Annotated in this window: 63 protein-coding genes and 1 other RNA gene (1 of these 64 cut by a window edge); 15 read left to right on the forward strand and 49 right to left on the reverse strand. The window is 37.9% G+C overall.

Annotated elements, in window-relative coordinates; genetic code table 11:
* Positions 1-329: 329 nt before the first annotated feature.
* Positions 330-902, reverse strand: a complete 573-nt coding sequence (locus H0184_RS05995) for an isoprenylcysteine carboxyl methyltransferase family protein (RefSeq protein ID WP_260631463.1) — start codon at positions 900-902, stop codon at positions 330-332.
* Between the two features lie 3 nt (positions 903-905).
* On the reverse strand, positions 906-1,994 hold the full coding sequence (locus H0184_RS06000; RefSeq protein WP_221822578.1) for a type III polyketide synthase: 1,089 nt from the start codon (positions 1,992-1,994) through the stop codon (positions 906-908).
* A 686-nt stretch (positions 1,995-2,680) separates the two neighbouring features.
* Between H0184_RS06000 and H0184_RS06005 the strand changes: the two genes are divergently transcribed.
* Genes H0184_RS06005 through H0184_RS06015 form a run of 3 tightly spaced genes read left to right on the forward strand, consistent with a single transcriptional unit; the run spans position 2,681 to position 4,990 of the window.
* The gene (locus H0184_RS06005; protein WP_221822579.1) at positions 2,681-2,830 is read left to right on the forward strand and encodes a cytochrome c oxidase subunit 2A; all 150 of its coding nucleotides are present in this window, start codon (positions 2,681-2,683) and stop codon (positions 2,828-2,830) included.
* Positions 2,831-2,849: 19 nt separating this feature from the next.
* A complete protein-coding gene (locus tag H0184_RS06010) occupies positions 2,850-3,329 on the forward strand; it encodes a cytochrome c oxidase subunit II (RefSeq protein WP_221822580.1) in 480 nt (159 codons plus the stop codon).
* Positions 3,326-4,990: a b(o/a)3-type cytochrome-c oxidase subunit 1 gene (locus H0184_RS06015; protein WP_221822582.1), complete on the forward strand. Its 1,665-nt coding sequence runs from the start codon at positions 3,326-3,328 to the stop codon at positions 4,988-4,990. The genes H0184_RS06010 and H0184_RS06015 overlap by 4 nt, the downstream gene beginning before the upstream one ends.
* A gap of 21 nt (positions 4,991-5,011) precedes the next feature.
* Here H0184_RS06015 and H0184_RS06020 read toward each other — a convergent pair whose 3' ends face one another.
* From H0184_RS06020 to H0184_RS06030, 3 genes are all read right to left on the reverse strand, one after another.
* On the reverse strand, positions 5,012-5,923 hold the full coding sequence (locus H0184_RS06020) for a DMT family transporter (RefSeq protein ID WP_221822584.1): 912 nt from the start codon (positions 5,921-5,923) through the stop codon (positions 5,012-5,014).
* A gap of 61 nt (positions 5,924-5,984) precedes the next feature.
* Complete coding sequence (locus H0184_RS06025) at positions 5,985-7,493, reverse strand: carboxypeptidase M32 (RefSeq protein WP_221822585.1); 1,509 nt, start codon at positions 7,491-7,493, stop codon at positions 5,985-5,987.
* A 192-nt stretch (positions 7,494-7,685) separates the two neighbouring features.
* Complete coding sequence (locus H0184_RS06030; RefSeq protein ID WP_221822586.1) at positions 7,686-7,919, reverse strand: DUF2249 domain-containing protein; 234 nt, start codon at positions 7,917-7,919, stop codon at positions 7,686-7,688.
* A 122-nt stretch (positions 7,920-8,041) separates the two neighbouring features.
* On the opposite strand from H0184_RS06030, the gene H0184_RS06035 reads away from it, so the two are divergent.
* From H0184_RS06035 to H0184_RS06060, 6 genes are all read left to right on the forward strand, one after another.
* Complete coding sequence (locus H0184_RS06035; protein ID WP_221822587.1) at positions 8,042-8,191, forward strand: hypothetical protein; 150 nt, start codon at positions 8,042-8,044, stop codon at positions 8,189-8,191.
* 130 nt (positions 8,192-8,321) lie between these two features.
* Entirely contained in the window at positions 8,322-9,014 is a 693-nt protein-coding gene (locus H0184_RS06040; RefSeq protein WP_221822588.1) for a Crp/Fnr family transcriptional regulator, read from the forward strand.
* Positions 9,015-9,038: 24 nt separating this feature from the next.
* Positions 9,039-9,272: a DUF2249 domain-containing protein gene (locus H0184_RS06045; protein ID WP_221822590.1), complete on the forward strand. Its 234-nt coding sequence runs from the start codon at positions 9,039-9,041 to the stop codon at positions 9,270-9,272.
* A 19-nt stretch (positions 9,273-9,291) separates the two neighbouring features.
* A complete protein-coding gene (locus H0184_RS06050; protein ID WP_221822592.1) occupies positions 9,292-9,498 on the forward strand; it encodes a DUF2249 domain-containing protein in 207 nt (68 codons plus the stop codon).
* 14 nt (positions 9,499-9,512) lie between these two features.
* Positions 9,513-10,757, forward strand: coding sequence for a hypothetical protein (locus H0184_RS06055; protein WP_221822593.1), 1,245 nt, complete (start codon positions 9,513-9,515; stop codon positions 10,755-10,757).
* Between the two features lie 13 nt (positions 10,758-10,770).
* Positions 10,771-11,070 carry a metal-sulfur cluster assembly factor gene (locus H0184_RS06060; protein WP_221822595.1) on the forward strand — a complete coding sequence of 100 codons (300 nt, stop codon included), beginning with the start codon at positions 10,771-10,773 and terminating at the stop codon, positions 11,068-11,070.
* Positions 11,071-11,103: 33 nt separating this feature from the next.
* On the opposite strand, the gene H0184_RS06065 is transcribed toward H0184_RS06060, so the two are convergent.
* From H0184_RS06065 to H0184_RS06100, 8 genes are all read right to left on the reverse strand, one after another.
* Positions 11,104-13,029 carry an ATP-dependent DNA helicase gene (locus tag H0184_RS06065; protein ID WP_221822597.1) on the reverse strand — a complete coding sequence of 642 codons (1,926 nt, stop codon included), beginning with the start codon at positions 13,027-13,029 and terminating at the stop codon, positions 11,104-11,106.
* Positions 13,030-13,096: 67 nt separating this feature from the next.
* Positions 13,097-14,239: a THUMP domain-containing class I SAM-dependent RNA methyltransferase gene (locus H0184_RS06070; RefSeq protein ID WP_221822599.1), complete on the reverse strand. Its 1,143-nt coding sequence runs from the start codon at positions 14,237-14,239 to the stop codon at positions 13,097-13,099.
* A 169-nt stretch (positions 14,240-14,408) separates the two neighbouring features.
* Positions 14,409-14,814, reverse strand: an RNA gene (gene rnpB, locus H0184_RS06075) — RNase P RNA component class B.
* An 80-nt stretch (positions 14,815-14,894) separates the two neighbouring features.
* On the reverse strand, positions 14,895-15,197 hold the full coding sequence (gene gpsB / locus H0184_RS06080; RefSeq protein WP_221822602.1) for a cell division regulator GpsB: 303 nt from the start codon (positions 15,195-15,197) through the stop codon (positions 14,895-14,897).
* 114 nt (positions 15,198-15,311) lie between these two features.
* A complete protein-coding gene (locus H0184_RS06085; protein ID WP_221823097.1) occupies positions 15,312-15,869 on the reverse strand; it encodes an SLOG family protein in 558 nt (185 codons plus the stop codon).
* 84 nt (positions 15,870-15,953) lie between these two features.
* Positions 15,954-16,379, reverse strand: a complete 426-nt coding sequence (locus tag H0184_RS06090) for a CotD family spore coat protein (RefSeq protein ID WP_221822603.1) — start codon at positions 16,377-16,379, stop codon at positions 15,954-15,956.
* Positions 16,380-16,832: 453 nt separating this feature from the next.
* A complete protein-coding gene (locus H0184_RS06095) occupies positions 16,833-18,086 on the reverse strand; it encodes a ribonuclease H-like domain-containing protein (RefSeq protein WP_221822605.1) in 1,254 nt (417 codons plus the stop codon).
* Complete coding sequence (locus H0184_RS06100) at positions 18,077-20,380, reverse strand: DEAD/DEAH box helicase (RefSeq protein WP_221822607.1); 2,304 nt, start codon at positions 20,378-20,380, stop codon at positions 18,077-18,079. The genes H0184_RS06095 and H0184_RS06100 overlap by 10 nt, the downstream gene beginning before the upstream one ends.
* Positions 20,381-20,500: 120 nt before the next feature.
* On the opposite strand from H0184_RS06100, the gene H0184_RS06105 reads away from it, so the two are divergent.
* Positions 20,501-21,199, forward strand: a complete 699-nt coding sequence (locus H0184_RS06105; RefSeq protein ID WP_221822608.1) for a Crp/Fnr family transcriptional regulator — start codon at positions 20,501-20,503, stop codon at positions 21,197-21,199.
* A gap of 42 nt (positions 21,200-21,241) precedes the next feature.
* Here the strand turns inward: H0184_RS06105 and hcp are convergent, their stop codons facing one another.
* Positions 21,242-22,540 (reverse strand): hydroxylamine reductase, encoded by a 1,299-nt coding sequence (hcp, locus tag H0184_RS06110; RefSeq protein ID WP_221822609.1) that lies wholly within the window; start codon positions 22,538-22,540, stop codon positions 21,242-21,244.
* 192 nt (positions 22,541-22,732) lie between these two features.
* Between hcp and H0184_RS06115 the strand changes: the two genes are divergently transcribed.
* Positions 22,733-23,212 carry an Hsp20/alpha crystallin family protein gene (locus tag H0184_RS06115; protein ID WP_221822610.1) on the forward strand — a complete coding sequence of 160 codons (480 nt, stop codon included), beginning with the start codon at positions 22,733-22,735 and terminating at the stop codon, positions 23,210-23,212.
* 84 nt (positions 23,213-23,296) lie between these two features.
* On the opposite strand, the gene H0184_RS06120 is transcribed toward H0184_RS06115, so the two are convergent.
* The gene (locus tag H0184_RS06120; protein WP_260631465.1) at positions 23,297-23,869 is read right to left on the reverse strand and encodes a YppG family protein; all 573 of its coding nucleotides are present in this window, start codon (positions 23,867-23,869) and stop codon (positions 23,297-23,299) included.
* Between the two features lie 186 nt (positions 23,870-24,055).
* Between H0184_RS06120 and yppF the strand changes: the two genes are divergently transcribed.
* A complete protein-coding gene (yppF, locus tag H0184_RS06125; RefSeq protein ID WP_221822611.1) occupies positions 24,056-24,265 on the forward strand; it encodes a YppF family protein in 210 nt (69 codons plus the stop codon).
* Between the two features lie 58 nt (positions 24,266-24,323).
* Here yppF and H0184_RS06130 read toward each other — a convergent pair whose 3' ends face one another.
* The 3 genes from H0184_RS06130 to H0184_RS06140 form a co-directional block, all read right to left on the reverse strand.
* Complete coding sequence (locus tag H0184_RS06130) at positions 24,324-24,680, reverse strand: YppE family protein (RefSeq protein WP_221822612.1); 357 nt, start codon at positions 24,678-24,680, stop codon at positions 24,324-24,326.
* 278 nt (positions 24,681-24,958) lie between these two features.
* The gene (locus H0184_RS06135) at positions 24,959-25,222 is read right to left on the reverse strand and encodes a hypothetical protein (protein ID WP_221822614.1); all 264 of its coding nucleotides are present in this window, start codon (positions 25,220-25,222) and stop codon (positions 24,959-24,961) included.
* A 333-nt stretch (positions 25,223-25,555) separates the two neighbouring features.
* Positions 25,556-26,530, reverse strand: a complete 975-nt coding sequence (locus tag H0184_RS06140; protein WP_221822616.1) for a DUF2515 family protein — start codon at positions 26,528-26,530, stop codon at positions 25,556-25,558.
* 185 nt (positions 26,531-26,715) lie between these two features.
* Between H0184_RS06140 and recU the strand changes: the two genes are divergently transcribed.
* Both recU and H0184_RS06150 read left to right on the forward strand, forming a co-directional pair.
* Positions 26,716-27,327 (forward strand): Holliday junction resolvase RecU, encoded by a 612-nt coding sequence (gene recU, locus H0184_RS06145; protein ID WP_221822618.1) that lies wholly within the window; start codon positions 26,716-26,718, stop codon positions 27,325-27,327.
* Positions 27,328-27,370: 43 nt separating this feature from the next.
* On the forward strand, positions 27,371-29,959 hold the full coding sequence (locus H0184_RS06150) for a penicillin-binding protein 1A (RefSeq protein WP_221822620.1): 2,589 nt from the start codon (positions 27,371-27,373) through the stop codon (positions 29,957-29,959).
* Between the two features lie 19 nt (positions 29,960-29,978).
* On the opposite strand, the gene H0184_RS06155 is transcribed toward H0184_RS06150, so the two are convergent.
* The 18 genes from H0184_RS06155 to H0184_RS06240 form a co-directional block, all read right to left on the reverse strand.
* Positions 29,979-30,398 (reverse strand): YpoC family protein, encoded by a 420-nt coding sequence (locus tag H0184_RS06155; protein ID WP_221822621.1) that lies wholly within the window; start codon positions 30,396-30,398, stop codon positions 29,979-29,981.
* Positions 30,391-31,053, reverse strand: coding sequence for an endonuclease III (gene nth, locus H0184_RS06160; protein WP_221822622.1), 663 nt, complete (start codon positions 31,051-31,053; stop codon positions 30,391-30,393). The genes H0184_RS06155 and nth overlap by 8 nt, the downstream gene beginning before the upstream one ends.
* A 70-nt stretch (positions 31,054-31,123) precedes the next feature.
* The gene (locus tag H0184_RS06165; protein ID WP_221822623.1) at positions 31,124-31,828 is read right to left on the reverse strand and encodes a DnaD domain-containing protein; all 705 of its coding nucleotides are present in this window, start codon (positions 31,826-31,828) and stop codon (positions 31,124-31,126) included.
* A 127-nt stretch (positions 31,829-31,955) separates the two neighbouring features.
* The gene (locus H0184_RS06170) at positions 31,956-33,149 is read right to left on the reverse strand and encodes a pyridoxal phosphate-dependent aminotransferase (RefSeq protein ID WP_260631466.1); all 1,194 of its coding nucleotides are present in this window, start codon (positions 33,147-33,149) and stop codon (positions 31,956-31,958) included.
* Positions 33,150-33,174: 25 nt separating this feature from the next.
* Complete coding sequence (locus tag H0184_RS06175) at positions 33,175-33,648, reverse strand: cell wall elongation regulator TseB-like domain-containing protein (protein ID WP_221822625.1); 474 nt, start codon at positions 33,646-33,648, stop codon at positions 33,175-33,177.
* A 14-nt stretch (positions 33,649-33,662) separates the two neighbouring features.
* A complete protein-coding gene (locus H0184_RS06180) occupies positions 33,663-33,833 on the reverse strand; it encodes a YpmA family protein (RefSeq protein ID WP_221822627.1) in 171 nt (56 codons plus the stop codon).
* Between the two features lie 34 nt (positions 33,834-33,867).
* Positions 33,868-34,710: a ComEC/Rec2 family competence protein gene (locus tag H0184_RS06185; protein WP_221822629.1), complete on the reverse strand. Its 843-nt coding sequence runs from the start codon at positions 34,708-34,710 to the stop codon at positions 33,868-33,870.
* A 47-nt stretch (positions 34,711-34,757) separates the two neighbouring features.
* Positions 34,758-37,565, reverse strand: a complete 2,808-nt coding sequence (gene dinG / locus H0184_RS06190) for an ATP-dependent DNA helicase DinG (RefSeq protein WP_221822632.1) — start codon at positions 37,563-37,565, stop codon at positions 34,758-34,760.
* 128 nt (positions 37,566-37,693) lie between these two features.
* A complete protein-coding gene (gene panD, locus H0184_RS06195) occupies positions 37,694-38,077 on the reverse strand; it encodes an aspartate 1-decarboxylase (RefSeq protein WP_221822634.1) in 384 nt (127 codons plus the stop codon).
* The gene (gene panC, locus H0184_RS06200; RefSeq protein ID WP_221822637.1) at positions 38,077-38,946 is read right to left on the reverse strand and encodes a pantoate--beta-alanine ligase; all 870 of its coding nucleotides are present in this window, start codon (positions 38,944-38,946) and stop codon (positions 38,077-38,079) included. The genes panD and panC overlap by 1 nt, the downstream gene beginning before the upstream one ends.
* A complete protein-coding gene (gene panB / locus H0184_RS06205; protein WP_221822639.1) occupies positions 38,943-39,779 on the reverse strand; it encodes a 3-methyl-2-oxobutanoate hydroxymethyltransferase in 837 nt (278 codons plus the stop codon). The genes panC and panB overlap by 4 nt, the downstream gene beginning before the upstream one ends.
* A 257-nt stretch (positions 39,780-40,036) precedes the next feature.
* Positions 40,037-41,014: a biotin--[acetyl-CoA-carboxylase] ligase gene (locus tag H0184_RS06210; RefSeq protein ID WP_221822641.1), complete on the reverse strand. Its 978-nt coding sequence runs from the start codon at positions 41,012-41,014 to the stop codon at positions 40,037-40,039.
* Positions 40,999-42,198, reverse strand: a complete 1,200-nt coding sequence (locus H0184_RS06215) for a CCA tRNA nucleotidyltransferase (protein WP_221822642.1) — start codon at positions 42,196-42,198, stop codon at positions 40,999-41,001. The genes H0184_RS06210 and H0184_RS06215 overlap by 16 nt, the downstream gene beginning before the upstream one ends.
* Positions 42,199-42,209: 11 nt before the next feature.
* Positions 42,210-43,337, reverse strand: a complete 1,128-nt coding sequence (bshA, locus tag H0184_RS06220; protein WP_221822643.1) for an N-acetyl-alpha-D-glucosaminyl L-malate synthase BshA — start codon at positions 43,335-43,337, stop codon at positions 42,210-42,212.
* A 2-nt stretch (positions 43,338-43,339) separates the two neighbouring features.
* Positions 43,340-44,050: a bacillithiol biosynthesis deacetylase BshB1 gene (gene bshB1, locus H0184_RS06225; protein WP_221822644.1), complete on the reverse strand. Its 711-nt coding sequence runs from the start codon at positions 44,048-44,050 to the stop codon at positions 43,340-43,342.
* Positions 44,040-44,459: a methylglyoxal synthase gene (gene mgsA, locus H0184_RS06230; RefSeq protein ID WP_221822645.1), complete on the reverse strand. Its 420-nt coding sequence runs from the start codon at positions 44,457-44,459 to the stop codon at positions 44,040-44,042. Before mgsA ends, bshB1 begins: the two co-directional genes overlap by 11 nt.
* Positions 44,460-44,470: 11 nt before the next feature.
* The gene (gene dapB / locus H0184_RS06235; RefSeq protein ID WP_221822646.1) at positions 44,471-45,274 is read right to left on the reverse strand and encodes a 4-hydroxy-tetrahydrodipicolinate reductase; all 804 of its coding nucleotides are present in this window, start codon (positions 45,272-45,274) and stop codon (positions 44,471-44,473) included.
* A gap of 4 nt (positions 45,275-45,278) precedes the next feature.
* Positions 45,279-45,623 carry a nucleotide pyrophosphohydrolase gene (locus H0184_RS06240; RefSeq protein ID WP_221822647.1) on the reverse strand — a complete coding sequence of 115 codons (345 nt, stop codon included), beginning with the start codon at positions 45,621-45,623 and terminating at the stop codon, positions 45,279-45,281.
* Between the two features lie 183 nt (positions 45,624-45,806).
* Between H0184_RS06240 and H0184_RS06245 the strand changes: the two genes are divergently transcribed.
* Positions 45,807-46,679 carry a YitT family protein gene (locus H0184_RS06245; protein WP_221822649.1) on the forward strand — a complete coding sequence of 291 codons (873 nt, stop codon included), beginning with the start codon at positions 45,807-45,809 and terminating at the stop codon, positions 46,677-46,679.
* Positions 46,680-46,739: 60 nt separating this feature from the next.
* On the opposite strand, the gene H0184_RS06250 is transcribed toward H0184_RS06245, so the two are convergent.
* The 13 genes from H0184_RS06250 to hisC form a co-directional block, all read right to left on the reverse strand.
* Positions 46,740-47,420 carry a zinc metallopeptidase gene (locus tag H0184_RS06250; protein WP_221822651.1) on the reverse strand — a complete coding sequence of 227 codons (681 nt, stop codon included), beginning with the start codon at positions 47,418-47,420 and terminating at the stop codon, positions 46,740-46,742.
* Positions 47,421-47,479: 59 nt separating this feature from the next.
* Positions 47,480-48,274: a sporulation protein YpjB gene (gene ypjB / locus H0184_RS06255; RefSeq protein ID WP_260631467.1), complete on the reverse strand. Its 795-nt coding sequence runs from the start codon at positions 48,272-48,274 to the stop codon at positions 47,480-47,482.
* 79 nt (positions 48,275-48,353) lie between these two features.
* Entirely contained in the window at positions 48,354-48,947 is a 594-nt protein-coding gene (gene lhaT, locus H0184_RS06260; protein ID WP_221822652.1) for a lipoprotein heptaprenylglyceryl N-acetyltransferase LhaT, read from the reverse strand.
* A gap of 65 nt (positions 48,948-49,012) precedes the next feature.
* Positions 49,013-49,789 (reverse strand): menaquinol-cytochrome c reductase cytochrome b/c subunit, encoded by a 777-nt coding sequence (locus H0184_RS06265; protein WP_221822654.1) that lies wholly within the window; start codon positions 49,787-49,789, stop codon positions 49,013-49,015.
* Positions 49,790-49,854: 65 nt separating this feature from the next.
* Positions 49,855-50,529: a menaquinol-cytochrome c reductase cytochrome b subunit gene (qcrB, locus tag H0184_RS06270; RefSeq protein WP_179156925.1), complete on the reverse strand. Its 675-nt coding sequence runs from the start codon at positions 50,527-50,529 to the stop codon at positions 49,855-49,857.
* Between the two features lie 3 nt (positions 50,530-50,532).
* Positions 50,533-51,048 carry a QcrA and Rieske domain-containing protein gene (locus H0184_RS06275; RefSeq protein WP_221823103.1) on the reverse strand — a complete coding sequence of 172 codons (516 nt, stop codon included), beginning with the start codon at positions 51,046-51,048 and terminating at the stop codon, positions 50,533-50,535.
* 136 nt (positions 51,049-51,184) lie between these two features.
* Positions 51,185-51,649 carry a YpiF family protein gene (locus H0184_RS06280; RefSeq protein WP_221822656.1) on the reverse strand — a complete coding sequence of 155 codons (465 nt, stop codon included), beginning with the start codon at positions 51,647-51,649 and terminating at the stop codon, positions 51,185-51,187.
* A gap of 109 nt (positions 51,650-51,758) precedes the next feature.
* Positions 51,759-52,325, reverse strand: coding sequence for a ReoY family proteolytic degradation factor (locus tag H0184_RS06285; protein ID WP_221822658.1), 567 nt, complete (start codon positions 52,323-52,325; stop codon positions 51,759-51,761).
* A gap of 35 nt (positions 52,326-52,360) precedes the next feature.
* The gene (locus H0184_RS06290; protein WP_221822660.1) at positions 52,361-53,626 is read right to left on the reverse strand and encodes a tetratricopeptide repeat protein; all 1,266 of its coding nucleotides are present in this window, start codon (positions 53,624-53,626) and stop codon (positions 52,361-52,363) included.
* A gap of 26 nt (positions 53,627-53,652) precedes the next feature.
* Positions 53,653-54,555, reverse strand: a complete 903-nt coding sequence (locus tag H0184_RS06295; RefSeq protein ID WP_221822661.1) for a hypothetical protein — start codon at positions 54,553-54,555, stop codon at positions 53,653-53,655.
* A 97-nt stretch (positions 54,556-54,652) separates the two neighbouring features.
* Positions 54,653-55,942, reverse strand: coding sequence for a 3-phosphoshikimate 1-carboxyvinyltransferase (gene aroA, locus H0184_RS06300; RefSeq protein ID WP_221822663.1), 1,290 nt, complete (start codon positions 55,940-55,942; stop codon positions 54,653-54,655).
* 23 nt (positions 55,943-55,965) lie between these two features.
* Entirely contained in the window at positions 55,966-57,075 is a 1,110-nt protein-coding gene (locus H0184_RS06305) for a prephenate dehydrogenase (protein ID WP_221822666.1), read from the reverse strand.
* Between the two features lie 11 nt (positions 57,076-57,086).
* Positions 57,087-57,671 carry the 3' portion of a histidinol-phosphate transaminase gene (gene hisC / locus H0184_RS06310; RefSeq protein ID WP_221822683.1) on the reverse strand. 531 nt of this gene lie beyond the right edge of the window, so only the last 585 of its 1,116 coding nucleotides appear in the window; its start codon lies off the right edge, out of view; the stop codon is at positions 57,087-57,089.

A 57,671-nucleotide genomic window follows, 5' to 3' on the forward strand; every position in this document is an offset into this window, starting at 1 on the left:
TTTTCCCATGCTCTTCGGTCACTCCAGACACCTTGCATTGACTCAAACTCCTTTACCCCATGCTCCTAGGTCACTCAGACCCCCTGCATTGACCCTAGTCCTAAATAAAAGTAATGGCCAAGGATTTCTCCTTGGCCTCTTACTAAATTATCTATGAGATACATTTTTTAAGACGTGTTTCATGACAAATGCGTATATGATTACCGTTCCTCCGACAAATGCAAACGCCATAAGTTACACCTTCCTATCCGCTCGATGCGATGAGAATGATTTTCATCTTCTATAAAATGAGGATATCACAACTGATAATCATTTTCAATACACTAAAGTTAATTGTCATATTTATTTAACAATTTTGGCAGAAACCGATTACAGGTGCCAAAGCTGCCATCATATTGAGTTAACTCCCGGAGAGCCTTTTCCTCAGCTGGTATCCGGATTGAAAGCATTAGGATATTTAATAAGGTAAACAAGACCGCTGTTATGTATGCACCAAAGAGAAGTGGAACAACTAGTAGCTCCAGGGAGACCACTAAATAGTTTGGATGCTTAATATATCGGTATGGTCCTTTTCTGACCACATCAACATTAGGTAAGACAATGATTTTCGTATTCCAGTAAGAGCCAAGTGAAGAAATCGCCCATACTCTAATCAGCTGTGCACAAACAAACACAGCAGCTAACAATGGCCAGATGGATGATAATTCTCGTGAGAAGGTAATTTTCTCAAAAAGTAAAACAGCAAAAAACAATGAATGCATTAGCACAATATATTGATAATGCTTCATACCAAATTCTATTGCTCCTTGAGATTTCATCCACCTTTCATTCCTTCGTGCAATTACCAGCTCAAGTAAACGTTGAACAATCATAACTGAAATAAATATAGAAAAAATTATCATTCCTTACCCCCATTTCAGTAATAGCAGCTCCGAACTAAATCCCGGTCCAAGGGCAGTGCATAATCCATATGCACCTGCCTCAGCACCTTTTTCCATGAACCTTTTTAGGACATATAGTATTGTTGCCGAAGACATATTTCCAAATTTTTTGAGCACTTCAAGTGAAATATCTGTCATAGAATCGGGTATACCTAAGGATTTGATATATGCGTCTATCACTTTCTTCCCGCCTGGATGGGCAATGAAATGTTCTATTGCAGCCAGCTCTAACCCATTCTGAGTTAAAAATTTACTCACATTTGGTCTTAGCCACTCCTCAATAATAGTTGGAATATCTCGAGAGAATACAACAAAAAGACCTTGATCTCTAATATCCCAGCCCATAACATCTAGAGAATCTGGCATTAAGGTAGACTGCGTATTTATAATCGCAGGTGAAGTCTTTTTTGCGCACAAATCACCAAAATTAACCTTTTTTCCACATACCAACGCGCAGGCAACCCCATCCGCAAATAATGAGGTACCAATTAAATTACTCTTTGAAAAATCGTTCCTCTGAAAGGTTAAACTGCAGAGTTCAACCGAAAGCACCAACACCAAAGCCTCTGGGTAAGCGGTGCAATATTCAAATGCCCTCGATAGGCCAGCGGCACCACCAGCACATCCAAGACCCCATATCGGAATTCTTTTTGTGTGCTCACCGAATGGGAGAAGATTCATTATCCTTGCTTCGATACTCGGTGTGGCCATACCCGTGGTCGAGATATAGAAAATAGCGTCTATTTCTTCACAGTCGATATTTCTATTCAAAAAGCTCTTATTAGTAAGGCAGTCCTCAATCGCCTGCTTCCCCAGTGTTACCGCAGATTCAATATAAGCATTATTCTTTTCCGCAAATGAACGTTCTTCTTTATACCACTTAATCTCTTTTACAATATGCCTTTTCTCTATTTGTCCGTTTTGAAAGGCTTTTAGCAGCCTTTCGATATCTTTAAACCTATCTGAAAAAAGTTCTCTGGCAAAGGAAATCGCTTGCTCTTGTTTAATTTCAAATTCTGGAACTGCTTCTGCAATTGAAAGGATTGTTGGCATTCGTTCATTCTCCTCCTATGTAGGTAATGGTATTTTTACCAAATAAAGGAGAAATATGTACAAAAAAAAGCCTCCCTGCTAGAGGGAAGCCAACGTTTTGAAGGTTTTTGTTGTTGTGCTCTTTGATTATAACTGAGAAATTGCCTCTAATCATTACGAAAACTTTTCCAATTTTGCTCTTACAAAAAAAGCCCAAGATACAGTCTTCTTTTATTGTTTTTCTGACTGGGCTTGAACCTCGATTTTTATCTTTTTATCTGCAAGAGATCCACAGATCTTACAATATTCGATTTCGTCATAGAGAAGACGGCATGGTTCACAATAATATTTTTCCATAAATAACACGCTCTCTTCTAGAAATTCAGATACATTTTATTTCATTCTATTGAAAAGTTTCAAAATTGTGACAAACGTTGTAAAGACAAGCTTTTATCTTGATAAAGGTCATTTTCAATTACTTTTATCACAGGTATTAAGTGATAGTTCACAATATCGCCACAAGTTCATCCCTGTTATTGTGATATAAATCACTGTTATATCAATTTAATACTATTAACATAGTACTTACCTAAGGAATGAACATTTTGTGAACTGTTAAATTTGTTATTTTATCTTCACAATTGTTTTGTATTATGAAAGAGAACTTATTATTTAAAATTAAACTTTTCAAAAAGGGGGTCTGGGGGATGGCGAAAGCGGAAATGAAAACAAATAAAAAAACTGAAATTGAAGACAGCTCTTCTCTTAAAGGGACATTGGCGTCCGTTTTCTTTTTGGGAATCTTTTTAGTTGTCACTTGGGTAAGTGTCTATTTCTTGTTCTTAGACCGTTTTTAAAGAGAGAGGGGAAAAAAACATGCATATGCATAAGTTTGAAAAAATTTGGCTTATCTTCGGGATTGGCGCTCTTGTTGTTTTCTTATCAGTTGTAGGTGTAAGCGCTTTTTACTTAGGTAACAAGCCGCCAAGCTGCTTAACTACTATAGATCCAGAAAAGGTGGATACTCAGGCACCTTTTGATAAACCTGGATTAAACAAGGTTGAAGGAAAAGAGTGGGACTATGAATTAGTGTATGTTGCTTCTGCCTTCTTCTATAATCCTGGTGAAGTAGAGGTTCCACTAGGTGCGAAGGTAAAAGTTATGGCCACAACAAAGGACGTAATCCATGGTTTCCAAGTAGCTGGAACAAATATCAATATGATGCTGGAACCAGGCTATATAAACGAGATTGTCACAACTTTTGATAAAGAAGGCGAATATTTAGTGGTTTGTAACGAGTACTGCGGTACCGGTCACCACTTAATGAGTTCTAAAATAAAGGTGGTTAAAAAATGAGCAGCCAAACAACAAAATTAAAAGTAGATCCGCGTGATGGTAAGCTTGCGATGGCACACTTTTATGTTGCCTTTATTGCTCTTACACTAGGCGGTTTAATGGGATTACTGCAAACCCTCGTCCGCTCTGGTAAATTTGAACTTCCATGGGGTATTGATTATTATCAAATTCTAACCGTTCATGGTGTATTAATGGGTCTTGTTTTAACAACGTTCTTTATCATGGGATTCCAATATGCTGCGGTAAGCCGTACGGCAGGTACTCATTCACCAGCAGCACGCCGAATTGGCTGGATTGGCTTCTGGGTAATGACGGTAGGAACAATTATGGCTGCTACAATGGTATTACTTAAAGAAGCTTCTGTTCTTTATACCTTCTATGCACCATTAAAAGCACATTGGATTTTTTACTTAGGTATGACATTTGTTGTAGTAGGCAGCTGGCTTGACGGCGCAGCCCAAATTATGACCTATGCTAGATGGCGCAGGGAAAACCCTGGTAAACCAAGCCCGTTATTAAGCTTTATGGCTGTCATTAATACCGTACTTTGGATTGTTGCTACACTTGGTGTCGCCTCAACTGTACTATTCCAGTTACTCCCATGGTCACTTGGCTTAGTAGACACTGTCGATGTGTTAGTCAGCCGTACTTTATTCTGGTATTTCGGACACCCGCTCGTATATTTTTGGTTACTGCCTGCTTATATGTGCTGGTATGCAATTATTCCAAAAATTATTGGCGGAAAAATTTTCTCGGATTCATTAGCACGTCTTTCTTTTATTCTTTTTTTACTTTTCTCAATTCCAGTCGGATTCCACCATCAGTTAACTGAGCCGGGAATTGATCCAGCTTGGAAGTTTTTACAGGTAGTTCTTACCTTTATGGTAATCATTCCATCCTTAATGACGGCATTTTCATTGTTCGCAACGTTTGAGAGATATGGCCGTTCTAAAGGTGCAACTGGACTTTTTGGCTGGTTCAAGGTTTTACCTTGGAAAGACGCTCGATTTACGGTACCTTTCATTGGGATGGCCAGCTTTATCCCTGCGGGTGCAGGCGGTATCATTAACGCTTCCAACCAAATGAACCAAGTGGTTCACAATACAATTTGGGTAACAGGTCACTTCCATTTAACTGCTGCAACCTCAGTTGTTTTAACGTTCTTTGGGATTACATTCTGGCTTGTTCCTCATTTAACTGGTCGTGTATTAACGAAAGCAATGAACAAATTAGCTATTATTCAAGGTTGGGTTTGGTTTGTTGGCATGGCTTTCATGTCAGGCGCTATGCACTTCCAAGGACTTCTTGGCGGTCCTAGACGCTCTGCCTACTCAACTTATGGAGATTCGGCACAAGCAATAGAATGGATTCCTTACCAAATTGCACAGGCGGTTGGCGGATCTATTTTATTCCTTGGAATCATTTTGATGATTATCATCTTTGTAAATCTTGCTTTCTTTGCTCCTAAAGGTGAAGAAGAGTTCCCTGTAGGAGAAGCAGAGAATCTTGAAGAAAAAGCACCAATGATCTTTGAAAACTGGAAATTATGGCTTGGTATCACAGCAGCCCTAATTTTATTCGCATACACCATACCTTTTATCGATATGATTCAAAATGCACCTCCAGGCTCACCAGGATTTAAAACATGGGGTTCCTGGTAACAAATATGAAAAAGGCTTCATTTAAAACTGAAGCCTTTTTTTGTTATCTATTTTAAAGAATGTCTTCGGCAAATTTATTAGAATCACTGATAATAGAATAATAGCAGTTCCAATAAATTGTAGAATCCCAAAGTCTTCTTTAAATAAGAAAACACTTAGTAAGGTTGCAGCAACAGGCTCCACAGTTGCAATGATAGAGGCTTTGCTGCTTTCCATTTTCTCAAGTCCCTTTGTATAGAATAAGTATGCTAAAACCGTTGGAAATAGGCCTAACCCTAATCCGTAAAGAATGACATCTCTGCTTAATAGAATACTCCCTTTTTCGAATAAATCTGTAAATAGTAATAATGTAATAGAAGCCACTAGGAACGTGTAAAAAGTAACAGTGAAGGGGCGATATTTTACTAAAGCAAATTTACCGAATATCGTGTATAAGGCGTAACCAAAACCTGCCCCTAGTCCTGTTATGATCCCAATTAGGTTCATCGATGGTGTTTCTTTTAAATTAATCCCAGCAATTAATATACAGCCAATTAAGGTCCCGACGACTGAAATAACCTTCATAGAGTCCATCCGTTCTTTTAAAAACAAATAAGAAAGGATAACCACAAAGGCGGGTGCAGTATAAAGTAAAATAACAGCGAAAGATAAACTCAGTTGATTTATGGAAGTGAAATAGCACCAATTAAACAATACAATACTAAATATGCCTGTTCCGATAAAGTATTTTCCATCACACAGCTGTATTTTCATCTGTCCTGGGTATTTTAGCAAGCCAATCATCCCAAGCAATAAGACGGCAGTTACTACTCTAATTGTAACAATCTCCATTGGTGTAAATCCTAGGCTTGCCAGTTTTCTAACAAAAATTGCTATGATTCCCCATATACTTGCACTAATTGCTATTAGAAGTATTGGACCGAACTTCCCCATCACACACACACCTTACTAAATAAAGAAGAAGGGCATTTAATCTCCCTTCCCCTTTTTATTATTAATTAAGTTGATATACCTTACCATATTTTTCGTACAAATAATCAGTTAGATATTGAGCATTTAGACCTTCACCAGTTACATCTTGAAGGATTTCTAATGGTTTCTTCTGTTTACCATATTGGTGAATTTTTTTGTTCAGCCATTCTTTGATTGGCAGCAAATTCCCTTCTTCTAACAGCTGGTCGAAGTTAGGAAGATCTTCGAGCATTTTATTCTTAAATTGAGCAGCATACATGTAGCCCAGCGCGTATGATGGGAAATATCCAAAACTGCCTCCTGCCCAGTGTACATCCTGCAGTACACCTTTGGCGTCATTCTCTGGTGTAATCCCTAAATATTCTTGATATAAATGATTCCAAACCTGTGGAAGGTCCTTAACTTCAATCTCACCGTTAAATAATCCTTTTTCGATTTCATATCGGATAATGATATGAAGAGGATACGTTAATTCATCTGCTTCGATTCTAATAAGCGAAGGCTTCGATTCATTTATCCCCCTGTAGAACTCTTCTATAGTTACGTCATCAAACTGACCTGTAGCATATGTTTTTAATAGTTCGTAATTACTTTTCCAAAAAGAAAGGCTTCGACCGACAATATTTTCATAGAAAAGTGATTGTGATTCGTGTATCCCCATTGACGTTCCCGTACATAATGGTGTGCCAATTAAGTCTTTAGAAATATTTTGTTCGTATAATGCGTGACCACCTTCATGTATGGTACCGAAAACAGCCGTACGAAAATCTTGTTCATCATAATTAGTTGTGACACGGACATCTCCTGGATTTAAACCAGTTGCAAACGGATGCACTGTTTCATCAAGCCTGCCTGCATCGAAGTTATAGCCCATTTTTGCAAGGATTTCAAGACTTAATGCACGCTGTTTTTCCTTTTTAAATGTTTTAAATAGGAACTCCGTTTTAGGTTTGTTTGGAGAATCTGCAATCTTTTTGACCAACGGCACGATTTTCGCCCTTAAATCGCCGAATACCTGATCAAGGACTTCAACCGTCATACCAGGTTCATATAAATCCAGCAGCACATCGTAGCGGTTTCCTGTATGTCCCCAATAATTGATGAACCTCTTCGTCGTTTCTACCAGCTTCTCAAGGTAAGGTCTGAACAAAGTAAAATCTGCCTTTTCCTTTGCCTCCTCCCAGACAGATTCTGCTTTGGCCTGAAGAATAACATACTCCTTGTATTCATCTGCTGGAATTTTTTTGTTGCGTTCGTATTCTTTTTTACATTCCTCAAGAATTTTACGTGTAGTTTCGGATAGTTTATTTTTAGATAAAGTTGCTATGTATGCTGCCATATCTTCCGATGTGGACATTTTAAAAACTTCTGATGAAAGCATGCCAATTACTTCAGATCGTTGATTCATACCTTGCTTGGGAGCTCCTGTCCTTAGGTCCCAATAAATCAATCCAAGCGCCTCATTGTACGCACTCATTTTCTTGACATATTCTAAAAACTTCTTTTCAGCTTGCTCTGGCGTCAGGCTCATACAAAATCCCCCTTTTTAATAACCACTTGTATTTTATCATATTTTTCTGAAAATCTAAGGATAAAAAAACAACAGAAATAAATTCTGTTGTAAAATAGTATTTAGGGAAAGAGGATGATTCCTAAAAGAATAAAAAAGTAAATTGCTTTAGAGAAGTTAATTTTAGTAATCATGATTGTCAGAGAAACCGTATTACTTCTTACCGATGGATACCTTCCAAACTTCTGGCCCCTGCTCGTCGTATTCCCACGTAAATTCTTCAGGTCTTTCCATCATAAACTGATACTGAAGAGGTCTAGGATCATGGTCATTTACAATTTGCATAAATTCTCCAGATTTTAATTCGTCAAAACCTTTAAATATAGTTGAATGTTTTTCACGTGGTGGATAATCTGGCACATGGATAATCGTTGCGTATGTTTGCATTCATGTTCACTCCTTTAATATGCTAACTTCTACTTTATTATAGAAAATTTCTATTCTCGCCATAGTGCTAACTATCACACCTGCAAGATGATTTTGCTAATACTAATGAAAGGAGAAATTGGATGAGAGAATTAGTTGGGAAATGTACAGCATGTAGAAAAGAGATTTATTGTTTAGATGGCTTCTTTAACGGGGTACAATCTGATGAAGGTAAGATCTATTGCTTTGAATGCTGCGATGAATTAAAAAACGAAGAAAATCCGCAAGATTAAATCTTGCGGTTTTTTTTATTGAGAATAATTTTCAAAGAAATTTGCGAACTATGATGGAGGTCACATAATTGTTTTCCATTCACTGCTAAAATGAAAGTAATTAAGAATTACTAATACGAAGGTGATGTTAATGAAGCAAGAGGACATAAAAAAAAGATTATCGGATGTCCCCCTATTCAAAGAATTATCTGATGAAGAGTTAGAGCCATTTATAAATATTGCTTTAACTCGCTTTTATAAGCAGAAGATGTATGTTTTTATGCAGGATGATCCACTGGACCGCGTATTTTTTATCCATTCTGGAAAAATCAAAATCTATAAAACAGACTTTTCTGGGAAGGAACAAATTGTTTCGGTACTCGAACCTGGTGAAATGTTTCCACACGCTGGATTCTTCCGTAATGGAAACTTTCCAGCACATGCAGAGGTTTTAGAAGAGGCAACTCTCATTGTTATTCCTATTGACAAGTTTGAAGAGACGCTTATCTCATACCCCGAGCTTTGCATAAAGCTTTTTAAAGTGTTAGGAGAGAAAATCGTTGACCTCCAAGGCAGATTAGAGGCACAAGTCCTCCATAACACCTTTGAACAAATCGTATTGCTTCTTATAAGACTTTGCCAGTCCAACGGAGAACAGGTTGGCAGCAGATTTCAGTTAACAACACAATTCACAAACAGAGAACTGGCTAATATGATTGGAACTTCTAGGGAAACAGTCAGTAGAACCATTAACCATCTGAAAAAGAAAAACTATATTCACCAACGCGAGGATGGACTTTATTTAATCAATCGCGAAGCACTGGAGCAGGAATTATTCTATTAAAAATCATTCGAGGAGCTGTTAAAAATGGAACAAAAAATTATTGAGCTGGATGTCAGAGAAGACTTAAAGAATAAGATTGAACCTTTCCAAAAAATTATGGAAGCTATTAAAGAAGTTAAGGAAAATGATATTTTTATCCTTCACGCACCTTTCAAGCCTGTACCATTGTTTGCCGTGTTAAAAGCTAAAGGCTTTTCCCATGAAGCAGAAGAGATTGAAAACAAGCACTGGAAAGTTACTTTTACTAAGAGTTTATAATAGAAAAGGTGATTATATTATGATTCTTGATAATCGAGGTTTAGAACCGCCGCAGCCAATGATGAGAACTCTAGCAGCATTAGAGAATTTAGCTGATGGTGAGGTTTTAACAATTATCAATGATAGAAGGCCGATGTTCCTCTATGAGCAGCTTGAGGAGCTTGGCTATAAGCAGCGGACAGAACCACAAAACGATGGAAGTTTCAAAATTGAGATATTCCGATAAGAAGGTGTAAGAGTATGGTGCCTAACACGATGGGAAGTGAAACAAATATCAAGCTTCCTTTCTCATTTATTATATTCAGTTTAGTCGCTCTCGTATTATCACAAATTTTAGTGTTAGTAAATGGACAAATGCTTGTGGATGGCAGCTTCCGCATACCTGCAATTTGGTCAGCTGCCCATTTACTTGTCTTAGGATGGGCACTAATGGTCGCAATGGGTGCAATGTATCAGCTTGTTCCGGTTGCTTTCTTAACAAAAATATGGAATGAGAAATTTGGCTTTGTTCAGTTTTTTGTTACTGCAATTGGTATTGCGTCCTTTTCATGGATGCTATACGTCTCGCCACAAAAGGCATTAGTACCAGGGATATTCATGCTGCTTGGTATCTTAATGTTTTTATTTCAAATGTTTATGACTTTAAGAAAGCAGGCAAAACCAAATATCCTGACAGCCTTTGTCGGCAGTGCTCTTGTATGCTTATTTTTAACGATATTCCTAGGAATTACATTAATATTTTCTCTTCAAACAGGTTTTGCTGCCCAGTTCTACCAAGCAATCTTTAAAAGTCATCTATTAATGGGTGTCACAGGCTGGTTTACGCTATTAATTTTTGGTTTTTCATATAAAATGGCACCTATGTTTTCATTATCACATGGGTTCCCTATGATTCATGCACGATATGTATATGGTTTATATATGGCGGGTCTGGCAGTCACTCTTATTTCCTTTTTTAATGATAATAGTTATCTATTAAAATCGGGATTTTTCCTACTATTTGCAGGCTTTTCCGTTTTCACCTGGCATGTATCTATAATCATTAAAAAACGGCTGAAAAAGAAACTAGACCATTCGTTTTCCTATGCTTTAGGAGCTATAGGCTTAGGAAACCTCATCCATTTAGCAGCATTTATTGCCTTATGGACTGACCATTTTTCTATTCTAATCGGGCCATTGGTATATCTTTATTTATTGCTTTGGATTGTCCTAAGTATTATGGGATACCTATTTAAGATTGTACCTTTTCTATGGTGGACTTATAAATACAGTAAAGAAATGGGAAAAAAGGCGGTTCCTTCCTTAAAAGATGTGATGAATGAAAAAGTGGTTGTTCCCTTCTTTTCCGTATTTGTAATCGCAGTCCTTGCTGTTTTTCTATCGATCATATTTAAAAGCATTCTTCTCTTCAATATTGGACAATTTGTACTATCAATTGTATTTGTTGCTATTGCACTTACTATTTTGGGTGTACTAAAAAAATAATGGGGTGATTAACATGAACGTAAAAGAAAAAGTAATAGAAGCATTAAGAAGTGTATATGATCCTGAACTAAATATTAATGTGGTTGACCTAGGGTTAATTTATCATGTTGATGTTACAGTAGAAAATGATGTCAATGTGACGATGACGTTAACAACACCTGGATGTCCACTGCATGACAGTATTACTACAGGCGTTCGATATGCTGTGCAAGGAATTGAAGAAACAAGAAATGTTGATGTTAATCTTGTATGGGAACCTGCGTGGTCACCAGAAAAAATGACACCAGAGGGTCTGCGTTTATTAGGCAGATAAGAAAAAGGTCAGCTGCCATAGCTGACCTTTTTTCTATACTTCCACTGCATCTGTTGGCAGGACATCTTTAATTTTCTGTAATAACGCTGAATCGATATTCTCATCCAGCATAATATGAACACTGCCCTGATCATGTTCACTTCTAATTAGGCGGCCAATTCCCTGTCGTAAGCGAAGCAGCATGTAAGGTAAATCCACTTCTTCAAATGGATTTGCTACACCATTTCGTTTTGCTGTGAACACAGGATCATTTGGCGGGAAAGGCAGTGAAAAAATCATGACATTTTCTAACGATCTTCCTGGGATGTCTAGACCTTCCCAAAGATGGATCGTACAAAGTATAGAATGCTCTTCATTTTGGAACTTAGAAACAAGAGTACTAATTTCCTCGTCACCCTCGAAGTACACTGGGTACGGAATATTCCCTGAAAGCTGTTGTTTCAAGCTGTTTAATTCATTTTGATTGTTTAGGAGAATCAGTGCTCTACCCTCTGATTGAACAATTTTACTTAAACAATAATCGAGTCTATCCTCCAACGAGTTTTGATTGAATTTCGGCATAAAGACCTTCATTTTTTCTTCATAATCAAATGGTGACTCCACTGAAAAGGATAAATACTCTTTAATTCCTAAGCTGCCCGCAATATAATCAAACTTTTTATCGTTCGATAAAGTTGCAGATGAAAAGATAAACGGTTTTTTCTGCACAAACACTTCATCTCTCATCACTTCTTCAACCATTTTTGGCATGATGACAAGTGTTCGCTCATAGCCTTTTTCCTCGAACCAAGTAATCCCGTTCATCTCTTTAAGGAATAACGATAACGAGTAAGTAATTTGCTCTAAATATTCCTCTACAATTTTCAAATCATATTCATTAATCACGTACAATTCACTTTCAAAGACGAGCTCTTCTTCTATTGCTTGAAGCCTATTTAATAGCACCGTACCATATTTTATTAAGGCAGGATTCATAGTAATCATTTGTTTTTCTGACCCTTCAGACGGGACAGAATACTGTGAAATCGCACTAAAGAATTTATCATTATCTAACAATGCTTCCTCAATGGTATATAACGTTTTTTCACGCACTTCATTTTCCATCAGCCTTGTTAGTAAGGTTTCTAGTGTATTATCGGTGAATCGGTAACTTAACGCTTTTTGTGCTGCATATTCAAGTAAATGTCCTTCATCAAACACAACGGAAGAGTGGTCAGGCAATAACGGGAGCTGACCTTCGCGTTTTCGTGATTCTTTTGTCCAAATATGCTCCATATAGAAGTCATGCGAACAAATAATTAAATCCTTGGCATGACGATAGAAATCACGATTAAGTGTAAGTCCGCAGCGATGTCTCTTTTCGCAGGAGAAACAGTCCTGAACCATATCCCAATTAATCTTCCCCCATGTATCATCAGACAATGAAGGATAATCCCTGCGGTCACCATATCTCTCAAACTTTTGCATAGAGCCATCACTGTGAACAAAATCAGGTAATTCCTCATAAATTCCAGCAATATCATCATTAAAGTCTTCATGTCTCACATAATCAAGCTTTTTTAAGCAAAGGTATTGGTCTCTCGATTTTGCCAATCTTACATCAATATTGAGCCCAAGGACCTTCTCGAGCTTAGCAATGTCACCTTCCTTTTTAACAAGCTGCTCGATTAATGTTTCATCGGCACAGGCAATAATTGCTGGTCTATTTGTATACCTGGCATACATAATTGCATAAAGCAGATAAACAATTGTCTTCCCTGTCCCAACTCCTGCTTCAGCAAACATAACTTTCTTGTCCTTAAATGCTTTCTCCAGCTGGAAAGCCATAAAGATCTGTTCATCACGCAATTCAAACCCAGCCTCGGGTAAAATATCATAAAATAAATCACCGATCCACTCACTAAGCTTGTCATAAAATGATTCTGTTTTTGAAACTGTAAATGGAATTTTCCCTTGCATCTATACCCCTCCTATAAACGAATGAAATGGAGCCTTCTTCAGCAGGCTCCAATTGGTCTGATTGGTACTATTCAATTGTACGGGGAGGTCTCTTACCCCAATATTGATAAAGGTCTGTGCGAATAAACCCATTAAACAGCTTTCGCTTTTTTGTAGCTGGCTTTCCATAAAATTGTTCGAACTCTTCATTAGATGTCATGATATAGATAGACCAGGTGTCAAGGTTACTAAAAGCTTGTCCCATTTCCTTGTACATTTGCTCAACAGCTTTTTTCTCACCAAGTCTTTCTCCATATGGGGGATTTCCAACAATCACGCCATATTCTTTGGTGGTTGTAATATCTCTTACTTGCATTTGTTTATATTGGATAAGGTCTCCAAGACCAGCCTCAAAGGAGTTTTCTTGAGCAATTTTGATCATCCGATGGTCAATATCAGTCCCCATTATATCCAATGGCTGGTCATAATTTGCCAGGTCCTCGGCTTCTGTACGCGCCTCATCCCATACTTTACCGGGAATCCAATTCCAGCTTTCTGATACAAATTCACGATTAAAACCAGGAGCAATATTTTGCCCAATCATCGCCGCTTCAATTGGAATCGTACCTGATCCACAGAAGGGGTCGATAAATGGTTTATCAGGATTCCAATTCGTAAGCGACACCAAGGCTGCTGCAAGGGTTTCCTTTAATGGAGCTTCACCTTGATCAACACGGTATCCTCTTTTGTGGAGTCCTTGACCACTTGTATCTATTGTTATGGTGGCAACATCTTTTAACAATGCCACTTCAATTCGATAATATGCCCCTGTCTCTTCAAACCAAGAGCTCCGCTTATAATGAATTTTCATTCGGTCCACCACCGCTTTTTTCACAATGGCTTGACAATCTGAAACACTAAATAGTTTTGACTTTACTGATTTGCCTGTTACAGGAAACTCTGCATCTTCAGGGAGATACTTTTCCCATGGTAATGCCTTTGTTTTTTCAAATAATTCATCAAAGGTATAGGCTTTAAATTCGCCGACTTTTATTTTAACTCGGTCTGCTGTTCGAAGCCACATATTGCTTCGGGCAATCGCAGTTTCATCACCCGTATAAATGACCTTGCCATTTTCAACCTCACACTCATAACCGAGAGCACGTACTTCTTTTGCCACTAATGCTTCTAATCCCATTGCAGCGGTCGCAATTAATTGATATTTTCCCATTTATTCCACCCTTAACTTTTTACCTTATTATGTATGAATGTATGCTTGCCTATCATACCATTATAGACCAGAATCAGTCATCCCATGCAAAATCGACCAATCATATAAAAGTAAAAAGACCCTCCTCATAGGAGAGTCGCATGCCTTAACTTTATTAACATTAATAACGTTCTGTAAGCCATGTTCTGTACCAGTGTACTACAAACGACGTTTATACGTCTCGTACTTAGGTGGTAATCATCTATCTACAGATTCGCAAGGAATCTGTCCTTCTCCTCGTTCAATTCCTCAGAGAAAGTGCCCCTACCATTATTTGGGTTTCTCGCTCGCGGGGTTTACCTCGTTCCACCCTTTTCATTTCTGAAAAGGCTCCGTCACTGTGGCACTTTTATAGGTATTCATACCATATCCTTTTGGGACTTAGGTATTTTCCCGGCCGTCAGCCAAACCAATGGCTCAAACTGCCCTAGCTTATGTTTTCGCTAGGCACGAACACTACGAGCATCTCAGCTCGTGCGAGCATGGACTTTCCTCTACAAGCAAGCAAATGCTTCTTGCAGCGATTACCCGAACGTAATTAATGAATACTTTTATATTATATGCATTTGTGTTTCAATAATCAATGGTACTAAACTGGAAATCAAGGTACTGTTTGTTAATCGTACAGCTTGTTACCGAAAACATGTTTTTCTAAGTTCGATAAACGTTTTAAGATATCAAAGTTCGTTGTCCCAGCAGGCTGTGTTACTGGCTGCCTTCTAGATGCTTCTTCCAGCTGCTTACGTAAACGAAGATTTTCTTGCTGCAGATCTTCTATTTCTTGATAAAACATTTCATAATCCTTAATAATTAAGTCCAAATACTTATCTACATCTTCCTGTTTATACCCTCGGACACCGGTCTTAAATTCTTTTTCTAATATATCCTTAGCGGTTAGTTTCACTTTATCGGTCACCATTCAATTCACCTCAAGTCATTCGCCAATCATTACCTATTATTTTTCCAAAAATAAGTGGTTTTGTCAATTCTTCTTTCACATTAATACATATAGCTTTCATTTTTTGCGCATCCTTTAAAAATCTGAACGTCTGAGCTCCTCTTCTTCTACGATTACCTGCAGATCATAAAATGTAATCAGCTTGACCGGATAAGAATGATTGTTTTGATAATGAATAGCCATTTCGTATATGTATCTCGGGCTTCCTTCTTTTTCTTGATCATATAACAAAAGAAGGGCGTCACTTTTCTCAATAAAAAATTGATTTTTCAAGCGGAACTGCCAAGGTTTTTCGTATCGTTTCTTTGTCACGGAATCAATGAAATCTGCTCGTGCCAATATTGATTTATACCACTCAGTATTGTTCTCACTCCAGGAAGCCTCTTGCTCTAAAAAGGGTGTTATAACAGCAAGCTTTACTTCAGGATAATCTAATTTCAGCTCAAAGATAACCTCTGCAGCCCATAATTCTGCACCCAGCTGTCCGCTAATCAGGACCCACTCAAGTCCATCCTCAATCATTTGAATGAGTTCTTTTTTTAGGGCAGATTTAATAAACGTAACAGAAGGATGATCGTTTTTGAAAATTCCTAATTCAAAGGGTTTGTAACCTGATACCGCTAATACTTTAATCAAATCTCTCCTCCTTATTCCGGCTTTTAAATTAAGATATCAAAGTTAATAAAAAAAACAAGGGCAAATGCCCTTGTTTTTTTATTATCCAAAGAAACGGCGAGGACGTGGGAATTGACCTGGAGCCATTCCAGGAGCCATGCCTGGTCCCATTCCTGGAGCCATACCCGGTCCCATCATTCCTGGTCCCATACCCGGTCCCATCATACCTGGCCCCATATTCGGCGGCATGTTGTTTCCAGGAGGTAATGCATTACTCTGAGCTCCTGCAACAGCCGTTGGCATAGGTGCCGGCATGCCACCTCCACAGCAGTTAATGTGTTGATGACAACAATCTTGTGCACAAGAAGCAGTTTGAGGACAATAGTGTTTATGCTGGAACATATGGTGATTAATAGTTGTTGTATGTGTTGGATGAATGTGCGGAACCACGGTTGTTGAGAAAGTATGGTTTACGATTTGTTTAGTCGGATGAATGACTGGCGGCGCAAAATTAGTTCCAAGATACAATTTAAGCTCTCCCTTCAAATATATATTCTGTTTACATTAACAGCCTATGATAGGAGAGTATTTCTTGTACTAATGAAAATACCTATTTTTCATATATCTATTTAAGATTAACTTCACTTAGACAAATATCTATTTCAAAACTATAGTGATAAACGTCTATAACTGAATAGCGCTTTTTACTTTTATAGCATTGAATATAAGTTATCTTTTAAGCTTGAAAAAAGTACTGCAGTCAAACAAACGACAACAAAAAATAAATACAAGATTGCTTTATACATAGTATCTACCCCATTATTGTTTTATAGTCGTTTTTTACTCACAGTTTACTATTTTACATGGTTCAACTATAAGAAACAATACGGGAAATTGAATTTAAATGTGAATTTTTTGTTACAAATACACTGGTTTTGACGAATTATATATTTTAATATAGTTTATTGCCGAATCGTGCGCTTACCTGGGAAATTTAGCGAATTTCCCCTCTAAACGTTTCAGCCTGTGTTCAAGCTGTTGCTGCGTTTTTGGGTCTGAAACCTTTGTGCTGCCTGCTATTTCCATGGCCATTAGACAATAATCCAAGGCAAGCTTGTAATCCTTTATCTTATGTTCATATATTTTTGCTGCTTCTATACACGCATCAGGACTAAGCTGATGATCTTGGGCATCTGCCACCTCTAGAAATAAAGGTAAACTAATTTCCCAGTTTTGCTCTTTTTTAGACTGATAGGCTAATGTAAGCTTTGCTTGTAAAGATGTATAATCACTGCCTTCCACAAGCTTCGTCAGCACCTTGACAGCCTCACCCTTCTCCCCAAGAGACGCATACCATCTTCCCACTTCAAAGTATTCTTTCCGTGTTTGATTGCTGTCCAGCCCGCAAAGTTGGAAAGTTAGATGAGTGTATAAGGTGACCAAGGATAATATGTCAATTTCATTGTGTTTTATGATTCCAAGCATTCCATCCGGCTGTTTACTTTCTATGAAATCAAAATAAATCATTGGTGCTAAATAACCCGGGATGTCATCTTCCCTTACGATTCCTAAGACATCCTTTTCAACCACCGCAAGCTTTAGACGATCCAATTTATGTTTCCAAAGTCTCCTGGCAGCATGAAACAAATCAAAGTGTCCAAAAGCTGGGAGCTTTGGGACATGCTCTCTTACAAGAGTATGCCTGGTTTTTACTTGTGGCCAATCGAAGGATTTGCCATTATACGTAACCAATGTCTTATAGTTTACTTGTTCAAGAAAGCTTTGATACAAGGGAACTTCAGCACCCGGGTGTGGAAGAATATGCTGTCTTAGAACAAGATTATCACCTGCGACACTTGCATAGCCAAGTAAAAAAATTGTATTCCCAACTCCACCGCCAAGTCCCGTCGTTTCTGTATCAAAAAAGAATAATTCTTCAGCAGTATGACCTTCTGCTGATAAGGGATGATTTATTGGCTGCTTATTCCAGATCTCTACAGCTCTTAGGAAATCATGAAAATAATAATGCCCGTGCTTTTGTGATAAAGGATATTTCACTTCACGAATGAGACAATAATCCTGATCCATATAATAGGGGGTTACATTTTCACCTTCCCATATAGAAAGGTAAGGTATTTCAACACGGGACGTTTCTGGAGAGTCTTTACTCGTTACTCCTTGTACTCCCCCAGAAATATGTGGTTTTAAACGATTCAATTTATTTTTCAATGACATTCTTTAACGACCTCGTTTAAGACAGAAGGATTAATAAAAGCTTCAATAATATTTAATGTATCATTTTTGGAGGTTTCACTCACTGTATCGGTTCCAATACAGGATGGACAGCCCGTCTGGCACTTGCAGCTCTTAATCATTTTCATCGTTTCTGCAAAAACCTCCGGCATTCCCATGTGAATTTTCTCGCTTAAACCGATACCACCGGGATAACGATCATAGAAGAATATCGTCGGTTTTTCATTATGATCAGCTTTTACCTGAGGAATGACATGTATATCTTGCGGGTCTGCCATTACAAATAAGGGAGCAATATGATTTAAAGCATGTGCTGTCCCAACAAGTCCCTGCTCTAATCGCTCTTGTCCCATTTCTGTGAACGATTTATTTAAGGAAATCCAAGCAGCGCTTGTATGCAGCTCTTCTTCCGGCAGGTGTATAGGGCCTGAACCTATATTTTCATGTGTTTCAAATTTAATTTTCTTAAAAATTGTGGCCATAGCTCGAACGCTGACATCACCATAACCGATTTCTGCATACTCTAAACGATTAACCTTGTCCTCTTCCAACACTTTTAGTTGGACCGCTAAATTAGCATCTGTAAAATAATCCACGTCAACCTCACGGACAAATGCCTTCTTTTCTTCCCAATCCAGCTTCTCCACTTGAAATTGGGTTCCCTGATGAAGATAAATCGCTTCATCATGCAGTAGTGTCATGGCAGAGAACCGATCCATTTCTCCGATTACCCTCGCATTAGCAACATCTGACTGATCAACGATGATAACATTCTCCTGTGAAGCAGAACGCAAACTAATGTTATGAGCAGGGAAAGAATCGTTCATCCAGTACCATTTATCACCATTCTGGTACAGAATTCGCTCCTCTGTGAGATATTCGAGCAACTCCTGTGTTCCGACGTTTCCGAACTTCTCATCCGCTTTAAAAGGCAGTTCGAAAGCAGCACACTTCATATGATCAATTAAAATAATTAAGTTATCAGGATTTATCCTAGCGGTTTCTGGGCTTTTATTAAAAAAGTACTCTGGGTTTTGAATGATATACTGATCTAGCGGGCTTGAACTTGCAACCATAATAACCAATGCTTCCCCGTGCCGCCTTCCAGCCCGCCCCGCTTGCTGCCATGCACTAGAAATGGTTCCTGGATATCCCGTCATGATACAAACCTGGAGCTGACCTATGTCCACTCCAAGCTCGAGTGCATTCGTACTGACTACTCCGTAAATATCTCCCGAGCGAAGTCCTTTTTCAATTCTTCTTCGTTCGGTTGGCAAATAGCCGCCGCGATAACCCATAATAGATTTCGGCCCTAATTGATTTTTCACCAGCTCCTGCAAATAGGTTAGTATGATTTCAACCCGAACCCTGCTCCTAGCAAAGACAATGGTTTGAATCTTATTCTTTAACAATTCACCAGCGATTTTCCGTACCTCAAGAGTTGCACTTCTTCTAATATTTAAAGGCTTATTAACAATTGGCGGATTATAGAAAAGAAAGTGTTTCGTTCCACTCGGTGCACCATTATTATCAACCAGAACCATTTTTTCGTCTGTTAACTTCTCAGCCAGCTCAAGCGGATTGGCAATGGTTGCAGAAGTACAGATAAAAACTGGATTACTTCCATAGTAACGACAAATTCGCTTTAACCTGCGAATAACGTTGGCAACATGGCTTCCAAATACACCTCGATAGGTATGAAGCTCATCAATTACAACAAATTTGAGATTTTCAAAGAGTGAAACCCACTTGGTATGATGCGGAAGGATTGCTGAATGAAGCATATCTGGATTCGTTATGACAACATGTCCTGCTTTGCGGACCTTTTGGCGGATATTAGCTGGTGTATCACCGTCATAGGTGTAACTATTAATATCCATTCCTGCTGCCTGGATGATCTCATTGATTTCACTCTTTTGATCCTGTGCCAGTGCCTTTGTGGGGAACATATAAAGAGCCCTAGTATTTGGGTTGGATAAAATACTTTGTAAAACCGGAAGATTATAACAAAGTGTTTTTCCTGATGCAGTAGGTGTAACTGCTACAATACTATTTCCATCCATAATGTTGTCATATGCTTTTTTTTGATGGGTGTATAATTTCTCTATGCCTTTACTCCCCAAGGATTCTCTCAAAGCTGGATGCAGGTTTTCTGGAAGAGACACAGTTTGGGCGTTCTTTGCTTCTATTGTCTTCCAAGTAACGATATTTTCTTTAAAATGATCATTTATTTTTAAATCAATTAGAATTTCTTGTAAGTTTTTTTTCAGTTTCATACAATCACCTCATTACATTCATTATAGCGAATAAACGTTCGGAGAAAAAGTCTGTTAATAATTAATTGGTTGTCTGTTACAATAGTATAAGATATTTTATTTCGTCTGTGGAGGTGGAGCATGAGAATTGAAGATATTAAAAAGGTTCTTTCTGAGTTCATGCTATTTAGGGAACTAGATGACTATGAGTTAACAAAAATTGCTAATATTTCTATTGCTCGAGAGTGGAAAAAGCAAAGTCATGTATTTCTTCAAGGTGATCCCTTAGAAAATGTTTATTTTATATATAATGGAAAAATTAAGGTATATAAAAGTGATATTCATGGAAAAGAACAAATTGTTGCCATTATGAAAAAGGGTGAAATGTTTCCACATGTGGGTTTCTTTAGAAAAGGCAGTTACCCTGCTTATGCCGAAGTTCTTGAACCCGCAACGCTTATTGCTGTTCCTATCTCAAAATTTGAAGGTGTTCTCATTGAGTATCCTGAACTAAGTATTAAGGTATTTAAAGTTCTCGGGGAAAAAATTGTTGATTTACAGAACCGATTAGAAGAACAAATACTTAATAATACATATGAGCAAATTATCAAATTACTCATTCGCCTTGGGCAAAAGCATGGAAAGGAATTAGAGGATGGGACAATCCTGCTTAAATCTGAATTTACCAACCGTGATTTGGCCAGTATGATTGGAACGACTCGTGAAACTATCAGCAGAACGCTGACAAAAATGAAAAAGGATGAATTAATTGAAGTTGATGACCATGGAAATATGATCCTGGATATAGATGTCCTGCTCTCAGAAATTAATCTAATATAAAAAAACAAACCGCAGCCATTTTGACGCTGCGGTTCTTTCTTTCTATACTTTTGAAAGCTGAAGCATGTCTGCCATGTCTCCCTGTGCAGTTCCAATTAACTTTAAATTAAAGGTTTCTTGAAGAACTTTTAATACTCCTTCAGAGATGAAATCAGGCGCTTTAGGCCCAATTCGAATATCTTGAATTCCTAGGCTGAAGAGACCTAATAGGATCGCAACTGCTTTTTGTTCAAACCAAGAAAGAACAATACTTACAGGCAGCTCATTAATTTCACAGTCAAATGCATCAGCAAGCGCCATTGCAATCTTAACTGTTGAACCTGAATTGTTACATTGCCCTAAGTCGAGATAACGAGGGATGTTTGTTCCAGGTACAACTCCATAATCCACATCATTAAAGCGGAACTTCCCACAAGAGGTCGTTAGAATAACTGCTTCCGGAGGCAGTGAAGTTGCAAGCTCACGATAATACAGTCCTCCGGGCCCAGGCGCGTCACAGCCTGCAATGACAAAGAACCGCTTAATTTTCCCAGCCTTTACAGCCTCAATCACTTCTGGAACAAGTCCAAGAACGGTTTCATGATGGAACCCTGTCAGCAAGGTTTCGTCAGAATGAATATCCGCTTTCGGAAGCTCAAGAGCTCTCTCGATTAATGGTGAGAAATCATCATTGACGATTTTTTGTACATTCTCGAGACCTGCTATTTCATAACTAAACATCCTATCAGCATATGTACCTTTAATAGGCATTACACAATTCGTCGTTGCCAAAATCGCACCTGGGAACATTTCAAAAAGACGTCGTTGGTCATACCATGCCTTTCCGATATTTCCTTTTAAATGAGCGTATTTCTTTAATGCCGGGTACCCATGTGCTGGGAGCATTTCGGAGTGTGTATAAATGTTAATGCCTTTTCCTTCCGTCTGCTTAAGTAATTCTTCAAGTGCAAATAAGTTATGACCCGAAACAACAATACATTTTCCTTCAATTTTGTTTTGGCTGACAAGAATTGGTTCAGGAATACCTAGACGCTTCGTATGGGCTTCATCAAGCACTTCCATTACCCGGACAGTCGCCTTCCCCACTTTCATTGCCATTTCGATATGTTCTTGAACATTAAAATTTGAATTAGTTAATGTCATATAAAGAGCTTCTTGGGTAGTGGTATCGACAAATGAATCTGTATACCCCAGCTGATTGGCATGTGTCCGGTAAGCTGCAATTCCTTTTAATCCGTAAATAATCGTATCCTGCAGGCTTGAAATCGTTTCATCTTTTCCACATACACCTACTGCGGTACAGCCGCCGACAGGTGTTTGTTCACATTGATTACAGAACATTTTGTTCCCTCACTTTCTCGTAAATTACTTACTTAGGATACAAATACTAGAAAATATTTCATGTGACATTTCTCACTAAAAATAGCGTTGTAATAAAAGGTTCATAATTTTGTCTCGAACTTATGACGCGCACATAGAATCGCCTATTGCATATGATATGGTGAGAAAATACGGAAAGTGAGGGAAAGTTTAATGTCTTCCATGCCTCCAAGTGAACAAAACAACAATAAGAAATTAAAACCTGAGCAGTTTCGTGATTTTTTTAGAACTATGAATGATTTTATTCATGAAAAGCCAGTAAAGGGATTTCTACAATCAATTGATGAATTTTTTAACAGTCCGTTTCCTAGTGGAGCTTTTCCTGTTGAGGTGAGGGAAACAGAGGAAGAATACATTATTACAGCAGAGCTTCCGGGGGTTAAAAAGGAACAGATACGTCTAAATATTTTACCTAATTATGTAAGTATTTCAGTTGAGAATAAAGAAATGGAAACAAAAGAAGATCTAAATAACCACTTTTTTCAAAAAAGGGTTTCACAACAAAAACTTTCACGGACCATTCCCTTGCCTGCAGCCATCAATGAGAAACTGGTTAAGGCTTCTTATCGAGACGGATTACTAACCATTCGAATTCCACAAGTAAGAGGAAAAACGATAAATATAGAGGACTAATAGACCAGATATATATAATCAACACATAAATTTTTCGACAAATACCCAATAAGAAAGACGGCTTTTGGCCGTCTTTTTATTGTTCTATGCTTTAAATATCCCGCCTAGACCTTTTACGAGCGATGATACTTGGGTTACTGCATTTACCACCTGCCCTGCTGTATTCACCATCTTATTAACGTCCACTGTACCATCTTGTGATTTAAAAGAATTCATAAGGGATTGAATACCCCCAGGCTGTTTCAGCATTCCATTTGGTTTAGGATATGGGTTCATAACAGGGTAACCATTCATCTGCGGATTATACTGACTTGATGCTATTTCCTCTTTAGGCTGGAGTGGATTTTGAAATAGAAATTGTGCATCCTTCGCAGGGTACTGTCCTGTAGGATAAGGCATTTGTTGAGGTATACTACCAGTTTGATAAGCTGCTCCATATGGTTGATAACTGGGTTGATATCCTGGTTGAAAGGGCTGTTGGTAGTATGAATTTGACTGATATGGGTACCATTCCATGCTTTGTACTGATTGGTTTTGGTATGGTTGATTACGTAACATACCTTGAAAATTTGATTGGTTATAGTTAGGTCTCCTGTAATTGATTTGCCCCGAGTATCCATGATATAGATAGTGATTTGATCTACTTTTACCAAACATGGGCAAACATCTCCTCCGCATTTTCAATACTACACACTATGTTAGATGGTGGTGATAGGTGCATATATTTAAATAGATTTCAATGTCAAATCACGGAGAATTTTGTCTAAAGTTTAAATATTTTAAAAACTAGGAATCCTTTTTTTTCATGTTACTATTAAAAAAATGATGAAGGAGGAATTACATATGGACATTCGCTCACTTAAAAGCAAATTTAATCAAAGTCGGGACTATAATACTGATGATGTTAACGCACTAATGGATTTTGCGAAGAAGGCCTATATTCACAACGAGATTGACATTAAAGAATACCGTCTTCTTGTACGTGAGCTCGAAGCACAAGGTGCTGTAATTCCAGACAACTATAAGGAAGACTCCCTCATCGAAAATTCATAAAAAAAGTAAATTAACAACCAGACAAGCCTTGAAAGAGATGCATTTTTGCATCTCTTTTTTATTTTTCCAGTTCTTTCAAAATTTCTAAAAGAAAATATTCAACCGTCCGATTAGCATTTAGAAATCTTGATTTGCTTGTTTTAGGAAAAAACGCCTGAATGGATAACTGTTCAATATGTTCTAAGGTGGTATCAATTTGTTTAGGATGTAAATGTTTTTGCGGGCTTTTTGCCAGCCAGTTCTTCATCAAAGCTGCCCATTCATTTGCAGCAGTGTTTACTTCATTGGCAAATGGCTTTATTACTTCATGAAAGTCATGGGTGGTCCCATTCTCTCGAGCTTCATTGTAGTATTCCATAAATAATGTGTTGTAGTTAAGCAATTTTTTTGTTAATTGGAGTATTTCTTCAGACATCGCCTTTATTTCCTTTCTACTTTCACAATGGCTGTGTTTAAATTGTCTGTTGGTTTCCACTCCAGGCACTTCGCTTTCCGCGGGCGGTCCGGGGAGCCTCCTCGGCGCCTAAGCGCCTGTGGGGTCTCCCCTGCCCCGTCCTCCCGCAGGAGTCTTCGTGCCTTCCGCTCCAACCAACAGAGTGTCAATATCAAAAATTCGCTTTAACACAGCCAGCAAAATAAAAAGCAGCTTTTTTTTAAAAGCTACTCAATTGTTTCTTTCTATTTTATCGGTAATTAAAAGCCCATTTCAAGTTTAAGTGCTCTGGATACGGAATTATTATGGCCGTGAGATGGTGGATTTATCCTATCTAATTCTTTTTCAAGCATGGTGAGTCTTTGGACAGGCGCAGATAATTTTTTTTGCTCTTCTGTATTCATTTGAATGCGAAGGTCTGAGAAAGATGCTTCTAGAACAATCTCCAATTCTTCTAATTGATCGTAGATCTCAGTCAGCATAGAAAGCAACTTTACCTTTTCCGGCAATGACGAATTCATCAAATTTAGAACCTCCCCGCGTTATTTACTTAGTACTATTCTCTTTATAATTAACGCTTCCTTCCCCGATGACAAAACTAGAAGGGTTTCGTCAAAGAAAGTGCCAATCTGGCATATCTTACCTTTCTGTTCGACATCACTTCATTTTCGCATGAAAAATGGAAAATCGAACAAGCTAAAATTGGAGGTGTTGATAATGTCCAAAAAGAAACAAAACAAAAAATCTGGCGCAGCACAAGTAGAAAATAAAGTTGGCTATGGTGATAAAAAACTAGAAGGACCAAATCGTCCTGCTGAGTAAGGCCGTAAACAAAGCAAGGCATTAGGCCTTGCTTTTTATATTTTCTTTATATGGGATGTCTTGTGTATGGCTAGCATTAATTCAAGCTGATTTGATTTTTCAAAGTACCAGTCTGTTAAGTGAATGGGATGACGATGTTTTGCTTGGAAATATAACCATCCAGGTGATATTACTCGATTCTTGCTCCAATCCTCATACTCATAATGAGTGTGATCAACAATGGGGAAAACTGCTCTTAATATCGGAGTAATCCGGCTGCTCTTTGTCTTAAAATATTGTTCATAATCATTACGTGACCCAGTGTGCGGAGTTTTTTCAGCAAACTCGAAAAAAAAAGGAAAAAGCCGAGGATGAGTCAAGATCCTTGCTAACCTCTTACCAAGATTAATACGTTTCGAAAGTGATTTAAAACCATTTACACTTGCACCGTATAATTCTCCCCCACAAGTAGGAAATAGGACACAGCTGAAATGAAGCCAATCTTGTACATTAAATATCCACGAGTTGAAAACTCTCTTTTTATAAACTGGGTGCCCAATAACGGGAGTATGAATTACATTCTGCTCATTTATAATTAACGCCGTGGTAAGGCGTTCCCGATTTCCTTCCTTCCAATACCGCTCCCACTCCTTTCTAATAAAATCAGAACATTTAAAGTATGGGAGAAGATGAAACATAGGCGCCTTTTTTTTCGTCGAATATTGATAGATCAGTAATTGAGGGTAAACGTCGTGGAAAATTAACCAATTGGCTCTTTCAAAAGTCAGAAATAAGTCTTTTCTTGTTTTTGGATCTAATATTTCTCTAAATACATGTCCCTCCAGATCACACATATTCCATCCCCCATTTCTTGATACCATGCTTGCAAGGAATGACCATATAATATCTGGGTTTTTTTTGAAATAAGCAAAGTAAGCATCCGTTCTTGAAATATTGTCAAGATTCTTTTTAGTTCTTTCGGCTTTAATTTGACTGATGATCTCAATCTCATGTATTGTAAGATGATTCATATTCAACAACTGCTTTCATCATTGGTAGTTTTAGAGAATGGATTATTTATGAAAAAAGAATCATGCATTTTTTTAAGAGTCAAGGTACATTATTTTTATTAGCGTGTGTTTAGTTAATTATTTTATACACCCCTATTGCGTTTAGATTTGGTATGATAAGTAATAGCTTGAGAGGTGCGCTTATCATGAATTTTAATTATCCAAACGGAAAAAGGTACATTCCAAACGTTAGTGAAACAAAATCTAAGCCCAGAAAACAAAGTAATCATTCCTTCAGTAATCGAGGAATGACTCTTGAAGATGATTTGAACGAAACCAATGAATATTACCGTGAGAGAAAAATTGCTGTTATTCACAAAAAGCCTACACCTGTACAAATTGTTCAGGTGGATTATCCAAAAAGAAGTGCAGCTGTTATCAAAGAAGCCTATTTTAAACAAGCTTCGACCACTGACTATAATGGGGTATATAAAGGAAAATATATCGATTTTGAGGCTAAGGAAACTGCAAATACAACGTCGTTTCCTCTGAAAAACTTTCATCAGCATCAAATCGATCATATGCAGGAAGTTGTTTCTCATGGTGGCATTTGTTTTGTAATTCTCAGGTTTTCAAAGGGTGAACAAGTATATTTACTAGAAGCAAAACACTTGTTATCTTTTTGGGAAAGAATGAATAATGGAGGGAGAAAATCAATTACAAAGGAAGAAATCGAGCAAATGGGAGTTTTCATTCCACTTGGATTTCAACCTAGAATTGACTATATTAAAATAATCGATACTCTTTTTCAATTATAGTATTTATGAAAATGGTTGATGTATGAAAGGAAGGAATTTTATCATGGCAGAAGAATTTCAATCAAGAGAGGAGCGCCGGAAAAAACTCCAACAATCCAAAGGTAAACAAAAAACGAAGAAAAAACCAAGCGGTATCATTAAAAAGATTTTCTTATCCCTTGTTGCTCTTGGCATAGTTGGAATTTTGGCTGGTGTTGGTACTTTTGCTTATTTAGTAAAGGATACACCTAAACTTGACCCGAAATTATTAAAGGACCCCATCTCTTCTAAGGTATTAGATAAAGATGGCGAGCTGATTGCAGAGGTTGGCTCCGAAAATCGTGAATATGTAAACTATAAGGATATTCCAAAACTCCTTGAGGATGCTGTTTTAGCTGTGGAGGATGTTCGATTTTATAAGCATCATGGTTTGGACCCTATTCGATTGGCTGGAGCAGTAGTGGCCAATTTCCGTGAAGGATTTGGTTCAGAAGGTGCTAGTACAATTACTCAGCAGGTAATTAAAAATTCATTTTTGACTCCTGAAAAAACCTTGAAGCGAAAGGTACAGGAAGCATGGATGGCCTATCAGCTGGAACAAAAATATACGAAACACCAAATTTTTGAAATGTATGTGAACAAAGTTTTTGTTTCTGAAAACAGTCATGGACTAGCTACGGCTGCAAAAATTTTTTATGGTAAGGAATTAAAAGATCTAACCCTTCCAGAAGCCGCACAGCTTGCTGGAATGCCGCAAAGTCCAAATAATTACAACCCATTTGACCATCCAGATTTAGCAGAAAAGAGACGTAATATTGTTTTAATGTTAATGGAACAGCATGGCTATATTACGAAAGAGGAATTGGAACAGGCTAAAAGTGTTCCAGTGACTGCCTCACTAGTAAAAGAAGAAGAACGAGCTAGAGACGAAAAACCTTATGATTCATTTGTTGACGCCGTTATTGATGAAGTGGAGGATCAAGGAGACTTTGATATTTTCTCTGATGGATTAACCATTCATACTACACTTGATAAAAACGCACAATTGTATGTGAATACCATTCTTAATACAGGTGATGTCATAAATTATCCGGACGCAGAATTCCAAGCAGGTGTTGCTCTTATTGATACCAAAACTGGTGAAATTCGTGCGATTGGCGGAGGACGAAACCAAGAAGTCAGCCGCGGCTTTAACTACGCGATAGATACACAGAGACAGCCTGGTTCAACTATAAAACCGGTACTAGATTACGCTCCTGCAATTGAATATCTAAATTGGGGGACGTATCAAACAATTGATGATAAACCAATAAAGTACTCAACTGGTCAAGAGTTCGGAAACTGGGATGACAAATATATGGGTCCAATCTCAATGCGTACTGCCTTACAGTATTCAAGAAATACCCCTGCAGTTCAAGCCCTTCAGCAGGTTGGTTTAGAAGAGGCTAAAGAATTTGCTATTAACTTGGGAATACCTTTAAAGGAAATATTTGAATCCTATGCTATTGGCGGCTTTGGAGGGAAAACTGTAGGAGTTTCTCCGCTTCAAATGGCAGGAGCCTACAGCGCTTTTGGAAATAACGGAATGTATACAAAGCCGTATTCTGTGAAAAAAATTGTCCTAAGAGATGGCACTGTCCTAGACACTGCCCCAGAGTCCAAAGTGGTTATGAAGGATTCTACCGCCTTCATGATTACTGATATGTTAAAGAGCGTTATGGTTTCTCCAGGAACAGGTACAACCGCAAAAGTTCCAGGACTTCCAATTGCAGGGAAAACAGGTACGACGAATTATACAGCAGAAGATATGAACAAATGGAATATTACGAGCAGCAGGGTAGTTCCTGACGCTTGGTTTGCTGGTTATACCACAAATTATACAGCAGCCGTTTGGACGGGATATTCAAGTATAAAAACGCCTATTCAACCAGGAGCAGATCAAAAAATAGCACAGCTAATCTTTAAGAATCTAATGGCATATGTGTCAAAAGATATCGAGACACCGGATTTCCCAGTACCGGATAGTGTCCAGAAGGTTAGAGTAGAAAAGGGCTCTAAGCCGCCTGCATTAGCAAGTGAATTTACGCCTGATAGTGAAGTAATTGTAGAGTATGCTGTAAAAGGTCATGCCCCAAAAACAGTCTCAGAAAAATATCACAAGATTGATGCTCCAAGGAATCCTAAAGCAGCCTATGATGCAGGAAAAAATGAGGTGACATTCACATGGGATTACAACAATCCAAAGAATGCTGGTGTCCAATTCGAAATTACCCTTTCTGATGGTGCAGCACCAACTACATCAACAATTACAGAAAGAGTCGTTTCACTTCAAAATCCTGTGCCTGGTACCAAGTATTCCATTAGTATTGTTGCAATTATTGATGGTAAACGAAGTGACCCTGCTACAGCTGCAGTCGATATACCTCTGCCACAACAAGACGAAGAGGATCAAGGTAATGGTAACGGTAACGGTAACGGCGATGGTGGTAACGGTAACGGTAATGGTAACGGTAATGGTAATGGTAATGGTAATGGTAATGGTAATGGTAATGGTAATGGTAATGGTAATGGTGACGGGGATGGTGATGGGGATGAGGTTGAACCTGGAACGACTGAACCCGGCAATGGCAACAGCAATGAAACAGAAAACTAATATTAACTACGAAAAGCGTCTAGCCCTTTGGGCCAAGACGCTTTTTTATGATATTCTTCTTTGCATAAAGTTTTTCTTGTTCTACCATCAGTTCGGAGAGCTGTCGATAAGAATGATAAAGATTTGGTCTTCTAATGATGAATCCTAACCTTTCATCAAGATTGACAGGTTTAATTTCTAAACGTTCTAGAGGCTCAAAATCTTTGAGATTAATCTCCTTTTCATTTCCCCAAAATAAAAATTGGATGAATAAACCAATCCCCTTTTTCATCCCTTGAGTTGTACTTTTTTGATCGCGATTCCGATATAGAATCTCTAATTCCTTTTTAATATGAACCCAATCCGCTAAAAGGCAAGAAATAGCTTCATCATTCACTTTTTCATCGGTATTCTCTAAGTCCAGTTCCTCTAAAAGTTGAATAAGGAGTTTGTTATCCACTTACTGTTTCCCTCCCCTTCATTCTTTTCTTACCCTCCCTGCAAAGCTCTAACAAAGGACAGCTGGGGCATTGTGGGTTTTGAGCTTTACAATGATATCTGCCAAAGAAAATCAATCTATGGTGGGTCACAGACCATTCATCCTCTGGTACCTTCTTCATCAGCGTTTTTTCAACTTCTAATACGGAATCCTTCCAGCGGCAGATTCCTAATCGCTTACTCACGCGCTCAACATGTGTATCGACAGCAATCGCAGGAATATTAAAAGCCACCGAAACTACTACATTGGCTGTTTTTCTGCCGACTCCAGGCAGTTTGGTTAATTCATCTCGGTCTCTTGGCACTTCTCCATCGTATTCATCCAATAATAAACGGCATAAACTTTGGATATTCTTAGCTTTATTTCTATATAGTCCAATGGAACGAATATCATTTTGAAGTTCCTCAACTGGTACACGTAAATAATCTTCTGGTGTTTTATATTTTTTAAATAGTTCTTTTGTTACCTTATTGACGAGAACATCCGTACATTGTGCAGATAATGCGACTGCAATCACGAGCTCAAAAGGATTTGAATGAATCAGCTCACAATGTGCATCAGGAAACATCTCGTCCATTTTATCTAGACAAAACCGGATCTGTGTATTGTTTAACAAAGTATTTCACCTGCCTGTTGGTTATAAAATGGAAACAAACGAGAGAAACTCTCCTCTCGTTTAGTAAGACTTATTGCTCAAGCCAATTGTAAAAGGGCACAGAATTGTTCGTAGAGGCCTGAGGATCTTGTACCGGTCGATTTTGCGTCTGTTTTTGACGAAACTTTCTCCCATGATTCTTAGCCTGTTCAATGGTCTTTATACCATTCTTTTTCCATTCAAACAGAATCCTGTCGATGTAACGAAAATTTAACTTTCCAGACATGACAGCTTCTCGCAAAGCTGCCTTAATGATGATTGGATCATGATGGTCATCATCCATCCACATAGCCAGTGATTCGCATTCAAACGGGGATAACGGACGGCCAAACTCCTTTTCGAAGCATGTATAAAGATCACTTTCATCCGCCTTTTTAGTGACTTCTTGGGTTTGTTTGTTTTTCATTAAAAACTGGTCTACAAGTTTTTCCCATAAAGTTCCTACGGAGTATTTTTCAAACCTGATTCCTTCTGAGGAGTATTCATCTATTATTTGGATAAAGCCTTTTTGGATTAATTTTCGCAGCATTTCATTGCATTCTGACACCGTAATTGTCATCCGGGATGAGAGTTCTTCTGGGGTTGGAAAATCATTTCCCTTTTCTATAAAAGTCATAATATTTAATAAAAGAACAAGTTCATATTCATTTAGATTCATATTTCGGTACTCAGAAAATAACAAAGCAGGAACTGTTATATTACCTTCCTGCAGCCATGATAATATATTTGTTTTCATTTTTCGCGACACCTCTTGCTTAGTATAACATGAACAACCTCTTACAGTAAGAGGATTGAAATATCCAGATATTATAAGAAAAGCAAAAAGCCTGCAATTGCAGACTTTTTATTGAAAATCCAATATTTTAATGTTGACGCTTTGACTCCACAAAATCCTTCACTCTATCCACTGCTTTTTCTAGAAGGTCAAGTGAGGTTGCATAGGATAGGCGGATATTATCTGGTGTACCAAACCCAGATCCAGGGATTACTGCTACTTTTGCTTCCACCAATAATGCTTCTACAAATGCATCCACATCTTGATAACCTGTTATTTCCGCAGCTTCCTTTACATTTGGATATAAGTAAAAAGCACCTTGAGGCTTAACGCATGTAAATCCAGGAATCGATACTAGTTTATCGTAAATCACTTCTAATCGATGTTCAAATGCCTTACGCATTTCCTCAACTGGTTCCTGGGGTCCATTATAGGCAGCAATGGCTGCATACTGAGCAGTTGTAGTTGGATTTGACGTGCTATGACTAGCAAGGTTTGTCATTGCTTCTATTAGTTCCTTATTTCCAGCAGCATAACCGATACGCCATCCTGTCATGGAGTGGGATTTCGAAACTCCATTGATCACAATAGTCTGCTCCTTTAACTCCGGAGAAAGCTGAGCAATCGATACATGCTTATGATCGCCGTAAATAAGCTTCTCATAAATCTCATCTGAGACGATTAAAATATTTCTTTCTAAGCATAATTTACCTAACTCAGCCAATTCTTCTGCTGTATAGATCATTCCTGTAGGATTACTTGGTGAATTGATAATAATTGCTTTCGTTTTATCTGTTATCACAGATCCTAATTGTTCAGGTGTAATTTTAAAATCCTGAGATTCTAACCCATCTACATAAACAGGTACACCACCAGCTAATTTAATTTGCTCAGGGTAGCTTACCCAGTAAGGAGTAGGGATTATAACTTCGTCACCTTCATTTAAGAGAACTTGAAAAAGAGTATATAATACATGTTTTGCTCCGTTCCCTACAATGATTTCATTTGGTTTATAGGAAAGACCTTGGTCTCTTTCTAATTTGTCAATGATTGCCGCCTTTAAAGCTGGTAAGCCAGCAGAAGGGGTATATTTCGTATGTCCTTCATTCATAGACCGTGCTGCTGCATCTAAAATATGTTGTGGAGTGTTATAATCAGGTTCTCCAGCTCCTAAGCCTATTACATCCTCCCCTTGATCCTTTAATTCTTTTGCCTTTGCTGTAATAGCTAATGTTGTTGACGGTGTAAGCGCCATTACTCTGTTTGCTAATTTCACTGCCATTTCTTCTCCTCCTGCTCCCATGAAGTTATAAGTTTTCGATTTTCTTTAGCCATTCACCTGTTTTAAAGTGTACATAATAATAATTTATTAAATTATTTTCAGAACGGTAATAAATTTCCCATAATGGGATATTATTTTCCATTCCTAATTTCACAGAAATAATCTTTTTTGGATTTTTTTCATCCATTAGTCTTTGGACAGCATCTTCTCTTGAAATGCCATTTTTCCGTTTCTCCCATATCACTTTCTTGTTTTTCTCAGGGATCCAAACGATGATATTTTCGCCTTTTTTATTCTTTCCCTCTAGAACATTGACGGTCTCTATTCCATGGTAGATATGAAAATCCTCTAGAACATCAAACTCGACCTTTTCCTTTGCCAAAGTAACTGCTTTTTCTTCTGCGGCCTTTAGCGGTTCTTGAGCATTAGCATAAACTTTAATAAAAACCCCTACACCAATTACTATAAATAATACGAGAAATAAAATAATTTTTTTCATTGCACTCCACTTCTTTATGTACGATAGATGGTAAAAACTGCCTTGCTTTGATCTTCTTGGTCGAGTGCCAGTCCGAACATCAAGTCCTTTTGTTTTAATGTTCGATTGAGGGCATCAACAATTTTGTATAGTTCTGGACTATGCTGAAGTTTAACAGTTGAGAGGACTTCTATTTTTGATTCCATACTATTCCTCCTTTATCTCTCTAAAGCAATAATATCAGCTATAGTCTTCCTTTTCTACTGGAAAGGTGAATACTTCATAGTTATTTTCAGTAAATTTAATTGTAATGGTACCATGCTTTTTTGTAAAAAAGACCTCTGACCATGTATCCTGCAAGTCATAGATAATATCAGGGTCAGGTGTATGTTCTTCTGATTCAAAGAGAATCGATATTTGTGGATTAACATACTGAATGAGCTTCTCCGATAAGGAATCTTCCTTAGCCCATTTAGGTACCTTAAAAATAGTAATGTCATCTAGGTTTTTCGTTAATAATTTCTCCTCCACTTGCTGACTAGAGGAAGTCATCAAAAAAAGACGATGCTTAAAAAATTGCAGCGTAAAATCAATCCCCTCATTTTTTTCCATTCCTGCAAAAAGAACCTCTGCAGATAAATCTGGAAACAGGACCTGAGTTGTCCCTTCTGTCCAAGGAATTACTTCAACTTTTGAAATACCAGATAATTTCTTTGCTATTTCAGGGGTTGAGATCAATTGTCTTACTTTATATTGTGAAATAATTTGTGAAAGTTCATCAACAAATAGATTTTGAGTATCTGTAATGATTATTGTTGAAATTTCTTTAACTCCATATGTGCCAAGCACTTCCCGCAATTCTTCACTTGTTTCATCTCCACCGGTATTAACCAAAATATTTTCTCCAGTGGAACCTTGAATAAGGGTCGCTTCACCATCACCTAAGCCTAAGAAAGTAACAGCAATCTCATGGTCTTTCAAGTTCAAATCGATATTTTCAACATTACCATAATTATAAGAAGAGGCACTTCCAATCGAATTCAATTGAAAAAAGATTGCTGCCACAAGAAATAACATTTTCATACACATACCTCCAATACTATTAGGATGTGTAATTTTTCCAAATTTCATTATAGCCATTTGTAAATAATTTCAACTAACTCATCAATTTTTCCCTTTTTCATAGGGATTGTTGGTATTGACTTTAAAAAATCTTTTCCATATTTAGTGGTAATGATTCTTTTATCAAAAACCATCAGTATCCCCCGGTCTTTTTCTGTCCGTATAAGACGTCCAAAGCCCTGTTTAAATCTTAGAATTGCTTCAGGTAATGAATATTCCGTAAAAGCATTTCCGCCCTGTTGTTTGATTAATTGGCACTTAGCTTCTGTCAGCGGTTCGTCTGGGGGACTAAAGGGCAGCCTTACAATCACCAGACAGGATAGATCCTCTCCAGGGATATCTACACCCTCCCAAAAGCTGCTAGTCCCTAGTAGAATAGCTTTTTCATAACGTTGAAAGTTCCTCGTTAACCTTGAGCGGCTGCCGCTGGTAATTCCTTGAGCAATCATCGCAAAATCATCTAGAAATCCACTTTCTTTTATAAGTTCGTATGTTTTCTTTAACATATCGTGAGCTGTAAAAAGAATTAACATTCTGCCCTTTGTTGCCTCAGCAATCGTGATAATATGCTCTGTAATACTAATGACGTAATCCTCTAGACTCGTTGAATTTACTTCTGGTAAATCCTCAGGTATTAAAAGCTTTACTTGATTTTTATAATCAAAAGGTGAAGGGATACTCATTGTCAAAGTAGAGTCTTTGACAAGCCCAATCTCTTTTATCAAATAGTCAAACGAGTTATTAACTGTCAGGGTAGCTGAAGTTAAGACAACCCCTTTTTTAATGCTAAAAAATCTTTCTCGTAACGAAGCCGCAACAAATGCAGGCTGTGCATAGAAAGTCGTTACATTCTGTTGTGATCGAAAGTCAATTTCAATCCATTTAACATCATTAGATTTTTTAATAAAGCAGTCTTGAACAGTGCTTCTAAGTTCTTCTATTTCGTTCCTGAAGGAAATAATTTCCTCCATCTTGCCTTTTTGCTTAGTACTTAGAGATTCCTTCATGTTCTTGATTAACTCTAATCGTTCAGTAATCGCACTCTGTAAGTCTTTTAGAAGAAAGGCAAACCTCTCGGCACTATGTACAAGAGCATGTCTCTCCTTACCTCCACTGTCATGCGAAAATCGTACTTTCGCCCGATACTGGCCTCTTCTTTCCGCTGAATGTGATTTTGCATATAGTGCAATTAGTTTAAAAAATTCATCCATTTCATAGGAAAGGTCTGCTGCTATTTGATTAATTTTTACTGTTGCAGTTAAATCTTCTCTGTTTACTTTTAGGTCATCAAGTATGTTTTCAAACTCATGAAATAAAAGCCGCTGCTCAAATTGACCAAATTGACTTAACAGCAAACGAGTGGTGAGGTAATCTAATGTCACTCCAAAATATTGACCAGCAACCTTTTCAAAATGATGTGCTTCATCGATTATGGCATAATCAAAGTCTGGCAAGAAAGTCTTTTCAGCTGATAGGTTACTTAAAAGCAATGAATGATTCGTAATAATGATGTCTGCATTCTGAGCCTCGTTCTTAGCACGTAAATAAAAATCCTTCTCTTGCCAAAATTTATTCATCGCAAAGATTGATTGGTCATTCTTGATTTTATTCCAAAAAATATTTCCGCCGCTAGAGAGGTTCAGTTCATCACGATCTCCTGTATTTGTTTCCGTTAACCATACGAGGATTTGCATTTTCGTTAAGGTGGTATCGTAATTATCATTTTCTTCTAGCAGCGACAAGGCGAATTTCTCTAAACTAATATAATGGTTCCTGCCTTTTAATAAAACAGACTTTACTTCGAAAGGAAGTATTTTTGTTAATAAAGGCATTTCATTCTGTATCAGCTGTTCCTGCAGCTGAATAGTATGCGTACTCACCACAACAGGAAGTTTTTTCTGCCTTGCAAAATATGCAATGGGCAGGAGATATCCAATAGATTTCCCTACACCCGTACCAGCCTCAATAAGTGTATGATTTTCATACTCAAAGGCTCGATACACCCCATCCATCATTTGAAATTGTCCAGTTCTATTTTCATAGGCTGCAAAACCTTTTTTAACCATCTTCATTTTTTCTTCCTCATTGGCAGGATACTGGTACTCATCCTGGGAAGAACAACTTGTAGAATCAATATGATTGGGTACTTTTTTCAATGCAAGGGTTTGGCATATTTCAAGGTCTTGATGCCAATTTTCATTATTTTTGTCTATATCTAAAATAATTTCATCAATTAAGAGTTGTAAATCACTCTTTAATCCTCCTGAAAGCTGGGAAAGCTGACGGAGTGTCATTTGCGGCAATTGATATAGTCTATTTACAAGAATGAGAAACAACTCTGCGGTTACTTGTGCATCGCTATCTGCTTGATGCGGCCGATCATGCTGTAAATCTTCTCTAACTGCTAAATCAGACAGCTTATAACCATCAGCAGTAGGAAAGATAATTCTCGACATCTCTACTGTGTCTAAAACGGATCCGTAAAAGCCCTCAAAACCTGCTTGAATTAGTTCTTCCTGTAAAAATGACAAATCAAATAAGACATTATGGGCAACAAAATAAGCACCCTCTAATAAAGAGTTTACCTTTGGTGCTATTTCAGCAAATAATGGAGCTTCCTTTACCATCTCGTCCTCTAAGCCTGTCAATTCTTCAATGAATGCAGGAATTGACCTTTGGGGATTGACTAACGAGGAAAAGCTTCCCGTGATTTTACCGTTTTCAATAACCACAGCGGCAAATTGGATTATTTTATCCCCCTTTTTGGGGTTATTTCCTGTAGTTTCTAAATCTACTACAACAAATTTATCTAACATTCAACATAACACCTCAAACCTTCAATAAAACCGTATCACAAAAATAGGAAAAGAAAAAGAAAACCTTACTCACTATAGTATATTAAATTATTTGCAAAAAAGGAAAAATCCCCGATATCGGGGATTCATTACATAATGGTTAAAGCTGGTTCTGCATATATAAGTTCTTTTATACTGTTATGTTCATCCATAATCGCCACTTTAGGCTGATGACTTGGGACTTTTTCTTCTGACACTAAACAATAAGAAATGATAATAACAATATCACCTTTTTGTACAAGTCGGGCGGCAGCACCATTTAAGCAAATCACACCGCTCCCTCTTTCTCCAGGAATGATATAGGTTTCAAGTCTAGCACCATTATTATTATTAACAATTTGAACCTTCTCATTAGCTGTCATACCTACGGCATCCAGCAAATCTTCATCTATTGTAATACTTCCTACATAATTTAGATTTGCTTCCGTTACAGTAGCACGGTGTATTTTTCCATTCATCATGTGCCGAAACATTATTTTGCTCCTCCAATTTCCTGGCTAACCTCTAGAATGATATTATCTATTAACCTTACCTTTGAAAATTTAACCGCTGCAGCGATAATACAGGTACCATCTAACTTCGCCAAATCCTTTAACTGTGGGTATGAATACACCTCAACATAATCGATTTGTCCCTTAAATCCTGAGGTAATCATGGCAGATACTAAGCTTTTTATTACCTGGGGGTCTCGTTCGCCTCCCTCTATCGCCGCTTTGGCTGCTATTAAGCTCTTATATATAACCGCTGCCTGCCTTCTCTCCTCTGGCAAAAGATTAACATTACGGGAGCTTTTGGCAAGACCATCTTCTTCTCGGACGATGTCTACAGCTATTAATTCAATTGGAAAATTAAAATCAGTTATCAAACCCTCCACTACAGCTACTTGTTGGGCGTCCTTGATCCCAAAGTATGCTTTTGTTGGCAGGACAATATTAAAAAGCTTTGTTAAAACAGTAGCAACACCGTCAAAATGACCTGGCCTTGATTTCCCGCACAAAACATCTGTTCTTTCCTGCACCACTACTCTGACTGAAGATGAATGGTGATACATTTCCTCAACTGATGGATAAAAAAGAAAGTCTACTCCTTCACATTCAGCTAAGGATTTGTCTCGATTAAAATCTCTTGGATAAGTTGAGAAGTCTTCTGCAGGACCAAATTGAAGAGGATTTACGAATATACTTAAAACCACAATATCATTTTCTAGTCTTGCTTTTTTTAATAGAGTTAAGTGCCCTTCATGTAAAAATCCCATAGTGGGTACAAATCCAACTGATTTCGATAGTGATTTCTGTGTCTTGATTTCATTTTGCATTTCATGAATTGTGGTGATAACTCTCATTTTATTCCTCCGTAAAGTCCGCTAAGCTCTCGTTCTTTCATCGTATAAGAATGTTTATCTTCAGGAAATTGTTCCGCTTTTACTTCCTTTACATATGATTGGATGGATTCAATAATAAATGGATTTAATGAGTAATATTGTTTAACGAATTTAGGCACCCGCTCTACCCCATAACCTAAAATGTCGTGATAGACGAGTACTTGCCCATCCACATCAACACCTGCTCCGATACCGATTACAGGAATGGATACGTTCTTAGATACCTCATCCGCAAGCTGCTTAGGTACACATTCAAGTACGATAGCAAATGCTCCAGCTTCTTCACATTTTTTTGCATCTTCAAGCAATTTCATTGCAGCTTCTGCATCTTTTCCTTGTACCTTATAACCACCTAATACACCAACAGATTGCGGAGTTAACCCTAGATGACCACAAACAGGAATACCTGCCTTTGTAAGTGCTGAAATCTTTTCAATTACTTCCTCTGCACCTTCCAGTTTAACTGCATGTGCACCCGTTTCCTGAATCAATCTGCCCGCGTTTATGAGCGTATCTTTTATGGATAAATGATACGTTAAGAACGGCATATCAACAACGATAAATGTATTCTTAGCTCCTCGCTTCACTGCTTTCGCGTGATGCAACATATCTTCCATTGTTACTGGTACAGTTGAATCGTATCCAAGTACAACCATACCCAGAGAGTCTCCTACTAAAATCATGTCGACTTCAGCCTGTTCAGCTAACTTTGCTGAGGGGTAATCATATGCAGTAAGCATTACGATTTTTTCATTACTTTCTTTCATTTTTAAGAAATCTGTACTTTGCTTCATCAACATTCCCTCCTTGTTTGTAGGAAGAGGGGATTAAAAAAGAGCATAATAAAAGATCCATCTGAAGGCAGAGGATCTTGGAACTCTTAAGCATTTCTATCCCTCTGTCCCGGTCCGTTATTCGGATCTAGGCAGAAACCTTTTAAATTATGAAAATAGTTTCAGGTGCAGCTCGAAAGCGATACCGCCCATTATTTGAATTATAAAAAAAATTCGTGTATTCCGCAAGCATTCTTTTTCAACAGTTATTGCAATCTTTATAATTCAATATCTGCGGAATAAACGTGGTGTGTCTTACCTAGTTCATCTTCAACGATTAAGACGCCATCATCGGTTATACCCTGAGCCTTTCCTACAATTGTATGAGTGAGTGTTCGCGCGGTTATCTTCCTGCCAATACTTATAGCATAACTCTCCCACAATAGCTTGATCGGAAAGAATCCCTCTTCTAGATATAGCAAGTACAATTTTTCAAGATTCATAAAAATGCTTTTAATTAAGTCAGCTCGGGAAACCTTTCCGCCTTTTTCAAGTAAGAGCGAGGTAGCTATTTCCTGAAGCTCGACTGGAAAGTCTTCTTTCGTTTGATTAACATTCATACCGATACCAATAATTACTGAATTAATTCGATCTGCCTCGGCTACTAGTTCTGTTAGTATTCCCGTTACTTTTTTACCGTTAATAAGGATGTCATTAGGCCATTTTATTTCCGGTTGAACCCCTGTAATGTCCTCAATTCCCTGAACAATTGCTGCCGCCGTTAATAACGTTAATTGAGGAGCCTTTGGCAGAGGGATGTTCGGTCTTAGGATAATGCTCATCCAAATGCCTGTATACTTAGGTGAATGCCATTTGCGGTCCATTCTTCCACGGCCGGATAGTTGTTCCTCCGCAATAATAACCGTCCCTTCAGGAGCATCTTCATGGGCTAATCGGTGTGCAATTTTTTGTGTAGATTCTACACTTTCTTCATAGTGAACGTTTTTGCCTATAAATATTGTTTTTAGTCCCAGTCTTAATTCATCGGCAGTTATTTTTTCAGGTGTTTTCACAATTCTATAGCCTTTACGGCGTACAGCTTCTAATTCAAAACCCTCTTTTCGGAGCTCTTCTATATGCTTCCACACGGCTGTCCTGGAGCAGCCAAGTAATTCTGCTATACGCTGTCCTGACAAGTAAGATCCGCCTGCATTTGTAAAGGCATCAAGCAGGTCTTTCCTTAGTTGTGTTTGCATTTCATCAGCCACTCCTTAATAATCCTTTTATTATTATCTACTCTGCCTTCTAAAATGGCTTGCTCAACCTTAAACAATAGCTCCTTCACCCATGGACCACCGCTTTTGTTAAACCAGTCCATTAAGTCAGTTCCTGTTAGGTCCATCTCAGATCGCTCTTTTATTGGAAGTCCATCATACATTTCTACATATTCCTTAATACTTTCATTTCCCTCTATGCCATTTATCACAAGATAGAGGCGCTCCGAGGAAATAAAAATATCCTTTGTTGCTGCATACAAATCGTAGTGAGACCAACTAGTTTCCAATCTCTTGTTTAGGTAATATAAAATGAGCTGAATCTCTCTAATCTCTTTTAATGGGATTCGCCAATCCCTAAGGAATCCCTCAATCTTCGTTTTCTCGATTTTCAGACAAAATAGGAGCAATGCCCATAGTTCACGTTTGTTTAATTTGTCAAGCTTGTACTCTAACAATAACTTTAGGCTTTCCCCATGTTTTGCTAAACCTGGCAGATAGATGTATATATTGGTTTGGAGGATTAGTTGTATGGCTTGCTTTCGATTGGCACCACTTAGTAATTTTTCAAACTCCATTTGTTTTCGTTCCACTGCTATATTTTCAAGTAAGTATACTAGGTTTTTCAATGCATTCAGTGTTTCTTCTTCAATTGTAAAAGACAACTGACTTACAAAGCGGACAGCACGCATCATTCTTAGCGCATCTTCTTGAAATCTGTCTGCTGCCTTTCCGACAGTTTGAATGACTTGATTTCTTATTGAAAGTTGGCCTTGGAAAGGGTCAATTAGGTTTCCGTCCTTATTCATTGCAATCGCGTTCATAGTAAAATCTCTTCGCTGTAAGTCCTCCGTCAGGCTTCTAATAAATGTGACTTCCTTTGGTCTGCGAAAATCCTCGTATTCTGCTTCATTTCGAAATGTGGTAATTTCGTACGAATGATTTTGATATAAAACTAGAAGTGTTCCATGCTCAATTCCAATATCAATGGTCTTATCAAATATCTGCTTTACTTCCTCGGGAGTTGCAGAGGTTGCAATATCAACATCATTTATCTCCTTATGTAAAAGGTAGTCCCTTACAGAACCACCTACAAAATACGCTTCAAAACCAGCAGATTCTAACCTTTCTAATACGGGAACTGCTGCTAAAAAAGGTTGTTTCATCCTAATCACCCTTAGTTTAAGAGCTTATAATATAATTGCTCATATTGCCCGACAATTTGTTCGGCCCTAAATTTTGTATTAACTACAGAAACCCCATTATTCGCAAATTGTTCATGTATTTGTTGATTAGTTAAAAGAGAAATTGCTTTCGAAGAAATATCATCTATATCCCCTAATTCACAAATATATCCCGTTACTCCATGCTGAATGACCTCAGGCATTCCTCCAACATTTGTTCCAATACACGGAACACCACATGCCATAGCCTCAAGAGCCACCAGCCCAAAACTCTCCTTTTCTGATAGCAGGAGCTTCAAATCGCTTATTGAATATAATTCATCCAGATTTTCCTGTTTCCCAAGAAGATGGACCTTGTCTGTTAATCCTAGTTTCTTTACTAACCTGCACACAGGTGTCATTTCTGGACCATCACCTACCAACAATAGTTTTGCTGGCATTGCTTCAGCAATTCTTGCGAACGTTTCTACCACGTCCTGAACGCGTTTAACTGGTCTGAAATTTGAAACATGAATAACAACCTTTTCATTTTCCTTAATCCCGAATTCTTTCTTTAAATGGTCTGCATCCTTTTTTTGATAGATTCTCTCATCAATAAAGTTATAGACTGTTTCAATCTGTTTATCAGGCTGAATAAGCTCGTGTGTTTGCTCAATTAAGGAGCTTGAAACGGCCGTTACTACATCTGATTTCTCGATTCCAAATTTTATTGCGGCTGTGAGAGAAGGATCGTAACCTAAGACCGTTATGTCCGTTCCGTGTAAGGTTGTTACAATCTTCACATCCACCGTGGACATTTGTTTGGCCAAAATCGCACAAACAGCATGTGGAATGGCATAATGAACATGGAGAATATCTAAGTGTTCTCTATTCGCAACCTCAGCCATTTTACTGGCTAAAGCAATATCATAAGGTGGATATTGAAAAACAGAGTATTGATTTACCTCTACCTGATGATAAAAGATATTATGGTAAATTCTATTAAGTCTAAAGGGCATGCTAGACGAGATAAAGTGGATTTCATGTCCCTTCTCTGCAAGCATTTTTCCTAATTCTGTTGCTACTACTCCTGATCCGCCAACAGTGGGATAACAGGTTATTCCAATTTTTAATTTTTTCATTATTAATCTCCGATCAAGTCATGATTAAGCAGAATTGGCACCTTGGATTTAAACCCTTCTGCATAATCAACTCCAACTTGTTGTCCAAATAGTCTTTCTCTAGCCTCAACAGTTTCTATATAGCCATTTACTAACGGTGTGTTCACACTATTTTCTGTTTGCTCAAATTGGCTTTTATATGCTCTCAAAGCTTCAATTTTATCACCCATACTATCAGAGATGTCTATAGTGAAATCAGGCTTATGAAAGCCATTTATCATATAAAAATACACCTTTGAAACTTTATGCGGTGCTTGGGTTTCCTCTGTATGGTATTTCCTTATTCCCGCAGAAAAGACCGCCTCTTCTACAAGGCGGGCGCAATTGCCATGATCAGGATGACGGTCAAGAAAGTAGGGAGCAAAGACAATTTGCGGTTGATACTTTCTTATTACGAAAGCAATCTTCCTGATAAATTCCTCCTGCATCAGCAGGCCTCGATCTGGAAATGCAAGTGACAATCTTTCAGTCACTCCTAATATCTCAGCTGCTTTATTTGCTTCCTTTTTTCTTATCTCTATCGTCCCATTCGATGAAAGGTCCGCTTCCGTTAAATCACAAATCCCAATTCTTTTTCCTTGAGCTGTCAGTTTTGCGATACTGCCTCCCATGCCAATTTCTACATCATCGGCATGAGCACCAAACGCTAAAATATGTAAGGGTTTATTGTTCATCACTTTCACCGTTTTTATGAACAATATTTCTCCATTCTAAGAAGCCCTCATCTAAGCCTCTAATCAATAGTTCAGCTGTTCCCATGTTTGTAGCAAGTGGAATAGAATAAACGTCGCAGAGGCGAACGAGTGCTGTTACATCAGGTTCATGCGGCTGAGCTGTAAGTGGATCTCTAAAAAAGAAAATAGCATCCATTTTATTCTTGGCAATCATCGCACCGATTTCCTGATCCCCTCCAAGAGGACCGGATTGGAATCTTGTAACAGGTAAACCAGTTGCTTCTTGTACTCTAAGTCCTGTTGTACCTGTAGCAAAAAGGGTGTGCTTAGAAAAAATGGTTTGATATGCTGTTGCAAATTGAACAAGGTCATTTTTTTTATTATCATGTGCGATTAAGGCGATATTCATGAGTATTGCTCCTATTCTAGAATATTTTCCAGTCCATATACAAAATTATCTTGTTTCATTACTGTTTCTACTGCTATCTTTACACCAGACATAAAGGAAGCCCGATTATAAGAATCATGACGTATGGATAAGGTTTGGCCGTCTGAACCAAATAAAACCTGCTGATGCGCAACAAGTCCTGGTAATCTAACAGAATGAATATGCATTCCGTCGAGCTCTGCACCCCGAGCACCATTTATTGTTTCCTTCTCATTTGGATGTCCTTGGTGTTTATATTCTCTCACAGCTGTAATCATTTCCGCAGTTTTCACTGCCGTACCAGAAGGAGCGTCTAATTTTTGGTCATGATGTAATTCAATGATCTCCACATCACTAAAATATTTTGCAGCCATTTGTGAAAACTTCATCATTAAAACGGCACCAAGTGCAAAATTAGGAGCAATAATACACCCTAGTTTTTTGTCCCTGCATATTCCTTCCAGCTCATCTAAATCAGCTTTAGTAAACCCAGTGGTCCCTACCACAGGCCTCACGTTATACTGTAGGGCCGTTCTGGCATGATGCATCCCTACCTCTGGTGTAGTCAAATCAATTAACACATCAGACTCCACATTTTGCATGCATGTTTCAATATTCGTAAAAACAGGTACATTATTTATAGAGTGGAAACCCTCTAGGTCACTTAACATGTGACCTTCATATTTATAATCAATAACTGCAACTAATTTAAAGTGTTCTGTATTGGATACCATTTTGACGGCTTCACTTCCCATCCGTCCCCTTGGACCCGCAATAACAATTTTTACCGGATTCATGCTCTCACTCCCCATCCTTGTTCTCTATCCTTGTCCAGCGGTCTTTGTCCCTGGTATTAAATTTATTCATGACAAAGTCATGTGCTTCTTCCAAGTCAATATTTAATGAATTGGCCAAGCATATGATAACGAATAGAAGGTCTCCCAACTCCTCCTCGATAGCCTTTTCGGTTTCAGTGGATTTCTTTGGTTTCTCACCATAATAATGATTGACTTCTCTAGCAAGCTCACCCAATTCCTCTGTTAACCGTGCAACCATCGCTAGGGGGCTAAAATATCCTTCTTTAAATTGACTTATGTATGTATCTACTTCCTTTTGCAGGACTTTGACAGATTTCCCATTGACCAAACATATTCACCTCTTTTACTAATTACAAAAACACCTACTAAATACATTAGCCAAAATAAGTCATTTTTACAAATATTTTTGTATCTAGTATAAACCTTCTTGAGCAAAATTGCTCTTCTAACGTTAATTCGCTATAATAAAAGCCGCTGGATATTGGGGAATAGAGGAAGTGGAGGAAAGATTATGATTTTTGGTCTTAAAATGAAAAATATTTTATTTATCTTGATTGGGACAGCCATCATGGCTTTTGGACTTGTCAATTTTAATATGCAGAATAAACTTGCAGAAGGTGGTTTTACCGGTATAACCCTTCTTCTTTACTTCATGTTCAAATGGGATCCATCTTATACAAATTTAATTTTAAATATCCCTCTCTTTTTTATTGGCTGGAAATTGCTTGGCAGGAATGCCTTTATTTATACGCTTCTTGGGACGGTAGGTCTATCCGTTTTTTTATGGATATTCCAGCGATATTCCATTGATATGCCTCTAAAGGATGACTTAACGCTGGCAGCATTATTTGCAGGGGTCTTTCTAGGTATTGGATTGGGAATTATCTTTCGTTATGGCGGCACGACTGGCGGCGTCGATATCATCGCAAGACTTGTTCAGAAATACGCAGGCTGGAGTATGGGAAAAACCATGTTTATCTTCGATATATGTGTAATTGCTGCTTCTGTTCTTACCTATCTCAACTATAAACAGGCTATGTATACCCTGGTCGCTGTTTTTATCGGAGCAAGAGTGATAGATTTTATTCAAGAAGGTGCCTATACTGCAAGAGGGGCAATGATTGTCTCTGAACGAAATGAAGATATATCAAAAAAAATCATGGAAGAAATGGATCGAGGCGTTACCGTTCTAAAGGGGTATGGGTCTTTCACCAAAATAGAGAGAGAAGTTTTATATTGTGTGGTGGCTAAAAACGAGATTGTTCGGTTAAAAAATCTAATTACCTCCGTAGATCCACATGCTTTTGTTTCAGTCACGGTAGTCCATGATGTCCATGGAGAAGGCTTTACACTAGATGAAAATAAAAAACCAATCGAAATATAGAAAAGGCAATGTCCATTTTTGGACATTGCCTTTTCTATATAACGAGCTTGCAGCGCCCACTTATTCGCTGCTTCTATTTATTCCAGTGAAGATAAGAATTAGCCTTAATAACTCCAAAACAGCTACGGCTGCTGCTGCTACGTATGTTAATGCGGCTGCATTTAAAACTTTCCTAGCATTCCGTTCTTCTTCATTTCGGATTAGACCTAACGAAACCACTTGGTCCATTGCACGATTAGAGGCATTAAATTCAACTGGTAAAGTAATCACCTGAAAAAGAACTGCCGCTGCCATAAAAACAATTCCTAGTAACAACAGCCCGCTCATTTGAAAAAAGATTCCAATTAAAACAAGTACCCACGAGAAGTTTGAACCAATATTGGCAACTGGAACTAAAGCGTGGCGAAAACGTAAAAAAGCGTATCGTTGTGCATCCTGGATTGCATGTCCACATTCATGGGCAGCGATAGCAGCAGCAGCTATTGAATGACCATGAAAGTTGTCCGGAGACAGCCTTACTGTTTTTGTCCTAGGATCATAATGATCACTCAGAAATCCCCTTCCCTCTTCAACCCCAACATTAAAAAGACCGTTTGCGTTTAGAACTTCCCTAGCGACTTCTGCCCCTGTTCGATTGGTCGAGTTTGGTACACGAGAGTATTTAACAAAAGTACCCTTAACCCTAAATTGAGCCCAAAGAGGTACTAACATAATAATAAGAAAATAAACTAGGAACGCCATGTTGAACCTCCAGTTTTCTAACGATGACATTTATTCTTGGTGATAGTTCAGAGAATAGTTTAATCCTTATGAACTCTGGAACGATTCTTTTTACTTTCTTTTTCACCCTGATATTTTCTCCAGCCTACATAAGATAACGTTAAAATGATAATGCTGCCTGTTGAAATGATTACCCACCAGAGTGATGGATCCGCCTCATCCTCGTCCATATTTTCAAAGAGATTTTTCAAGTCCATTTCCAGACCTTCTAATTCCTGCTGGCTCTTTTGATTATGAACAACCTCTGAACGATATTCATCAATGAAATTGATTCGAGCATCTATTCTTTGAATATTTTCTGCAGAGACATCAATTTTCATACTTGGATAAATAACATTGTATAAGGACATAAACGTATTAAAATTAGAGTGGAAATGTGCAGAGTCACCTGTGATGGCCGCTTCTCTTGCATCCTGGAAAGCAGTCATAATTTGAGACTTCATTTCTGTCCATAGTGGTTGATGACTTGTAGCAATTGCATCAACCACTAAACGAAACTTTGTAAGTCTTTGGACTCTTTCCTCGTATTCCATATTTGAGCTGGCAGCTGCCTCCATTGCCTCATCATGGGATACAGTAATAATTCTCAATTCGTCCACCGTAAAAGGATGTTCTTTGCTGGAAATATCCGTGAATTGATTTGAAAAATAACTCAATAGCTTTTTGCCATCTTCATATCTCTGAAATTTAATCATTTGCAGTGCTTCATCAGAGATATTATCAAGCTTCTCTATCGGCGTGTGCGAATGAGCACTTACCGTCATGGGAGTGAGCATAATGACAATTAAGAATAGTAGTAACCATTTATACTTCAAACCTTGTCCCCCCTATCATTACTAATAAAATGTATGAAAGGGTGGACAAGGTTAGACCATCTTTTATCCTATCATTAAACTATTTTAACTCTAGTTTAAATCGATTCGGGCGTATTACAAAATAATAGCCAATACCTATTGAAAGAATCGATAACCAAAAGGTAAAATAACCAATTTGAGGTGTAACTTCATTTAGCATATGATATCGAGGAAGCATGAAAAAGACATAGTCAATCACGTCATTATGTAGTGTCCAAATTGCGGTGACTATTAGGTGCCACCATTTAAAACGATAAAAGGGAGAATATAGTATTGCTTGAACTGCCATTGCAAAATGAGAAAAAATTAACATCACGCCAATCCAATCCAGCTCTCCTTGAACGAAGAAAACTAGGAGATTCATTACGACAGCCCAGATTCCATACTTAAATAAAGTGACAATCGCAAGTGCTTCCATAAGCGGCCATTTCTTTTTTAAAAGGAAGGCAGCGATTACAAAAACAAAAAACAAACTAGCAGTTGGACTGTCAGGAACAAAAATAAGAAAAATAGCAGGTGTTTCTTTTAATTGCCAGCCATACCACACATACCCATAAATCGTTCCGGCAATATTGATTATCAACAATAATAGTAAAAATGATCTATTGGCTAATAGAGGATAAATCCATTTCACTTGTATTCCTCTTTTCATTTATTAATAATAAAAGCTGACGAGTTTTCGTCAGCTTTTACGATGTTTTATTCTTTCCCTAGGTTTGCAATGTATTCAGAAAGCTTTTTAAGCTGTTCGTCGTCACCTTTGAAAATCCCAGCAGGCATAGCTCCTTGACCTTCTTTTGCAATTTTTGCAATTTCTTCAGCAGATAAACCAGTATTCACTAAAGTTGGTGCAGCTGCCCCACCTTGGAAGGCATCACCGTGACAAGATAAACAAGTATTATCTGAAGCAATTTTGTATTCTTCTGCTGTCTTATCAATGTCAGCGGTTGCTACGATTTTACCATATTCTTTTGCTGCTTCCCAATCATGGGTAGAAGCAGACTGCCATGTTAAAAATGTAATCGCTGCTAAAGCTAAAAGCATAAAGCCAGTTGCAAAAGGGCGCTTACTTGGGCGTCGTTCTGGTCCACGGTCTAAAAATGGAGCTAATAATAGTGCCCCAAATGCTAGTCCAGGGATAACCATAGCACCAACAACTGTATATGGTCCAGCCGCAAATTCATACTTCAGTAATTGATATAAGAACAAGAAATACCAGTCAGGCATTGGAACATATCCTGTATCTGACGGATCTGCAATCCTTTCAAGTGGACTAGGATGTGCAACTGTTAAACATAAAATACCGACTAGAAATACAGCACCTACCAACCATTCTTTCAAAAGGAAGTTAGGCCAAAATGCCTCTGTTTTACCAGGGTATTCTGAGTAATCCTTTGGAATATTCTTTTTCGTACGGGCCTCAGGTGCCAATACACGTGAGTCACCAACGAACTTCATTCCTTTACCGCGATGCATCGAACAATCCCCCTCCTTTATTCGTAAATTAAGATTATAAGTAGTTCGGAATCAGATGTAGAGTATTATAGTGGTCCAGAAATACCCTGTTTACGAATCATCATGAAGTGAGCTGCCATTAAGCCAAATAAAGCAGCAGGTAAGAAGAACACGTGAATCGCAAAGAAACGAGTTAAGGTTTGAGCACCAACAATCGTCTCATGACCCGACAGTAACGTTTTCAGGTGAACACCAATAAACGGCACTGCTTCAATAATTTGAAGTGTAACCTTTGTAGCAAACAACGCTTTCATATCCCAAGGTAATAGATAACCTGTTAAACCTAAAGCCAGCATGATGAAGAAAATAAGTACTCCAACAATCCAGTTAAGTTCACGAGGCTTTTTGTATGCGCCTTGGAAGAAAACGCGTAATGTATGTAAGAACATCATTACAATAACTAAACTAGCACCCCAGTGGTGCATTCCGCGTACGATTTGACCGAAAGCCACTTGGTTTTGTAAGTAGAATACGGATTCCCACGCGTTTTTGATATCTGGTACATAGTACATGGTTAAGAACATACCAGAAAGTATTTGAATAACAGTAACAAAGAACGTCATACCGCCAAAGCAGTAAACAAACGCAGAAAAGTGATGCGCTGGATTGACATGCTCAGGAACCTCATGATCTGCGATATCCCGCCACAAAGGCGTAATATCTAAACGTTCATCTACCCAATCGTAAATTTTGTTTAACAATGATTACGCCTCCTTTGTCTTAGGCTCAGCTTTACCTAAATAAAGTAAACCGTCTTTTTCTTGAATTGGATATACATCCAGCGGTGCAATTGGTGGAGTTCCCTTAACGTTTGTGCCATCCTTTGTATACCGTCCAAAGTGACATGGACAGAAGAATTCATCTGGATGTGCTTTATCTGTACCCCAAGCAACTGTACAGCCTAAATGTTTACAGACTGGAGATAGGGCAACTATGTTATCCTGTTCATCCTTATAAACCCAGGCAGTATTTGTAACGTCTGAAGTATACCAAGCATCCTTTTGCTCAAACGTGAAATCAACTCGTTGCGGCTCATTGGTGATATCTTTAATTTTCAATGGAGTTGCAATAAAATCTCCACCTGCTTCTGCCGTTAATACTGGATCAATTGCAAACCGAACCATTGGCATTAACATTCCAGCTGCCATAAATCCCCCTACCCCTGTAAGTGTGTAGGTTAAAAATTGTCTTCTTGATACGCGATGCTTACTCATGCTTATCCCCCCTCTATTCACAAGTTAAGTCCATCGGACATAAATTAAACACATATAAAACTAGGACATAACAATGATATATCAAAGTTTTTCCTAGGTCAATATCATACTATTTTAAAAACATATTAATACGCAAAGAATTTTATAAATTTTCGTGCCATTTTTGCGTGAATAGACTTAAGAGCTGTTTAACTTGGCTTTCTACCATAGATATCTTTTGTGAATCATTCAAATGCTCCAGCGGCAGCGACGGCAGCCATATTAATGAACCGGTAAGCTCCTTCTCAAAGTTTTTCCAATCAATTTCAGTCGTTATGTAAAAAATATGTTTAAACTCACTTGTTTCAATATTTTCTTCCCATTTCTTCAACTGCTGAAGAATGTCTTCTTGATTATCACTTTTTAAGTATGTAAAAGGCGGGACCAACAACAATCGCCCAGTAAATTGTCTTTCAAGGTATGTAGTAAGTAATGTAATAAATTCTGCATTCGAGGCAGATTGCTTCATTTCATTCCCAAATGAAACCGAATATATGGGAATGACTGCTGTATCTACGTATTCCTTTGCGGTTGAATATGTTTCTATATCCTTTGAAACCCACTTCATGTTATGACACCTGTCCTTTTCTCATCATTACTCCTATCATATCATTTTATTAGATTACAGCAAAAGAAAATGAGGGAAAAGATAGTTTTCATACAAAATGGAAGCTTGCTTATCGCAGGCTTCCATTTTGCTCTGTTTCTTTTAATTGATTTAGCTTCTCTGTTAAGGCACGGAAAGCTGTTTTATCCTGCTTATCAAGTGCTTCATCAATTAATTGAAGCAGCTTTTCCCGTTGAAACCGTTCAATGCTGTTTTGTAAAAATTGTTCTGCTACAATACCGTCTTTTTCATTTACTTGAAGGTGTTTTGGAACAAATGGGTTTTCCTCTAATACGGCTGCATATTGATGCGCTTGATTAGAAGCATGAAAGTTTAATTGAATAAAAATATCTTCGTCACGATTTAACCGAATATCATGAAAGGATTTTTCAGCATCAGTTGTCATAACATTTTCTTTATAAAAGCGAAATGGTACTTTATCAACGCAGTGAGTTGACATAATTAAACCACGCGGACAATACTGTGCTTGCTCTACAAAGTGAACCTTCTCCATTAATTGGTCGTGACTCATTAAATAATTAAGAATCCAAACACACTCTCTTCTTTTTAATTGATAATGATTTAAAAACCAACGAATAAAGTCCTTTTTCTCGTTGACAGAAACAGGGGTTGCCATATATAGTTTCCCTCCTCTGTATATTCAGCTTTTTATTAATTCTCTCTACTTAATAGACGGTCAAGCAAATCAGCATATTCTCCATTTGTTGGATCACCTTTTTGTAACTGTTTAAAAATTTCGGCAGCAAGGTCGTTTTTTCCTTCTTCAATTAGAAAATATCCATAATCGTTCAAAAATGCTTCATTATTCTTAAAAAAAGTATATGCACTTTCATATTTGTCTAATGCATAGGAATATTCCTCTAACTTCTCATATGCAAGAGCTGAGTCCCAAAGAAGCTGCGGCTCTTCATCATCAACAAAGTCCAGCTGTGAGATTAAATCAATGACGTCTTCATACCTTTCTTGCTGAAAAAAGAGCTTATTTAGTGTAAGCGCAGCTTCTGTAAAGCCTGGGTCTAAAGCAAGTGCCTCGCGGAAATACTGTTCGGCCAGTTCCGGCTTTGCGAGCTTAATGGCAATTTTACCACCGAAGAAAAATAAATCTTTATTAAATTCATCCTGCTTAATTCCTTCTTGTATGGCGGATAGACTTTTTTCAAGTTCCTCTTCCCGTTCATATGCCTTCGCTAAATGCAGATACAGGGAATGGTATTCTGGGTCCAGCTCTTTTAGTTCCTCAAACCTTTCAATTGAAGTCCGATTATATCCTGCTTGAAGTGCTGTAAAGGCGTAACCAAATAGTGTATTAATTTCTAATTTCTCATCAATAGCTTTGTCATAATAAAATAAAGCTTCTTCAAATTCTCCTGAGGCACTTAGGAGCTCTGCCATTCGTTGATAAACACTTACCCCTGCAATCTCATGATACTCCTTCAAAACTGCTTCATATGACTTCAGTGCCTTCGTTACTTCACCTTGCTCGCTGTAGAGTTCACCAAGGGCAAAGTCGATAACAACCTCATCCGGCAAGATATCCTTTGCTTTAAGCAGTTTCCTTTCACATACCTCGAATAAACCTTGAACTTGATAAAGATCCGCTAACAGCAACAGAGATTGTCCAAAGCTGGGGTCATGTTCAGATATTTTTTCTAATTCTAGAATTGCTTGCTCCTCATCACCGGACTCCACTAATATTTCACCTAGCAGGACAAGGAGTTCACCCTCTTCAGGATAGATAGTGAGCAGATTTTCAACTAGTGCCTTTGATTCAGATAAAAATCCAAACTGCAGCAATTCTTCTGCAAGGAGGAACTTTTCATCCGGCTTACCTTTGGTTAATACAACATTATATTCATTTATCGCTTCAATATGTTGACCGTTTTCCAACATTGTTATAATTTTATTTACTCTGTCCATGATCTCTATCCTCTTTCGTCCCTTAATTAACTAAATGCAAAATAAGACGGGGTTCGCACCCTAACATATTCTCCATATCCAGGTTTAAATAAAACCTCTTCCCCTGCTCGTATTACTTTTCCCTTATTAACGGTAACTACAAGTCTATTACTATGATAAAGAAATAACGCCACTTCATCAACATTCATGATTTCTCTACCTTTGAGAAATAAATTATAACTTAATTCCGCTCCATGCAGTAAACTTGCTTTTTGTGGATATAAACCAATTTTGTTCAGCACTAGCAGCGATAATGGTTGATTCTCACTTAGTTCCTCTAGGATTGCAGGAATTTTCCCAATTTCCATTATAACCTTCCATTTCGACAAAGCCCTCTTTGCATCCTTCTTTATATTATTAGAAATTATTGGAACAAGCGGACAATTATACGGAAAGAGAGCCTCCCTTATCCAGCCCCATGGAATTTTTTCTAATTCATCGAGGTCATCGACATCAATAAAGATTGCAGGAACCTTTTCTTTTTTACACTGTCTTATAAAGGAAGGAGTCAAAAGCCGAAGTGGAATTTTAACACCTATAAGAAAATCAATTGGACTGCTATTGAGCGCTGTTTTTGTATCATTTATCTTTTTCATTAGATCACTTTCATAAGAGACCGGGATATAGGTAAGTAATGTGGTGCAGCCTTTCAAAAGGAAATTCTCAATCATATATTTTCGAAACTCCTGGAAGGACGCATTCAAAGGAATACTTGAATCTAGAAGTACGTAAGATGGGGTCATAATGAAAGATTCTGCATTCATTTTCATATAATTTTTTTGATGAATTTGATCTCGCTTTGCAGCTATGTGGTTTCCTTTAATCAACAGCGATGATTTTGTTAGTTTCGTTTCCTTTAGGATATTGGCATTTTCAATAATATAATCCATCCTGCCACCTCTTTCCAAGCTATCCTTCTTAAAGACAAGCTATGAGGCATCCTTTAAAACTATTCCAAAAATAAAGAAAGCTGCACAAATGGCAGCTTTAGTTTTTAAGGCTATTTAAATGGTTGAAGAAGTTTGGATATGACACAGAAATGGCGTCTGGATTCTCAAGTTCAACTATGTCCTTCGAGAGCAGTGAAGCAATGGCAAGCATCATTCCAATTCTATGGTCGCCATGACTAGACACTTTCCCGCCTGTTAGAGTCGTGCCGCCATGAATAATCATACCGTCATCTGTCGCTTCAATTGAAGCTCCCAGCTTCGTTAACTCTTGAACAACCGTATCAATTCTGTTGGTTTCTTTTACTTTTAGCTCTGACGCATCCTTAATGATCGTTGTTCCTTCCGCCTGTGTCGCTAACAGGGCAATAATCGGAATCTCATCAATAAGTCTAGGAATAACATCACCTTCCACCACTGTTCCTCTTAGACTTGATGTTTTAATCGTAATATCACCTGCTGGTTCAAAGGAATCTGCTTCATTCTGAGAAATCTCCAAATTGGCTCCCATTTTGTTCATAATCTCAATGATACCAGTTCTTGTCGGATTAAGGCCAACATTCTTTAACACAATTTCACTATTAGGAACAATTGCAGCAGCGACAAGGAAAAACGCTGCAGAAGAAATATCTCCAGGAACAAGAATATCTGAAGCAATAAGCCTTTGACCACCTTTTATCGTGATTTCGCGGTCATTTTTATGAACTTGGCCGCCAAACTTCCGAATCATTCTTTCTGTATGATCACGTGACTCAGCTTTTTCGATAATGATCGTTTCTCCCTCAGCTTGCAGCCCGGCAAGGATTAGCGCCGATTTCACCTGAGCACTTGCCACAGGCATATTATAGTGTATTGGATTTAAATGCCCGCCTCGAATACTAAGAGGAGTAAATTCGCCATTATTACGGCCATCAATTTGCGCGCCCATACTGCGAAGCGGCTCTGTTACTCTAGTCATAGGTCTTTTTCCGATAGAGTGATCACCAATAATCGAAGAGAAGAATGGTCTTCCCGCTAAAATTCCTAATAATAATCGAATGGTTGTCCCCGAATTTCCAACATCTAATATTTCATCAGGTTCCTTTAAACCGTCAAATCCGTTTCCATAAATGATAAGTTCATTGTCATTTTCCTCAATTACAACGCCTAACTTTCGAAAGCAGGAGATCGTACTTAAACAATCATCTCCAGGAAGAAAATTAGTAACTCTTGTAACACCTTGTGCAATTGAACCGAACATAACGGAACGATGTGAAATTGATTTATCTCCAGGTATTTCTATCATACCCTTTAGACCTTTCATAGTTGGCTGCAATTCTATTAATTCCATTTCATCACCTATATTCAATCAATTTATGTTCCCACCGAGGTAGCGTAGCTTGAGCAGGAATGAATACATCTTTCTGCCCGCTCGCGATCCTCTTCTGTTTGAAAACTAATAACTAGTACCCCATATATCTCATCTTCTCGAGTTTCTAATATTCGAATATTTGTTATACTAATATTTTCTTTTGCAAGGTATCCAGTGACCTCAGATACGACACCAGGATAATCGGGAACGTCTACAAAGAGATCATAAAAGGCAGGTATTGCTCCTTTTTCTCTTAACGGCAGACCATCACGGTATTGCTTAGCCTGTTGAAAATAGCGATAAATTTCTCCGCCATTTTCTTCCTCAAGGATCCCCTTCACCCAATCCATCTCTTCTTTCCACTGATCAATCAAATCTATTAATACCTTACGATTATGCAGCAAAATGTCCTTCCACATTTCCGGGCTGCTCGAAGCAATCCTAGTAATATCCCGAAACCCGCCTGCTGCTAACCGTGGAATAAGACTTTCTTCTTCCGCTAGCCTTTCCGTTTGCCGGACAATCGAAGCTGCAATAATATGAGGGAAATGACTAACGATCCCAGTTAAATAATCATGTGTATCAGGTGTTACACTCAAAAATTTCGCATTTGTCCCTTTGAGCCAATCCTTTAAGACTTCCACTTTTGCCCCCTCAATATGAGGCTCTGGCGTAAGCAGGTAAAAAGCATTTTCGAAGAGAATTTCTTTTGCAGCTGACACACCACTTTTATGAGATCCAGCCATTGGATGCCCGCCGATAAAGGTGTATCCTCTTTGCGCAAGGCTTTTTGCATTGGCAACAATTTTACTTTTTGTACTTCCGGTGTCAGTAATGATTACATCTGAATTTAACTGCTGTTCCGACAAAATCTGAAGGATAGCTTCCGTCTCTATCACTGGTGCCGAAATGATTATTAAATCTGCAGATTTTGCACCCTCAGCAATATCTCCAGCTACTTCATCTACCACACCTAGCATTTTTGCAAGCCTGGCCTGTTCTAGATGAATATCATAGCCAATAATAATAGCCTTTTTATGTTCTTTTTTTATACATAAAGCTAATGAACCGCCAATTAATCCAAGTCCAATAACAAACACTCGGCCTTCCATTGGTAGTCCCCCTATATTCCACTCAGTTTAGCAGAATTTTGTTGTTTTGATAAAAATTCACCTAAGGCTCTGAGGACACCCTCATTTTGTTCAGCTGAGCCCACAGTAATTCTTAAAGCCGAAGGAAATCCTAAAGCTTTACCTGATCTGACAATATAGCCTCTTTCCAATAGAAATTGAAATCCTAAATCAGCATCAGCATTTATATCAATTAAAATAAAATTAGTTTGAGAGGGATAGTAGTTTAAATCATACCGCTTACAGAAGTCATAGAATTGAGCTAAACCTTGTTTGTTCTTCTCCTTACAGGTTTGAACAAATTCCTGATCTTCAATTGCAGCTATTGCCGCAGCCTGTCCGAAAGAATTAACATTAAAAGGTTCTCTTGCAGGTTCCAGCGCTTGAATAATCGAAGGATTAGCAACTCCATACCCTACTCTTAATGAAGCAAGACCATAAATTTTCGAGAAGGTTCGCAGCACAATTAAATTCGGATAATTTTTTGTTAATTCTATTGAATCGTAATAATCATCTGCAAATACATATTCATAGTAGGCCTCATCCAAAACAACTAAAACATGAGAAGGAACTTTATC

It is taken from the genome of Neobacillus niacini, from assembly GCF_019749295.1.
GTDB classification, from domain to species: domain Bacteria; phylum Bacillota; class Bacilli; order Bacillales; family Cytobacillaceae; genus Neobacillus; species Neobacillus niacini_D.

What these genes read in the sequence shown, in the direction of transcription:
- H0184_RS05995 (WP_260631463.1), bottom strand. Translation starts at nt 902, where the DNA reads ATGATAATTTTTTCTATATTTATTTCAGTTATGATTGTTCAACGTTTA.
- H0184_RS06000 (WP_221822578.1), bottom strand. Translation starts at nt 1,994, where the DNA reads ATGCCAACAATCCTTTCAATTGCAGAAGCAGTTCCAGAATTTGAAATT.
- H0184_RS06005 (WP_221822579.1), top strand. Translation starts at nt 2,681, where the DNA reads ATGGCGAAAGCGGAAATGAAAACAAATAAAAAAACTGAAATTGAAGAC.
- H0184_RS06010 (WP_221822580.1), top strand. Translation starts at nt 2,850, where the DNA reads ATGCATATGCATAAGTTTGAAAAAATTTGGCTTATCTTCGGGATTGGC.
- H0184_RS06015 (WP_221822582.1), top strand. Translation starts at nt 3,326, where the DNA reads ATGAGCAGCCAAACAACAAAATTAAAAGTAGATCCGCGTGATGGTAAG.
- H0184_RS06020 (WP_221822584.1), bottom strand. Translation starts at nt 5,923, where the DNA reads ATGGGGAAGTTCGGTCCAATACTTCTAATAGCAATTAGTGCAAGTATA.
- H0184_RS06025 (WP_221822585.1), bottom strand. Translation starts at nt 7,493, where the DNA reads ATGAGCCTGACGCCAGAGCAAGCTGAAAAGAAGTTTTTAGAATATGTC.
- H0184_RS06030 (WP_221822586.1), bottom strand. Translation starts at nt 7,919, where the DNA reads ATGCAAACATACGCAACGATTATCCATGTGCCAGATTATCCACCACGT.
- H0184_RS06035 (WP_221822587.1), top strand. Translation starts at nt 8,042, where the DNA reads ATGAGAGAATTAGTTGGGAAATGTACAGCATGTAGAAAAGAGATTTAT.
- H0184_RS06040 (WP_221822588.1), top strand. Translation starts at nt 8,322, where the DNA reads ATGAAGCAAGAGGACATAAAAAAAAGATTATCGGATGTCCCCCTATTC.
- H0184_RS06045 (WP_221822590.1), top strand. Translation starts at nt 9,039, where the DNA reads ATGGAACAAAAAATTATTGAGCTGGATGTCAGAGAAGACTTAAAGAAT.
- H0184_RS06050 (WP_221822592.1), top strand. Translation starts at nt 9,292, where the DNA reads ATGATTCTTGATAATCGAGGTTTAGAACCGCCGCAGCCAATGATGAGA.
- H0184_RS06055 (WP_221822593.1), top strand. Translation starts at nt 9,513, where the DNA reads ATGGTGCCTAACACGATGGGAAGTGAAACAAATATCAAGCTTCCTTTC.
- H0184_RS06060 (WP_221822595.1), top strand. Translation starts at nt 10,771, where the DNA reads ATGAACGTAAAAGAAAAAGTAATAGAAGCATTAAGAAGTGTATATGAT.
- H0184_RS06065 (WP_221822597.1), bottom strand. Translation starts at nt 13,029, where the DNA reads ATGCAAGGGAAAATTCCATTTACAGTTTCAAAAACAGAATCATTTTAT.
- H0184_RS06070 (WP_221822599.1), bottom strand. Translation starts at nt 14,239, where the DNA reads ATGGGAAAATATCAATTAATTGCGACCGCTGCAATGGGATTAGAAGCA.
- gpsB (WP_221822602.1), bottom strand. Translation starts at nt 15,197, where the DNA reads ATGGTGACCGATAAAGTGAAACTAACCGCTAAGGATATATTAGAAAAA.
- H0184_RS06095 (WP_221822605.1), bottom strand. Translation starts at nt 18,086, where the DNA reads ATGTCATTGAAAAATAAATTGAATCGTTTAAAACCACATATTTCTGGG.
- H0184_RS06100 (WP_221822607.1), bottom strand. Translation starts at nt 20,380, where the DNA reads ATGAAACTGAAAAAAAACTTACAAGAAATTCTAATTGATTTAAAAATA.
- H0184_RS06105 (WP_221822608.1), top strand. Translation starts at nt 20,501, where the DNA reads ATGAGAATTGAAGATATTAAAAAGGTTCTTTCTGAGTTCATGCTATTT.
- hcp (WP_221822609.1), bottom strand. Translation starts at nt 22,540, where the DNA reads ATGTTCTGTAATCAATGTGAACAAACACCTGTCGGCGGCTGTACCGCA.
- H0184_RS06115 (WP_221822610.1), top strand. Translation starts at nt 22,733, where the DNA reads ATGTCTTCCATGCCTCCAAGTGAACAAAACAACAATAAGAAATTAAAA.
- H0184_RS06120 (WP_260631465.1), bottom strand. Translation starts at nt 23,869, where the DNA reads ATGTTTGGTAAAAGTAGATCAAATCACTATCTATATCATGGATACTCG.
- yppF (WP_221822611.1), top strand. Translation starts at nt 24,056, where the DNA reads ATGGACATTCGCTCACTTAAAAGCAAATTTAATCAAAGTCGGGACTAT.
- H0184_RS06130 (WP_221822612.1), bottom strand. Translation starts at nt 24,680, where the DNA reads ATGTCTGAAGAAATACTCCAATTAACAAAAAAATTGCTTAACTACAAC.
- H0184_RS06140 (WP_221822616.1), bottom strand. Translation starts at nt 26,530, where the DNA reads ATGAATCATCTTACAATACATGAGATTGAGATCATCAGTCAAATTAAA.
- recU (WP_221822618.1), top strand. Translation starts at nt 26,716, where the DNA reads ATGAATTTTAATTATCCAAACGGAAAAAGGTACATTCCAAACGTTAGT.
- H0184_RS06150 (WP_221822620.1), top strand. Translation starts at nt 27,371, where the DNA reads ATGGCAGAAGAATTTCAATCAAGAGAGGAGCGCCGGAAAAAACTCCAA.
- H0184_RS06165 (WP_221822623.1), bottom strand. Translation starts at nt 31,828, where the DNA reads ATGAAAACAAATATATTATCATGGCTGCAGGAAGGTAATATAACAGTT.
- H0184_RS06170 (WP_260631466.1), bottom strand. Translation starts at nt 33,149, where the DNA reads ATGGCAGTGAAATTAGCAAACAGAGTAATGGCGCTTACACCGTCAACA.
- H0184_RS06175 (WP_221822625.1), bottom strand. Translation starts at nt 33,648, where the DNA reads ATGAAAAAAATTATTTTATTTCTCGTATTATTTATAGTAATTGGTGTA.
- H0184_RS06180 (WP_221822627.1), bottom strand. Translation starts at nt 33,833, where the DNA reads ATGGAATCAAAAATAGAAGTCCTCTCAACTGTTAAACTTCAGCATAGT.
- H0184_RS06185 (WP_221822629.1), bottom strand. Translation starts at nt 34,710, where the DNA reads ATGAAAATGTTATTTCTTGTGGCAGCAATCTTTTTTCAATTGAATTCG.
- dinG (WP_221822632.1), bottom strand. Translation starts at nt 37,565, where the DNA reads ATGTTAGATAAATTTGTTGTAGTAGATTTAGAAACTACAGGAAATAAC.
- panD (WP_221822634.1), bottom strand. Translation starts at nt 38,077, where the DNA reads ATGTTTCGGCACATGATGAATGGAAAAATACACCGTGCTACTGTAACG.
- panC (WP_221822637.1), bottom strand. Translation starts at nt 38,946, where the DNA reads ATGAGAGTTATCACCACAATTCATGAAATGCAAAATGAAATCAAGACA.
- panB (WP_221822639.1), bottom strand. Translation starts at nt 39,779, where the DNA reads ATGAAGCAAAGTACAGATTTCTTAAAAATGAAAGAAAGTAATGAAAAA.
- H0184_RS06210 (WP_221822641.1), bottom strand. Translation starts at nt 41,014, where the DNA reads ATGCAAACACAACTAAGGAAAGACCTGCTTGATGCCTTTACAAATGCA.
- H0184_RS06215 (WP_221822642.1), bottom strand. Translation starts at nt 42,198, where the DNA reads ATGAAACAACCTTTTTTAGCAGCAGTTCCCGTATTAGAAAGGTTAGAA.
- bshA (WP_221822643.1), bottom strand. Translation starts at nt 43,337, where the DNA reads ATGAAAAAATTAAAAATTGGAATAACCTGTTATCCCACTGTTGGCGGA.
- bshB1 (WP_221822644.1), bottom strand. Translation starts at nt 44,050, where the DNA reads ATGAACAATAAACCCTTACATATTTTAGCGTTTGGTGCTCATGCCGAT.
- mgsA (WP_221822645.1), bottom strand. Translation starts at nt 44,459, where the DNA reads ATGAATATCGCCTTAATCGCACATGATAATAAAAAAAATGACCTTGTT.
- dapB (WP_221822646.1), bottom strand. Translation starts at nt 45,274, where the DNA reads ATGAATCCGGTAAAAATTGTTATTGCGGGTCCAAGGGGACGGATGGGA.
- H0184_RS06245 (WP_221822649.1), top strand. Translation starts at nt 45,807, where the DNA reads ATGATTTTTGGTCTTAAAATGAAAAATATTTTATTTATCTTGATTGGG.
- H0184_RS06250 (WP_221822651.1), bottom strand. Translation starts at nt 47,420, where the DNA reads ATGGCGTTCCTAGTTTATTTTCTTATTATTATGTTAGTACCTCTTTGG.
- H0184_RS06265 (WP_221822654.1), bottom strand. Translation starts at nt 49,789, where the DNA reads ATGCATCGCGGTAAAGGAATGAAGTTCGTTGGTGACTCACGTGTATTG.
- H0184_RS06280 (WP_221822656.1), bottom strand. Translation starts at nt 51,649, where the DNA reads ATGAAGTGGGTTTCAAAGGATATAGAAACATATTCAACCGCAAAGGAA.
- H0184_RS06285 (WP_221822658.1), bottom strand. Translation starts at nt 52,325, where the DNA reads ATGGCAACCCCTGTTTCTGTCAACGAGAAAAAGGACTTTATTCGTTGG.
- H0184_RS06290 (WP_221822660.1), bottom strand. Translation starts at nt 53,626, where the DNA reads ATGGACAGAGTAAATAAAATTATAACAATGTTGGAAAACGGTCAACAT.
- H0184_RS06295 (WP_221822661.1), bottom strand. Translation starts at nt 54,555, where the DNA reads ATGGATTATATTATTGAAAATGCCAATATCCTAAAGGAAACGAAACTA.
- aroA (WP_221822663.1), bottom strand. Translation starts at nt 55,942, where the DNA reads ATGGAATTAATAGAATTGCAGCCAACTATGAAAGGTCTAAAGGGTATG.
- H0184_RS06305 (WP_221822666.1), bottom strand. Translation starts at nt 57,075, where the DNA reads ATGGAAGGCCGAGTGTTTGTTATTGGACTTGGATTAATTGGCGGTTCA.